The organism is bacterium (assembly GCA_021372615.1).
Classification (GTDB): domain Bacteria; phylum Armatimonadota; class Zipacnadia; order Zipacnadales; family UBA11051; genus JAJFUB01.
Genome location: JAJFUB010000011.1, coordinates 1 through 50,297, shown reverse-complemented (window position 1 = coordinate 50,297; position 50,297 = coordinate 1). Strand labels below are relative to the sequence as shown.

Here is a 50,297-nt window from a genome sequence, read left to right as displayed (position 1 = left end):
ACGGCGAACGCCCCCGTAAAGACGCCGGTCTTTTCCTTCGCGAGATCCGTGCGCTCGAGGTCGCTCTTGCGGGCCGCGCTCTCGACGTAGGCGGCGACCGCCTTCGCCTGGGCCTTCGTGGTGATCTTCGCCACCAGCGGGTGCTCGGGCGCCAGCACCATGAAGGTCGCGCCCCACAGCGTGTCGGGCCGTGTCGTGAAGACGCGGATCGTGTCCGCGCGACCCTCCACCGCGAAGTCCACCTCGGCGCCCTCGCTGCGGCCGATCCAGTTGCGCTGCATGGCCTTGATGCCCTCGGGCCAGGCCAGCCCCTCCAGGTCATCCAGCAGCCGCTGCGCATACGCCGTGATGCGGAAGAACCACTGCGGCATCTGGCGCTTCTCAACCAGGCTCTCGCACCGCCAGCAGCGCCCGCCCACGACCTCCTCATTCGCCAGCACGGTGTTGTCCTTCGGGCACCAGTTCACCGGCGCGGTGTCCCGATAGGCCAGCCCCGCCTCATACAGCTTCAGGAAGATCCACTGCGTCCAGCGGTAGTACGCCGGGTCGGAGGAGTTGATCTCCCGATCCCAGTCATACGACAGGCCGATCAGCTCGAGCTGGCGCCGGTAGTTGGCGGCGTACTCGGGCACCATCTCGCGCGGGTTGCGCTGGCGCTTGAGGGCCTCATTCTCGGCCGGCTGGCCGAAGGCATCCCAGCCCATCGGGTGCAGCACGTTATACCCGCGCATGGCCTTGTAGCGCAGGAAGGCATCGGTGGGGGCGTAGTTCTTGAAGTGCCCCACAGACAGCCCGGCGCCGCTGGGATAGGGGAAGAACTCGAGCCCGTAGTACTTGGGGCGCTCCAGGTCGGGCTCGGCCTTGAACAGCTTCGCCTCGCGCCAGCGCTGTTGCCACTTGGGCTCGATGTCGGTGAAGTTGTACTGGTCGTTCATGGGCACGGTTGGCACGCCTTTCCGGGACTCAACAGAAACTGGTGCAATCTGCAGAGAACGCGATGCGTCTGCAGGTGTGCGAACTGCGCACAACGAAGTGCGCGCACATTCAGCCGGCAAACTGCAAGGAGGGTACTGACATGCGCAAGGGTTTCACACTCATTGAGCTACTGGTCGTCATCGCCATCATCGCGATCCTCGCCGCGATCCTCTTCCCGGTCTTTGCCAAGGCACGCGAGAAAGCGCGGCAGAGCAGTTGCCTGTCGAACGTCAAGCAGCTTGCTCTCGCGGCGCTGTCGTACGCGCAGGACTTCGACGAGGCCAATGTCATATACGGCAACCAGGGGTCTGAAGCCGGGATGTACTGGTATCAGTTCATTGCCCCCTACTGCAAGAACACCCAGGTCTTCATCTGCCCCAGCCGTAGCACGACCTACCCGGGCTACGGCTTCAGCACCTCCCACGGCACTGGCCTGAGCCTCGGCAGCATCTCATCCCCGTCTGAGCAACTCATGATGGCGGACAACTATAACATCTACCTGAACTGCTCGGGCGGCACCAATGGTCACGGTCAGGGCGTCTTCTACTCGCCCGGGTTGGTGCCGTGCCCGCACAATGACGGCATCAACTGCACCTTCTTTGACGGACACGCCAAGTGGCTCAAGCCCGACGGCGGCTATGACAGCGCGACGGGCAAGGTCGCCATCGCCGCCTGGCACTTCTGGCCCAACGGCGATGCCACCCACCCGAAGCCCTAGCGAGCGGGTACAGTAACTCCCGCCACGGTCGCTGCGGGCCGTGGCTGTCTTGGCGTGTGCCATCGTACACCATAGGCCGGAGGCGCCGCAAGGCGGGAGGCAGTGCGCCAAGGGCCGTCGCCGTCAGCCCGCGAAGCGGGCGATAGATAGTAGCCCCGGGCGGCAGCCCGTGGACCACGGCGCCCCCTCTCCCCTTGTGGCCAGAGCCCCGGAGGGGAGACACACACCGGTGCTCACGCGCATGCACGCCTCCTCCCCCACGCCGCCGGCAGGTGTCCCCTGTCTTCATGTGGAACTCTCCCTCTACTGCCGACGTTGGCTTACTTGGCTATGATCGCTCACGAACCAGCCTCCTCCAGTCCGCGGCTGCGGCGGCTGCATGCCGACATGGCGGCCATGCGCGAACTCGTTCGCGCCTCCGACTTCATCACCTGTGACGCCGAAGGCAACCCGCCCGACCGCTATCTTGTCACCTACACCTGTCGCGGGTTGGTCTGGGCGCCGGGGGCGGCCGAGCCCGGTCTGGCTGATCGCCACCAGGGCGAGTTCTACCTGCACCGCGACTACCCGCGGCGGCCGCCGCAGATCATCTGGCGCACCCTGATCTTTCACCCGAATATCCTGTCCGCCAGCGACGGGGGCGGCGTGTGCATCGGTGGCTGGACGCCCTCGGAGTCGCTGGCCGACCTCGTGTTGCGCGTCGGTGAGATGATCCAGTTCCGGTTGTACAACCCCGACGACGTGCTCAACCCGGAGGCGGCGGCGTGGGCCGAAGCCCATGCCTCGGCCCTGCCGGTGGATGACCGCCCGTTGGCCGTATATGTGGCATGACGTGCTCCAGGAAGCGAGGGATGGCTCATGTCCGGACGCCGATGGTCCCCAGGCGCGCGCCCGCTGCTGCCGGTGGTGGTGCTGTTGACGCTGCTGTGCGCCTGCCCCCTGGCCCACGCGGACTTCGCGCAGGCCGCCGACAAGATCCGCGATGCTGTCGTCACCGTGATGCTGGAGAAGCGCATGGGCACCGGCTTCATCGTCAACGGCGAGGGCTATGTGCTCACCAACAAGCACGTGCTGGATAAGGCCACCAAGGCCACGGTCAAGCTCGCCAACGGGGACGAGCTGCCGGCCGAGCTGGTGAAGGCCTCCGAGACGCGCGACCTGGTCGTGCTGCGCGTGGACCGCCCGCATCTGCCAAACGTGATCTTCGCCTCCTCCGCCAAGCTCAAGCAGGGAACGGAAGTCGCGGCCATCGGCGCGCCCTTCGGCCTGTCCGACACGCTGACCAAGGGCATCGTCTCCTCGGCCAGCCGCGACATTGACGGCCAGAAGTTCGTCCAGATAGACGCGGCGCTCAACCAGGGCAATTCCGGGGGCCCGATCATCAACGATCAGGGGCAGGTCGTCGGGGTGGCGACGCTGGTCGCCAAGAAGGCCGAGAACATGGGCTTCGCCATCCCTAGTGATGATGCGATGGCCTTTCTAGATGAGGCAAAGCTAACTTATTCGACACTCGATGCGCCGGCGGCGGCCGAAGCACCTGCCGAGGGCGCGACGCCTCCGCCAGCAGCGGCGGTACCCGAGGCCGGCGCGCCCGGGGCTCCCCCGGCTGCCTCGCCACCCGCACCCTCGTTCACGCTGCAGCCATGGATGTGGTTGGTGGCGGCAGCCGTGGTAGCCTTTCTGGTTGCGCTGATCACCTCGCTTGTGGTCGCTAAGTCGGTAGCACGTGGGGTCGTCGCCCCGGTCGCCTACATGGCACCGCCGCCATACTCGGCTCCCGGTTGGGGCGCCGCTCCGGTCCCGTCTGCGCCTTCTGCAGCGCCCGCGCCCGTCCCCCAGCCGCAGCCGAGACCGCAGGATGACCTTAGCGACATTGACATAGAGTTGCGCTGAGTACGGTACACATTTGTCACAGATTAGCGAGAAAGCCTATACAGGTCTACACAGGGAGGCAGACATGGGTAAGGTGAATGTGGTCATCATGGACACCACCGGCAGCAAGGAGCAGAAGGCCTCGCTGCCTGACGATGCGCCGGTGCGCCGGATCATCGCCAAGCTCGTGCAGATGATGGCCCTGCCCGTGACGGGCCCCGACGGTCAGCCGCTCAGCTACAAGTTCCACCACAAGGCCTCCGGCAAGCAGCTCACCGACGAGCAGACGCTGGCCGAAGCCGAAGTGAAGGATGGCGACGTCCTCCGCCTGCAGCCGGAGATCACTGCCGGCTGACAGCCCGCCGCTGCCATCCCTCCCCGAGGAGACCGCCTGTGCCCGAGCAACAGGACGAACTGCAGGTCGAGCTGGCTGAAGACCGCTATGATCGGCTGCGGCTGATCCCGTGGTGGGATCAGGAGCGCCTGCGCCAGGCGCGTGTGTTGGTCGTCGGGGCCGGAGCCCTCGGCAACGAGATCCTTAAGAACCTCGCCCTCCTCGGCGTCGGCCGTATCCTCATCGCCGATCTCGACACCATCGAGGACACGAACCTCACCCGCGCCATCCTCTTCCGCGCCGGTGACCGCGGCCGCCACAAGGCCGAGGTCGCCGCCGAGCGCGTCATGGAAGTCAACCCCGATGTCCGCGCCCAAGCGCTGGTGGGCGATATCAACTACGACCTCGGCCTCGGCGCCTTCCGCGAGATGGACCTGGTCTTCGGCGCGCTGGACAACCGCGAAGCGCGCGTCGCCATCAACGCGAACTGCTGGAAGCTCGGACGCCCGTGGATTGACGGGGCGATTGAGCTGATGCAGGGGGTCGCCCGGGTGTTCGTCCCCGGCGAGGAGGCTCCGTGCTACGAGTGCACCATGTCCGAGTTGGACTACAAGCTGCTCAGCCAGCGGCGCTCCTGCGCTCTGCTCTCGCGCGATGATGTGCTGCAGGGCAAGGTGCCCACGACTCCCACGATTGCCTCGATCATCGGCGGCATCCAGGTGCAAGAGGGCATCAAGCTCCTCCACGCCGACCGCAACCTGCCTGACCTCGCCGGGCGCGGTTTCTTCTTCAACGGTCTGACCCACGATTCATACCTCATCACCTATCAGCGCCGCGACGACTGCCCCGCACACGAACAGATGTACGATGTCGTCGACACTGACTACGGGGTCGGCGACGTGACTGGCCGTCAGATGCTCGACCTCGTCCGTGCCGAGGTGGGGCCGCACGCCCAGGTCGAGTTCGAGCGCGAGCTGTGCACCCGGCTGCACTGCCCCAAGTGTGACCATACCCGCGACTTCTTCCGCTCGTTGGGCAAGGTCACCATTGCCGAGGCGACGTGCCCGGACTGCGGCGAAGTCTGCGACCCGCTACTGACGCACAAGCTGGACGGCAGTGAGGACTACCTCGACCGCACCCTTGCTGAGCTGGGCTTGCCACCTTACGACATCATCACCGGCCGCGAGGGAATGACCATGAAGTACTACTTGCTGCGCGCCGACCGTGAGCTGGCGCTGGGGAGCATTGCCTGATGGACGATCCCGACGTCCTGGATACGGATGTACAACTTGAGGCTCAAGACTCTGACAAAGATGTGCAGCAGTCTAGCACCGGACCGGCCGTCTTCGTGCTCGAGACAGCCCTGGCTGATGTGAACAGCCACGCCGCCGAGGAGCCGGAGCATGAGATCGGCGGCATCCTCGTGGGCTCGGTGATAGATGGCCCGCGGCCAGTCGTGCTGGTCGAGGCCGCTATCCGTGGTCACGCCATGGCGCACTCTCGCGGTAGTGTCACCTTCACCCACGAGACCTGGAATGAGATCAACGCCGTCAAGGACAACGAGTACCCCGACCTGAAGATCGTAGGCTGGTACCACAGTCATCCCGGGTTCGGGCTGTTCCTCTCGGGGCATGACCTGTTCATCCACCAGAACTTCTTCAACACCCCCTGGCAGGTGGCGGTCGTGGCCGATCCACTCGCCAAGTCCTGGGGCTGCTTCACCTGGCACGGCCAGGAGCTGTCGCAGGAGCCTGACGTGCATACCGTGGCCGTCCAGTGGGCCGCAGCGGGCGCGCCGCAGAGCGCCTCGGCTGCGCCCGCGCCCCAGCCGGCACCGATCATCATCCCTGCGCCGGCGCCAGACGTGCCGACCCGCGGCATCACCTGGGCCCTGGGCCTCATCGGTCTCCTGCTGGCGCTTCTGATCGGCGTGTCCCTCGCCACCTACAACGACGTGCGGGTGCTCAAGGGACAGGTTGCTGGCCTCAACGAGCAGGTCAGCGGGATGTCGCATGAGTTGACCGCCATCCGCGACCGCGTCCTCGACCTGTCACAGGCCGAGCAGGGGCATGAGGCCTCCTCTCCTTCGCCTGCTCCGGAGGCGGCTCCACAGTCGGGGCCGTCCGGGCCTTCTCCCCCGCCGGCGGCGTCAGAGCCCCCACCAACTACCCCGGGAGCGCCGTCACCGTGAACGCCACGGATCCTCCCGGCGACGACGATCTGATGCTGGAGCTCTCCAGCGACCAGGAGACGTTGCGCGACTGGGATCCCTGGCATGATGAGAGCGTCCGCGTGGCGCTGCTGGGGGAGTCCCCGCCCTCGCCGCTCGCCGCCTTTGCGGCCGATACGCTCTATGACATGATCGGGCACGGCAGTGACTGTACCGACCGTGAGGTGGCCGGCGTTCTGCTGGGCGACTTCGTCCAGACGCCCCGCGGACCCATGACGCGGGTGGCGGACATCGTCATCGCCGACAGCAACGAGTCCAGCCTGACCCATGTGACCTTCACCCACGATGCCTGGGACCGCATCCATGCCGCCCTCGACAAGCGCGACGACGGCCTCTGCATCGTGGGGTGGTACCACACCCACCCCGGGTTTGGGCCCTTCCTGTCCGCCCACGACCGGTTCATCCACGAGAACTTCTTCTCCCACCCGCGTCATGTTGCGCTTGTATTGGATCCTGTCCAGCAACTGCTCGCAGTCTTCGCCTGGCGCGAGGGCACGCTCGAGCGCCTGCCGGGTTGCCTGCTATACGATGATGCGGAGCGGGCGGAGGAACTGACTGTGCTCCTTGCCGACATGAAGTACGCACCTGAACGGCGCGATCCAAGGAAGGGTCTGCTGTCCTGGTTCCGTCGTTAGTACAAGATAAAACGTTAAACATATACAAAGATGCCTCCTATGGTCCTGCGATGAGAGACGACCACGACGATGTGCTGGACATCAGCTTTGATGACGACGGCGGAGAGCGGCCGGCGTCCTCCGACAGTGTGCTGGAGATTGAGTTCGAGCCAAGTGGCCCGCTGTCCCCTCCTCCATCTGCAGGCATCCCGCCTGCCAAAGCGGACAAGCCGCAGAACGCACCACCATCGGACGACAACTCCGCGGGAGATCTGCCCATGCTCTCCTCGGGCGTCTGCCCGCGATGCGGCTATGCATTGCGTCCCTTGGAGACGCATTGCCCGCGCTGCGCGCGCCTCGGGACAGCTCCATTGCCGTCCACCGCTCCCGGTATGCCCTCACACGCTCCTGAGCCGCTCGAAGAGGAGCTTCCACCCGCCCGTTCTCACCGAGGTTGCTTCGTCGGTGGTCTGATCGGGTCGGTGTTGCTGCTGGCGCTTGCCGCGGCGATACCCATCGCCATCTACATGCAACCGGCGCAGCGCGCCAAGCGCGAATATCGGCTCGGTCTGCAGGCCCAGCTCCATGCGAGCTTCGATGACGCGCGCCAGCACTACCAGAAGGCGCTAGAACTCGACCCGGATATGGGTCTGGCCGCCTTCTCGATGGGTACGACCTACCTGAGCATTGGCGACCCGGCCCTCATGCAGTCAATCCAGGACCTGGTGACGCGTGCAGAGAACGGTCAGACGCGCGAACTGGACCTCGCCGACGAGTGGTTCCGCAAGACCATTGAGATCGGCCGGAGGCTGCCCCCCGGGAAGCAACTCATGGACCAGCGCATCCGCACCCCGGCTCGCCTGCGGGCGTTTGCGCACGCCAGTCTCGCCCTGACGGCGTATATCCGCGCCGCCGCCGCGATGCAGGCTGACGCACTCGAGAATGCTATGGCCTGGCTGCAAGTAGCCCAGAGCGAGGCGCAGGCTGCCGTTGTGGATGACCCCACGAATACCTCGGCCGACCAGATCCTCCGCACGGTCAGCCCGATGATTCCCCCCTCATCTGCCCAGAACTGAAGAACTCCTTGCATTCGCGCCATCTGAGCGCTATGCTGTGGGCATCTGCGCACCCTCCCCTGCCGGTGTTTCACGTGAAACAGTCCACCGAACAGGTCGGTCTGGCCCGCTATCTGACGGACCTACGGCAGCGCCTGGCGCTGTGCGTTGCTCCTGATCGCCTCGGCGCGCTCACCTCGCTCTTGTCCTGGCTGGCACCGGCTTCGCATCACATAGGACTCACCAAGTACGCCGACCCCCTCTCCCTGGCACAGAACCTGGTCGCTCCCGCCATCCAACTACTGTCGCCCTCACTGCGTCCCCACCTGAGCTCTCCTGCGCTCGATTTCGGCGCTGGATGCGGCGCTGTAGGCCTTTCACTGGGCTGCATGTGGCCAGAACTCGAAGTTGTGCTTGCGGACCGGCGACAGCGTGTGGTACAATTCCTGGATATCGCCATTCGGCGCCATGGTCTGAGCAACTGCACATCGTTGCTTGTGGACCTACACAGGCCGCCAGAGGCCATGCAGGGGCGATTCGGCACGGTTCTGATCCGTGCCTTTGGCCCGGCCGAGCCCTCCCTAGCCTCCTCTGCCGACTGGGCTAGACCTGGTGGCACAGTCGCGCTATGGCGTCAACCGGGCGCGTGTCCTACCCCCGACGGTTTGAATGCACTGCGGACGGACCGTACTGACGTACCGTCCCTGGTGCTGACCCTATACCAGCGTGTCTGACCCGGCGCCTTCGGCGCCGCGATCCAGGCCGTCGTGGGGAGGCCCCCGTATGCAGGATATCTACGCCATCATCAACCAGAAGGGTGGCGTCGGCAAGACCACGACGGCTGTCAACGTCGCGGCCTGGGCGGCCACCGACGGCAAGCGCGTCCTTCTAGTTGATGCCGACCCCCAGGGCAACGCCACCAGCGGACTCGGTGTGGATCGGCGTGCTCTCCAGCACTGTCTCTACGATGTCCTCACTTCGGATATCGGCGGAGGACAGCCCACGAGCCTCAAGGATGTCACGGTGGCGACGTGTGTGGAGGGTCTGGACGTCGTCCCGGCCACGATCAACCTCGCCGGAGCCGACATGACCCTCGCGAGCGCCATTGCTCGCGACACGCGCCTCAGGCACGCCCTGGAGCCCGTACGCGCCTCCTATGACATCATCATCATTGACACTGCTCCCTCTCTCGGCATCCTCACGGTGAACGCCCTCGCCGCCGCACAGAAGGCACTGATCCCCATCCAGTGTGAGTACTATGCCCTTGAGGGCCTCTCGCAGCTCATGAAGGTCATCAACCTGGTACAGACCCAGATCAACCCCGCCCTCCAGATCGCCGGCATGGTGCTCACGATGTACGACTCCCGCACCAACCTCTCGATGGAGGTGGCGGAGGACGTCCGCAGCACCTTCCGCGGGCGTGTGTACGAGACGGTGATCCCCCGCAATATCCGGCTAGCCGAGGCCCCGGGCCATCGTATGCCGGCGGTTCTCTACGATCCACACAGCGTCGGCGCCAAACGCTACTGGATGCTCTACAAGGAGGTCTTCGGCAATGCGTAGGAAAGGTCTCGGCAGGGGACTAAGTGATCTTCTCTCCGGGGATACGCTGGCGCAGAGCCGTGCCGTGATTGAGGTCGCCCTCGACGACATCGAGCCCAATCCGCTCCAACCGCGCCAGGCAATAGACGACAGTTCCCTCGAAGAACTGACGCTCTCCATTGAGACGCACGGGGTGCTACAGCCCGTCATCGTGCGCTCCGTGGGCGCTGGATACCAACTGGTGGCGGGTGAGCGCCGCTGGCGCGCCGCCCGACGTGCCGGCCTGCACACGATCCCTTGTCTGGTGCAGACCGCAGACGATGCCCAGGCGCTCGAGCTCGCCATGATCGAGAACCTGCAGCGTGACGACCTGAACGCCATTGATGCCGCCCGTGGCTATCGCATGCTGGTATCCGATTTCGGGCTCACACAGGACGACGTGGCCAAGAAGATCGGCAAGAGCCGTTCGGCTGTGGCCAACACGATGCGGATCCTCGAGCTACCACAGGAGGTGCAGGAGGACATCCGCGCGGGCACACTCTCAGAGGGCCACGGACGGGCCCTACTGCCGCTGGTGGGGCACGAAGGCTACGAGGAGATCGTGAAGGTCGTGCGCGAGGAGGGGCTCAGCGTCCGGGAGACCGAGCGCCTGGTGCGTGAGAAGATCTCGCCTGTGGAGGAGACTGCAGTGCGGCCTGCCGCGACGGCGGTTAAGGCAGACTCTGCAGACCAGCGCGATGTGGCGCGCGATCCTCATGTGGCTGCCGCCGAGCAGCGTCTCCGGACGGCGCTGGCCGCCAAAGTGGTCATCCGTCCCGGCGCGAAGCGTGGCGGCGTCATACACATCCGCTACTACGACCAGAATGACCTGGAGCGGCTCCTGACGACGCTGACCACGCCTGGGGAAGAAGTCTGACGGGGCCTACTCGACCGTAAAGCGGTCTCTAGCCAACGGCTCGACATCGCCAGAGGTCGTCGCAGTCACTTCGTAGGTACCACGGGGGAGCCCGTCCGCGGCCTGCATCCAGGCATGGGCCCACCCGCTCACTGAGGGGAGCACGACCTCGCGCCGTGCGGTCCGCAGTTCCGTCCTCCCGCTCCACCACCTGATGCAGACGGCCATCCCCGGCTCAGCCCCCTCGTACCTCACCACGTAGTACACGCGCACACGCGCCCCAACACGGCTCGTCGGCCGCATCGGCTCGCCCTTCGGACCTACCCCGAGCGCAATCCCGTGCTGTGGCAGTGCGAGAGCCGCTTCGGCGGGCGCCGCCTGCGCCAGTATCTGTGGGGCGTTGGCGGCTGCGACGAAGCTCGCCCGGAACCGCCGCCGTGTGGTCTTCAGCTCGAGCTCGTAGATCCCCGGTGCAAGCTTCCCCCTGGGTGCCCGTATGGTAACAGTTCCGCGCCCGGGACGAGTCGCGTCGGGACGGATGTCCTCCCGTCGGACTGCTCCCGTCCGCTTGCCGTCCACGCTGAGAGTTGCTGTAACGACACCACCGCCGGCGGTCTCAGCCAAGTTGTAGAAGGCGTACACCGCGGCAAGCCCGGCGGGGAGGACGTCGGGGGTGGCCGCCACTTCCTGGGGGGTGGGGGAGAACACGATCCCCTCTGGCGCCACGGGCGGCGGTGCAGCAACTGCTGCAGAAATCGCCAGTCGCGTCCTGGGGGCAGAGCGTGTCACCAGCCCTACACTCACCCCAAGCACCGCACCCACAGCCAGCACGAGCAGACCGACCTTGAGCGCCCTGCGCGTCACGGGGCCTCACCCCGCACCGGACGCACAACCTCGAAGCGCCGCGCCATGCTCTGCAATCCCTCCGCCAAGCTCACCGTGATCGCGTACGTGCCCGCTGGAGCGTCTGTTGGTATCGGCCATGCTCCGGGAAGGCGCTGCTCTGCTTCGGGTGCGAGCTCCCTCAGTGTTGTTTCATCAGGCAAACTTTGTTTTGAAACGTAGAGAGCGCCCCCCGGAGCGGCCACCGAGACGAGCATCTCCTTGCTCTGTGGGAGGACCAGGATGGTCGGACCCGGGTTGTGAATGACCAGTTCCCAGCCCAGCCTTTCGCCGGCCGCTCGTGCCTGCTGATTGAGCACCAACTCGCACGACACTCCCGCCCGCCCGGTCACCCACGTGACGCTCTCGTGCCGCAGGTACGGCACGCCGGACGGCGCCAGGGCCACGCGACCCGTGACGCTGATACGGCGTCCCAGAGCGGCGTATGGGGTGAGTACCGGGCCAGCCGGTTGCACTGTCGCGAGGCCTGTCCGTGTGAAGGTCGCCGCGATGGGCGCGGGGGTGCAGTAGATCGCGCCGTCGGCGCCGCCGAGGACCCAGTCGCCGCTGGCCACGGGGGGCCCCGGCCGCGTCGCGTAGCAGAAGGGATACGCGTCCCAACCGAGGTACTCGCCCGCCAGCGTGACGGTCCGATCGAGCCACTGTGCGGGACTGTTGAGGATGGTGGCGAGGGTCACTGGCATCGGCGCCGGGTCCCGGATGGTGACGCGGCGCGCGCCCGCATCCCACGTCGTCCGCAGGTCCAGAGCGCGTAGCGCGAGCAGGGGAAGATAGAGCAAGTTACCAAGGCGGCGCACATACCGCGCCTCGTCGGCGGTGGTCGGAGTCGGCCACGGGGGCGGCAGCTCGGGGAAGGTGAGGCTCTGGCTGTCGCGGGTGGCGATGAGCGCGCGCGGGGAGGGTTGCCACCGCACATGGTAGCCCAGGCGCTGCAGCACTTCACGCGCCGGCGCCCACACGCGGCCCTGCTGCACGAACGCCGGGGCGGGCAGCATGACCTGTGCGCCGCCCAGCATCAGGACCACGGCGAAGGCACCGGCGGGCAGCATTCCGAACCCTTTCAGGGCAGCGGCCGATTGATCTCCGAACGGCCGCCCATGTACGGCCGCAGGGCCTCAGGGACCACTACAGTGCCATTAGCCTGCTGGTAGTTCTCGAGCACCGCGGCCAGGCTCCGGCCGATGGCAAGCCCCGAGCCGTTCATCGTGTTGACGAAGACCGGCTTGCCATCGGGCTCCGGCCGGTAGCGCGTTTCGCAGCGCCGCGCCTGGAAGTCGCCGTACTGGCTGCACGACGAGATCTCCACCCACCGGCCCATGCCCGGCATCCAGACCTCCAGGTCGAAGGTCCGCGCCGAGCCAAAGCCCATGTCGCCGGTGCACAGGATGATGCGCCGGTACGCCAGGCCCAGCATCTCCAGAATCGTCTCCGCGTTGCGCGTGAGCTGCTCCAGTTCCTCGTCGGCTGTCTCCGGTGTCGTGAACTTCATCAGTTCGACTTTGTTGAACTGGTGCAGGCGGATCAGGCCGCGCGATTCGCGACCGGCTGCGCCGGCCTCGCTGCGGAAGCAGGGGGTATATGCCGTATAGCACCGCGGCAGGTCCGAGGCCTCGAGGATCTCGCCCTGGTGCATGTTCGTCAGCGGCACCTCGGCCGTGGGGATGAGATACGTGCCGACGGTGGTCTTGAACAGGTCCTCTTCGAACTTGGGTAGCGAGCCCGTGCCGATCAGCGACTGGGCGTTGGCCAGGAAGGGCGGCCCGATCTCAGTGTAGCCATGCTGGCGCGTGTGCGTGTCGAGCATCAGGTTCATCAGCGCGCGCTCGAGTTGCGCCGCGCCGCCGAGGTCGCAGGCAAAGCGCGCCCCGGCCATCTTCGCGGCGGTGGCGAAGTTGAGAATGCCCAGTCGCTCGCCGACTTCCCAGTGGGGGAGAGGGTCGAAGTCGAAGCTGGGCTTGGCGCCGTGCTCATGCAGGACGACATTGTCCTCTTCGCCGCCACCCACGGGAACGGTCGGGAGAGGGATGTTAGGTATCTCTAACATTCTTTGCTCGAAGAGCGCGTCCACCTCCGCCAACTCCGTCTCCATGGCCCCAATCCGCTCTTTGAGGTCGTTCACCTGTGCCCGCAAGTCGTCGGCCTGGCCGCCGCTCTTGAGCGTCTCCCCGATCTGCTTGGACAGGCGATTCCGCTCGGCCTTGAGCTGCTCGACGTCCAGCAGCTCCCGCCGGCGCTCGTCGAGGCGGATCAGTTCATCCACGTCAAAGTCGGAGCCGCGGTTACGGATGGCCTCACGCACGAGGTCAGGCGCTTCGCGGATGAGTTTGCGGTCCAGCATCAGACAACCTCCAGTTCGTCACGGGCGCGGCAATGGCACCCATTATGGCAGAGGCGGGGGAGAAAGGCAACCGGCGCGACGCGGCGCCAGTGGTTGCTCCTGTGTAGATTGGGCGAGGAAACATCTCAAGACGCGGCCCCGCGACAGCAGGGATCCAGGCCGGCGCGAACGAAGAACCTGTCGCGTCACCCAGCCCTGCGCCCAATGACCGCATGGGGGAATGCTGCAATGGCTTCTCTGGACGCCTCCTCACCGCTGGCTCTGGTCTTCACCGACATTGAGGGCTCCTCAGTGCTCTGGGAGGAGCACCAGGACGATTTCCTCTCCGCCTTTGAAGCACATAACGCCCTCCTTTGCGACGCGTGTCAGTCCATTGGGGGGCAGGTCATCCATCAGGAGGGGGATGCCTTCTTCTGCGTGTTCGCTCACCCGCAGGCGGCGCTGCGCTTCGCCCTGCAGTCGCAGGAGAGTCTGGCCTCGTACGACTGGTCGCAGCACCAGCTACCGGACTTGCGGGTGCGCCTGGGGCTGCACTATGGCCTGGCCCACGAGCATGGTGGGAACTACTTCGGGTCCGAGGTGAATCGCGCCTCGCGCATCTGCGCCGCCGGGCATGGCGGGCAGATACTCGCCTCCGAGGAACTGCTCGAGGCGTGCGGCGAACTCGGCGATGGGGTCCGCGTCACTGATCTCTCCCGCCACCGTCTGCGGGGGCTCAGTGAGCCGCAGCATCTCTTCCAGGTCACGCGGGCGCACTGGCCGCAGCAGGAGTGGCCGCTCCTGCGCACTCTCGACGACGTGCCAACCAATCTCCCGGCCCAGGTGACCAGCTTCGTGGGTCGCGAGGAGGACCTGGAGCGCCTGGCGGCCTTGCTCACCGACGCAGACCATCGCCTCATCACGCTCACGGGCCCCGGGGGCAGCGGCAAGTCACGCCTGGCGCAGCAGGCAGCCGCCCACGCCCTCGAACGCTTCCCAGACGGCGTCTTCTGGATCTCGCTCGCGGAGTTCACCACCGTGGAGGCTGTGCCCGCGGCCATCATGGAGGCCCTCAGGCTCCAGCCCCAGGCGGGGCAGTCGCCGGCGCAAGCCATCGCCGCGCACGCGCACGAGCGCCAGCTTCTCCTCGTGCTCGACAACTTCGAGCACCTCGTTGAGGCCGCCGACTTCCTGGCCGCCCTGCTGCGCCTCAGTGCCGAGGTGCGCCTGCTGGTGACCTCCCGGGAGGTGCTGCATCTGCGGGGCGAGCAGTTGCTCCACGTTCTCCCGCTGGGCCTCCCCGAGCCGCCGCTCAACATGCAGACTCTCTCGCAGTACGACAGCGTCCATCTCTTCCTGCACCGGGCCCGCGAGGTGTCGGAGGACTTCGCCATCACGGCGGACAACGCCGCGGCCATCGCGGAGATCTGCCTCCGGCTCGACGGCATCCCGCTGGCGCTAGAGCTGGCGGCGGCCTGGGTGCGGGTGTACCCGCCCCTGCGCATCCTGCAGCGGCTCGGGGGTCGCTCGCAGGTGCTCACGTCGCGCGTGCGTGGGGTGGCCGAACGCCAGCGGACGGTGGCCGATACCATTGACTGGTCCTACCGCCTGCTCAGCCCCGAGGAGCAGCGGACGCTGCGCCGGCTGTCGGTCTTCCAGGGCGGGTTCTTCCTGGAGGCGGCCGAGGCGGTCTGCGGCCCGGACGCAGTCGAGCATGTCATGACCCTGTACGACAAGTCCCTGCTGTACGCGAAGGAGGCGCTGGGCCAGCAGCGCTTCCACATGCTGGAGACGATCCGCGAGTTCGCCCAGGAGAAGCTGGTGGAGGCGGGGGAAGCGGACGAGACACGCCGGAGCCACTGGACGTACTATGCGGACTGGGCAGAGGGCTGTGGGCCTGACGGAATGCGCCAGCGGGACGGGGGCTACTGGACGCTCGTGGCCCTCAAAGCGCCCAATGTGGAGGCGGCAGTGCGGCAAGCAGCCCGGCAAGGGCACATGGCGGAAGCGGAGTCGCTGTTGGCCCTGCTGCAGGACGAGTTGGAGGTGACACCCAGCGCCGCCGAGCGGCTACTCCCTCTGCTCGACGAGGTATTGCGACAGGTCCCCGGCCATGAGGGCCAGAGGTGGCCCGCCATCGCCGCCTCTGTGAGGCTGGTATGTCTCTACCACGGCTGGCGATATGAGGAGGGCCTGAGCCGTGCGGAGGAGGCCTTCGCCCTCGCTGACGCCACCGGGGATGACCGCCTGCGCTACGCCTGCGCCTTCTGGGCTTCAGGACTGGCAACGCGCGTTGATCGCGCCGCCTGCCTCAGGTGGACGAGGGAGCTTGGCCGGTGGGTCCAGACCCCGCACGACCGGGGCAACCTGGCAGCCAGACTGTGGCGCGCCGGTGACGCCCAGGGCGCGCTGGCGCAAGCCGACCGCGCCGTGGCCGAGAGCCGCGACGCGGACGACCCCCGCAGCAGGTGCTTTGTCATCACACAGGCACTCACAGTGTACCTCGAGGTCGGGGAGTTCAGGCGAGGACGACGCCACGTCGCTGAGTTGGTGCAACTGGTCAAGGGCCCTCTGAGCGCCGACCCGGCAGTTGCCCAGTATGGCTGGCGGACGGCTATCCCCCTCGTGGCCCGCTGCGGAGACACAGCGGAGGCGGCCAGGCTGGCTCGCGACCACATGGCCGTCATTGCTGGGCTCAGGACGCTCGAACCCGGCCTGCGCACCAGCCAACTACTCACTTCGGTCCTCGTCTGCACCAGTGGCGGCCTGTGGAACCTGGCTGCTGAGCTGGCCGATCAGCACCTCGGCCCGTGGCCCATTGCCGACCTCCCAGACGGCCTGGCGCCCATGGCCGGGGCGAACATGGCCCGCATCTACGCTCGCGGCGGCGACCGTCAGCAGGCCATGGCAGCCATTGCTCCCCTCCTGCAGACGCAGCGCCAGTTCGACGAAGAGGGCGACATTGAGAATGGCGCATGGCTGTACTCCGTGGCGGAGGTGCTGCGGGTCTGCGGGAAGCTGGCGGAGGCGGTGCAGGTGACGCTGGTGGCGGTAAGGCTCCAGAGCCTGTGGCCGTTTAGGAAGCTGCTGTGCGAGGAACTGCTGGAACTCCTGGCCGCGGAGATGCCCGCCGACGCCTTCGCGCGGGCGAAGGCGGAGGGCGAGGCGATGACCGGGGCGCAGGCCTTCGCCCTGGGGCGGAAGACGCTGGGCGTATAGACAGAGCCACGCGCCTAGCGGCTCAGCGCGAACCAGATCCACGCGGCGTACAGCGGCCCGCCGAGGATCAGCACGTAGGGCGAGAGGCGGTGCTTGAGCCGCATCGCTGTCGTCACGATGGCCGCGGAGACCAGCGCGACGACGGCTGAGGCCAGCGCCTGCGGCTCCAGGCGCCATGGCGTCAGGGCCACGCCGATCATCACCGGGATGCAGCTTTGGAAGACCATCGCGCCGGTCACGTTCCCCAGGGCCAGCGTGTCCTTGCCCCGGCCTACCCAGATGATGCTGTTGAACTTCTCGGGCAGCTCCGTCGCAATCGGCGTGATGATCAGCGACAGCACCAGGGCGGAGATGCCGAAGTACTCCGAGATCCTCTCCAGGTTCTGCACGAAGAGGTGCGCGCCGAAGAAGATGGCCGAGAGCGACACGATGACCTGCAGCACCACGAAGCGCAGGCGCGGGACCTCGACCCACCGGGTCAGGTGCAGGGGGTTGAGCTGCTCGCCCTCCTCCGCGCAGTCGCGGCAGAAGTGCCGCCGCACGTAGACGACGTAGGCGATGAGCAGGCCGATGCCGCCCGCGACCTGCAGGGGCTTGCTCGGCACGAACGACAGGCCGATGGCGACGAGGTAGACGCCCAGGAAGTACGATATGTCCTGGCCGAGGGTATCGGTGTCCACGGCCAGGTTCAGGCCGCGGCGGCCGCGACGGTGGTAGACGATGGCGGCCAGACCCGTCATCATGAAGGCCAGGGTGCTGAGCATGAACGGCGCGCCCAGGATGGCGCCGATGCCGATCTCCTCCGCCTTGGCTCCCCGCACGAAGACCAGGGCGACGATGGGCACCAGGGTCTCGGGCAGGGCGGTGCCGACGGCGGCGAGGACACTGCCGACGGCGCCGGTGGACAGGTTCAGCTTGCTGCCGACCCACTCAATGCCGTTGGTGAACAGCTCGCATCCGGCCAGAATGATCCCCAGGGCGACGAGAGCGAGAGCGGCGGGTCCGACGATCTCCATGGAAACGATGCTTCCTTATCCCTTGACGACGGCCAGCGGCCGGAGCCGGGCCACCTTGTGCGACAACCCCGCCTGGTGGCACACGGCCACGACGCGGTCCACGTCCTTGTAGGCATCCGGGGCCTCTTCGGCGAGCGTGTCGCGACCCGAGGCGCGGACGACGATGCCCTGCGCTTCGAGTTCGCGCCGCACCTGCCCGCTGGGGTGCTTGCGGATGGCGGCGCTGCGGCTGAGCACGCGCCCGGCCCCGTGGCAGGTCGAGCCCCACGTCTGCTCTAGCGCCTCAACGGTGCCGACCAGCAGGTACGAGGCCGACCCCATGTCGCCGGGCACCAGCACCGGCTGACCGGTCTCGCGGAAGACGGCAGGCAACTCGGGGCGGCCGGCGGGGAAGGCGCGCGTGGCGCCTTTGCGGTGCACGCACAGCCGGCGCGACACGCCGCCGCTGTGGTGCTCCTCCAGCTTGGCGATGTTGTGGGCCACGTCCCAGACGAGGTCCAGCCCCAGTTTCTGCCACCCGCGTCCCAGCACCTGCTCGAACGCCTCCCGCACATAGTACATGATGGCCTGGCGGTTGGCCCAGGCGTAGTTCGCGGCCGCGGCCATGCCCGCCAGGTAGTGCTGGCCCTCGGGCGAGCCGACCGGCGCGCAGGCGAGCTGCTTGTCGGGCAGGCTGATGCCATACCGGCGAGCCGCCGCCGTCATCACGTCCAGCGCGTCTTCGCAGACCTGGTGGCCCAGCCCGCGCGACCCGCAGTGGATCATGACGGTGACTTGCCCGACCTCGTCCACGCCGAACGCGCGCGCCAGGCGCTCGTCGTAGATGTCGTCCACCGCCTGGATCTCCAGGAAGTGGTTGCCGCCGCCGAGGGTGGCCAGCTGCGGGGCGCCCCGCTCAGTGGCGCGCTTGCTCAGGGCGTCCGGATCGGCAGCCGGCAGCCGGCCCCGGTCCTCGGTATGCTCGAGGTCTTCCGCGACGCCGTAGCCCTGCTTGACGACCCACGAGGGGCCCTGCACCAGCACCTCGGCCAGTTGCGCGCCGCTCAGGCGCAGGGGGCCCTTCTCACCGGCGCCGGCGGGGATGGTGGCATTGATGGCCGAGGCGAGCTTGTCCAGGCGCGGCCGCACCTCAGCCACGTTCAGGTCGCTGCGCAGGAGCCGCACGCCGCAGTTGATGTCGTAGCCCACGCCGCCGGGTGAGACAATGCCCTCCTCAACGTCGAACGCCGCGACGCCGCCGATGGGGAAGCCGTAGCCGTAGTGGCAGTCAGGCATGGCCAGCGACGGGCCGACGATCCCCGGCAGGCACGCGACGCTGGCCACCTGCGCCAGGGCCGCGTCGTGCCGCAGGTCCTTGAACAGCTCTTCGTCGGCATACACGATGCCGTCCGCCCGCATGTCGCCGCTGCGGGGCAAGCGGAAGCGGCAGGCGTCCAGTTGCTCGATCTGTCCGGTGTACTGCATGGCCATGGCCCATCCGCTCCTTCCCCGGCGGCGAGGTGCTACTGCAGATATGGCTGCGCCCGCATCACGCGGCAGGCGTAGCACAGGTCGGTCAGGTCGTCATGCCGGCAGCCACACTCCGGGCACTGCCGGTAGCCCCGCTGGCGCTTCCACTCCTCCAGTCGCCACCAGCGTTCGGCGGACCGGATGAAGGCCTCGCGGAGCGGCCCTGCCTCGACGGCGGCGGCCCGCTGTTGGATGGCCGCCAGCTCCTCGGGGGGCACGGGCACCTGTGCCAGCTCGGCCTCGTCGGGGCCGTCAGGCTCCAGGGCCACCTGCGCTCGCACTGTTGCCCGCTGCTCGCGGGGGCCGACGCTGGACGGCCGCAGGCTCGTGACATAGCGCCCGCCGAGGCGCTCGTTCAGCCGTGTCGTGATCGTCTCCTGGTCCGCCTGGAGCTGTTGGGCCACCGCCGGGCTGTCGCAGAAGACGCGCAGCTCCTTCTTCTTCAGGGCGATGACGCAACTGCGCCGGGCGTACCAGGGGCCGACGATCTGCGGCCAGATCTCGGCGGCCACGGCGCTCTTGCCGCGCTCGAGGTGCCCGCCCTCGGCCAGCACCTCATTGAGGGCCGAGCCCAGCGGCGACAGCTTCGCGGTGCGCATGTTCATCGGGTGGCGAGGCATGTGGTCAGTATAGCCCGCGGCAGGGCCGTCGGTAAAGGTCGCGCGGCTCCGACGGGAATGCGCAGTGCCGGTTTTCCGTCCTTATTGTGTTGCCCTCGGTCTGACATTGCGGTAATATGGAGACAATCGGTAAGCACGTACCAGATCGGTCTGTCGTTCAGGCTACCCGCCAGGGCATCGGCGGGCTTCACCTGTCGCCGTAGCCGCAAGTGGACGCGCCGGGAAGCATGGTCCGGCATTCTCTCGACTCGTCTCTACGGAGGTGTTTGCCGTGCGTGCGTATGCCCTTGCCGCAATCGTCTTGCTCCTCATTGTCGCTCTGATCCCCCCCGTGTGTGCCAACATGACCTACAGCAGTATCGCCGGCGTCATCAGGAACGAGGCCGGCGCCGCCAGTCCGGGCGTGGAGGTCAGCCTCTACCAGGCGGGAGTGCTCAAGCGGACCGGTGTCACGGAGGCGGACGGGGTCTACACCTTCAGTGAACTCCTGCCCGGTACGTACGTCGTCGTGCCCCGGGCCGCCGGGTTCGGTTTCGATCCGGCGCACCGCGTCGTTACCGTGCCCCCGGAGTGCACGACCGCCAACTTCACTGCCCTCGCACGTACGCACTACATCTCGGGTGTCGTCAAGAACACGGAGGGCGCGCCACTGCTCGGCGTGACCATGAACCTCTATCAGTGCGGAGTGTTCAAGCGATCAACCGCCACCAATGGCGCGGGGGCCTACGCCTTCCTCGAACTCACGGCCGGTACGTACTCCGTCCAGCCCGCGGGCGCCGGGTTGGCGTTCGATCCCGCCACCCGCTCCATCACTGTCCCACCCGACTGCGACACTGCGGACTTCACCGTCAACACTCACCCGTCCACCGTCTCGGGCGTGATCCGGCTCGGCGATGCGGCACTGCCCGACGTCACGGTCAACCTCTACCAGGGCGGGGCCCTCAAGCAGACCGCGCTCACCGATGGTACGGGGCGCTACACCTTCAGCGAGCTAGCCCCCGGCACGTACGTGGTGGTGCCCACGGGCACCGGGCTGAGCTTCGATCCCGCCTGCCGTTCCGTCACTGTGCCCCCCAGCACGACCACGGCGGACTTCACCGCAGCGCCGCAGACCTACACGATCTCGGGGCTGATAGTGAAGCCTAACCTCACCCCCCCGCCCGATCTCACGCCCTTGCCCGGCATCGGCGTCAGTCTCTACCAGGCCGGGGTGCTCAAGCAGACCGCGCTCACCGATGGTACGGGGCGCTACACCTTCAGCGGACTCACCGCCGGCGCCTACCTGGTTCTGCCCACGACCAGCGGGTACACCTTCGATCCCGCGTCCCGGGCTGTTACCGTCGGGCCCAGCACGACCAAGGCCCACTTCGCCGCCACCCCGCTGCCCTCCACGATCTCAGGGGTCATCAAGTCCGTCGGCGGGACGACACGGCCCGGCCTCACGGTCAATCTCTACCAGGCCGGGGTGCTCAAGCAGACCGCCCTCACCGATGCTGAAGGCCGCTACACCTTCAGCGAAGTTGTGGCCGGTACGTATGTGGTGAAGCCTGCCTATGTCGGGCTGATCTTCGATCCCGCCCACCGCGTCATCACCGTGCCGCCCAGCACGAGCACGGCCAACTTCACCGCCGTGGCCATCGCGTACTCGATCTCGGGCACCATCAAGACGGCTTCCGGGACGGCCCTGGCCGGGGTGACGGTTGCGCTCTACCAGGGCGACATCCAGAAGGCCACGACTACCACCAACGCCGAGGGGCGCTACTGCTTCGCGGATCTGGTCGCCAGCACGTACTCCGTCCGGCCGCTCGGCGAGTTGCTGACCTTCGATCCCGCCAACCGCACCATCGCTCTGCCGCCCTCGACGTCCACTGCCAACTTCGTTGCCGGTTACCTGATCTGCGGCACCGTGAAGACCGCCGAGGGCGTCGGGATCGCCGGCGTCAGCGTCGGCCTGTATAAGGATGGCAGCCTGGTCGCCTCTCGCACCACCTCCAGTAACGGGCGCTACTACTTCCTGAACCTGGATGCGGGCGCGTACAGTGTCGCGCCCCTCATGGCCGGGGTCATCTTCGATCCGGCCGTCAGGGCGGTCGTCCTCCCGCCGAGTGCCACGGGTGTGGATTTCGTGGGCATCGGGTCTGTGTACACGATCTCCGGGCAGGTGACGACCCACGCGGGGGCGGCGGTCGCTGAAGTCACCGTCCGCCTGTACCGGGCCGGCACGCTCGTGGGCGCCACTGCGACCAACAACGAGGGCCGCTACACCTTCGCCCACCTGGAGGCCGGCACGTATGTGGTCATACCGTCGCGGACCCACATGACGTTCAACCCGACGCGTCTGGTCGTGACCCTCCCGCCCGGCACGACCACCGCGGACTTCACGGGCGCCACTACCGAGTAGAGCGCTGGACTGAAGCGAAAAGACGGAGCCGGTGTGCCGGCTCCGTCTTTGTTCTTCTCCTGTCCGAACTGGCGGTTCACTCACCCCGACTGAGGGCCTTCCCCCCGCCGATATCGTAGAAGACCGCCTCCGGGTGTTCCGCCAACACCGGGTCCAGCTTCGCCGTCGTCACGATCAGGCCGTCAAGAGTGTTGGCCAGGTCGAGCACGGCCCGGGCCCGGGCGGGGTCCAGCTCTGAGAGGCAATCATCCAGCAGCAGCAGGGGCGGCTCATCGCTCCACTCCTGAGCCACGCGCGCTTGTCCCAGCTTCAGGCTCAGCGCCGCCGTCCGCTGCTGGCCCTGCGAGCCGAACTGCCGCACCGGCACGTCGTTGATCGCCACGTGCAGCTCGTCGCGGTGCGGCCCGGCCAGCGTCGTGCCTCGCCGCACCTCCAGATCCCCCAGCTCCTCCAGCCGCGCCCGGAACACTTCTGCCGCGGCGTCCTCCTCGCCGCAGTCCGCCAACTCGCCCACGTAGCTCAGCGCCAACTCCTCCTCACCGGCGATGCGACGGTGCACCTCCCGCGCCTGCACATCCAGCGCGCCGATGAAGCGCCGCCGCGTCACGGCCACAGCCGCCCCCGAGCGCACGAGCTGCTCCGTCCACGCCTGCGCTTCAGCCGGCGGTCGAGCGCCATGTCCCAGCGTCTTGAGTAGCTCGTTCCGCTGCCGCAGGGCCCGCTTGTAGCGGCTCAGGTCGTCCAGGTAGCGCGGCTGAAGCTGCGCGATGGCCGTGTTCAGGAAACGCCGTCGCAGGCCCGGACCGCCCTTGATGATGGCCAGGTCATCCGGGGTGAACATGACGACGGTAGCGCGCCCGATGAAGTCGCGCGGTCCGCTGACGGCCTCGCCCTCGACCTCCAGCCGCCGCCCCAGGGCGCCGACGCCGGCGGAGGCGTCCAGCCCAACGGCGAGCCGCAGAGCCCGCCCATCGTGCGTCACGAAGCCGCCCTCGATGCGGCAGATGTTGGCCCCCCACTGCACCAGTTCGGCGTCACTGTTCGTGCGGGGGGATTTGGTCGTCGCGAGGACGTGGATCGCTTCGAGCAGGCTCGTCTTGCCGGCCGCGTTCGGCCCGATGAAGGCGCTGAGGCCGCGCTGCAGTTCAAGCTGAAGCTGCTCGTATACGCGGAAGTTGGTGAGGGTCAGGCGCGTGAGGTGCATGGGTATGCGAGTTGGGGTGGGACGCTAGGCATTGGGCCTCAGGGAGCGCAAACAACAGGAACGGCCTCATCCGAAGCCGTTCCCAGTCCCCAGTCCTCAATCCCCAGTCCCTGCCTCTACATGATCTGCATCGGCATCAGGACGTACAGGTAGCTATCGTCGCCGACGGGCTTGAGCGCGCCGCTGTTGAGCGGACCGGACAGCTCCAACGCGACCTCATCGGTGTCTATCACCTCGAGCATGTCCAGCATGTAACGGGCGTTGAAGGCGATCTCGATATCCTCGCCCTCTAGCTTGATGGACACGACTTCCTCGACTTCCCCGCGGTCCGGCGCCTCGGCCGTGATGCGCAGGGAACCGTCGTCAGTGCGCAGCACTACGCGGTTGTTGTCGTCCTTGGCGATGATGACCGAACGCGCCAGCGCTTCGGCCAGCTCCTGCCGCTCGCAGATGACGCGCCGCTGGAAGCCGCTAGGCACGACCTTGCCATAGTTCACAAACTGGCCCTCGATCAGGCGAGTGGCCAGCGTAAGGGCCGGCAGTGCGAACTCGGCCTGGCTCTCCGAGATCGCCACGGAGATGGGATCGTCACTGTGGCTGACGATCTTGAGCACTTCAGAGAGCGCCTGTCGCGACAGGATGACCGAGCGGCTCTCGGGGAGTTCAATCGGGGCCTCAAACGTCTGCAGGGCCAGCCGATACGTGTCTGTAGCGACGACCTCGATCTGACCAGTGCTCAACCGGAACAGGGCGCCGGTGAGGATGGGGCGGCTCTCGTCACGCGAAGTAGCGAAGACGGTGCGCTGCAGGAGTTTGCGGAGGCCCGACTGCGGGACCTCAAAGCGGAAGGCGTCACCCGCGGGGGGGAGGGTCGCAAAGTCGCTGGCGGGCTTACCCGGCAGGTCGAACACCGCGCGGCCGCAGGTGATGTTTAGGCCGTAGTTCTCCTTGGCTGTCAGGCGCACGTCGGCATTGGGCAGGCGCGCCATGATCTCGCCCAGCTTGTCGGAGGGGACAGTCGTCGCGCCCTCTTCGACGACATCCACGGGGAGCACACCCTCGATGTTCAGATACTCCAGGTCGCTGGCCGCCAACCGCAGTTTCTGGTCCTTGGCCTCCAGCAGCACGTTGCTCTGAATCGGCTGTGTGCTGCGCCCGGACACGCCTCGCGCCACGATGCTGACCATCTCAGCAAGATCATGCTGGGGACATGACACCTTGAGCATGCGTCCGAAACCTCCCTGCAGGTTCTACTTGGAATGGGCTGCCCCAAAAGGTCCGCCAACCCCACATCGCACGATTTTACATGCGTGAGGGCTGCGGTGTCAAAGCGTAGTTTTGTACAGCCCTAGAGGAAAGCCTTTTACATACATATGTAGTAGTATTAGTAGTAGTTCTGTTGAAAATGTTGAGATTGGCCTTCAGCCGCTGAGGCTCTTGGGCTGGTGCTGTGGAGGGGAAAGGAGGTAACCTGCACCCGCTCTGCACACTCTCCACCATGGTGGCCCTGTGGCCGTGTTATCCAAGATTGCCCTTCGGCCACTCTAGACCGTTTCCACAGGGCCTGGTGGAGTGCTACTACGCCGGCGCGCGGCTGGACTGCGCGCCCTAGTGGTCGCGCAAGGCGGCCTTCAGGTCGTTCATCTCCCACAGGACCTTCTCATCCTCGACGACCATGTCGCTGACCTTGTTGTAGGCGTACAGGATCGTGGAATGGTCGCGCCCGCCGAAGAAGTTGCCGATGTCGCTAAGGGAGTGGTCGGTCAACTCCCGGGCCAGATAGACGGCGACCTGCCGCGGCCAGGCGATGTCCTTGCTGCGCTTGGGGCCCGTGAGGTCGCTTACGGGGCACTCGAACCGCTCGCTCACGTAGGACGCGATCTCGTTGAGGCTGATGCGCCGCTCCGAGGCCGAGGAGGAGTAGTCGGCCACCATCTCGTCCACCATCGACAGCGTCAGCTCGCCCCCGTGCAGCGAGGAGTACGCACAGAGCTTCAGCAGCGCGCCCTCGAGCACCCGGATGTTGGACTCGATCTTCTTGGCGAGGTATTCCAGCATGTCCCGCGGGATGTAGACCTGCTCGGCGGCCGCCTTCTTCTCCAGGATCGCGACGCGGGTCTCGACATCCGGGCAGCGCAGGTCCGCCAGGATGCCCATCTCCAGCCGGCTGCGGAGCCGGTCGTTCATGATCTGCAGTTGGCGCGGCGGCGCGTCGGAGGCGATGACGACCTGCCGGTCGTTCATGCACAGCGTGTTGAAAGTGTGGAAAAACTCCTCTTCCGAGGCCGGCCCCTCGATGGCGGCGATGAACTGGATGTCATCCACCAGCCACACATCCACATAGCGATACCGCCGGCGGAACTCGGCCGTGCGGTTGTCTCGGATGGCCGAGATGAGCTGATTGACGAAGTCCTCGGCCGAGACGTACACCACCTGCATGTTGGGGTGCTGCTCGCGGATGCCGTGCCCGATGGCCTGCATCAGGTGGGTCTTGCCCAGACCCGCCTTGCTGTGGATAAACAGGGGATTATAGCACCGCCCGGGGTTGCGGCAGATCTGCAGGGCCGCCGCATGCGCGAAGCGGTTGCAGTCTGCCACCACGAAGCTATCGAAGGTATAGCGTGGGTTGAGCGGTCCGGTATCGAACACTTCCTGCACGGGCAGAGGGGGCGGGGGCGCGTAGACCACGGGGCGCTCCATCGTCTCCAGCGTCGTCTCGACCACGCGCATGCGCAAGTCCACCGGCTCCTTGAGCACTTCCTGCAAGCAGGCCGTGATCAGCGGCCGGTGGCGCTCCTCGAGCATGCGGCGGATGAAGTCGTTGGGCACAGAGAGGGTGAAGGCCGCTCCGTCGTACTCCAGCGGGGCAGCACTGCGCAGCACGGCATCGAAGGTGGCCTGGCCGATGCGGTCCTTCAGCATCGGCAACACGTGCGACCAGATCTCTTCGCCGGTCATGACCATCTCAGACATGCCCCAGCCTCCCTGTTGGTTCCTGCGAAGTGCACAGCGGCCGCGAAACACCGGTGACCCTCAGGTGCCGACCCCGCCAACGGATGCCCCCGGACGGGCGGCGACCGCTGACGAAACCAGCACATCGGTGACCCGATGCACCCGTGCGACGATGGTGCGGGCAGAGGCAGGCTGAACGGTGGTGTGGTTGACTTCCGGTGGCGCGGCTAGATCAGAGCAATGATGGAAGCCGGAGTGTCGCTTGCGCTCGACGGTCTGGCTACGGACGAAGGGAATCCCCAGCTCCCTGAGGTCTCTCCACCACTCGCGCGGTCCTCTCCCGGACCACGCCCTTCACAGCGAAATACCGGTGATGCGTCCTGCTACGACGTCCGCCTGGCGTCGGCCACGGGCCCTCTGCCCGAACCCGTGTCCAACTGGTGTCAATTGCGTCCAAAAACTCCCTAACGGGCTCGCCTGTGGAGAAAACCACCCCTCAGACGGCACCGACCTAGTGCAACTAACACTTGAGCCTGTAGGCCTAATCAGTTTTCCACAGCCTTTTCAACAGGTGTGGAGAAAATGTGTAGCCGCTTGCTCATGAACCGAGTATAGCGCAACCCATAGGGGAGGTCAAACGGTATTTCTGCGACTTTTGTTGACCAAAATGTGTCATACTTCGGGTGTTCCTCGGGCACTACGGGCCCCCCGAGCCAGCCCATCCTTCCCCGTAGCCGGCGTCCCCACCTCCCCGGTCCAAAACAATCTCCCTCGGGCTCTGAATCGGCCCTATCGGTGCCTTGCGGGGCGTCGGAAGGGCACTTGGACAGGCAGGAGAGACCGTCCTGCAGCGCGAACAAGCTACTTTCAGCGTGCGTCCGGGGGCGCCGTCACGATTGCCGGAGGTTGTGGAAAATGTTCTTGAAAGTGTTGGGGAGCGCCGCCGCCGAGGGATGGCCGGCGACCTTCTGTGCTTGCTCGGCGTGCGTCGAGGCGCGCCGTCGGGGCGGCAAAGACATCCGCCGCCGCACCACCTACCAGCTCGGCGAGAACGTGCACATTGACTGGGGCCCGGACTCGTACAGCAGCATGGTCGCTCTGAACGTGGACTACGCGCCCCTGCGTCACCTGTTCATCACCCACTCCCACCAGGATCACTGGTGCCCCGAGGAGCTGGCCTGGCGCAAGCCGGGCTTCTCACGCCTAGTCGACGACTCCTGGCTCACTGTCTATGGCAACCGCCAGACCGAGGTGGGCTTCGTCGCCGAGTTCCCCGACCCCGACCCGTTGCGGATGACGTTCCATCGCACCGAGCCGTTTGAGCGGTTCGAGTTGGAGGACGGCCTCGTCGCCATCTCCCTGACCGCCAGCCATGCCGACGATGATGAGACGGCGCTCAACTACCTGTTCGTGTGGGAGGGCCGCGGCGTGGTCATCGGCAATGACACGGGTTGGTGGGTCCCGGAAGTGTGGGACCTCCTGGCGCAGCACGAACTGCATGTGGTCGTGATGGACTGCACCTCCGGGCCACTGGGCACCGGCCCCCGCGATGCGGAGAAGTCCTGGGTCGGGTCACATCATCTGAACTGCGAATGGGTAGTCGAGGTGCGCGACGAGCTGGCCCGACGCGGCGCTCTGGCCGAGGGTTGCCGCTTTGTGGCCAACCACTTCTCGCACAACGGCGGCTGGCTGCACCACCAGCTCGAGGAGTACTTCACACCCCACGGCATCCTCGTGGGTTTCGACGGACTGGAGCTGCCGGTATAGGCTGCGGCCGGACGCCGCACACACATGGAGGCAGGCCCGCATGAGCAAGATCGGGTTCGACAACGACAAGTACCTGCGCGAGCAGACCGAGGCGATTCTGGAGCGTGTCCGCCGCTTCTCCGGCAAGCTGTACCTGGAGTTCGGCGGCAAGCTCACCTTCGACTTCCACGCCGCGCGCGTCTTGCCCGGCTATGACCCGAATGTGAAGATGCGCTTGCTCCAGGGCCTCAAGGACCGCACCGAGGTCGTCTTCTGCGTGTGTGCTGACGACATTGAGCGGGGCCGCATCCGGGGCGACTTCGGCATCACCTACGACCTGGCGACTCTGAAGGCGCTCGATGACCTCTGCGACTGGGGTCTGTCCACCGCCGCGGTCGTCATCACCCGCTACACGCCCGGCCCGGGCTGTGACCGCCTCATCCGGCGGCTGGAACGGGCAGAGATCCCGGTGTATGCTCACTACGCCATTGCCGACTACCCCAATGGCATTGACCTGATCGTCTCCACCGAGGGCTACGGCCGCAACCCCCACGTGGCGACCACGGCGCCGCTGGTGGTCATCACCGGCACCGGGCCGGGCAGCGGCAAGATGTCCACCTGTCTGTCACAGCTCTACCACGAACACCTGCACGGCGTGACGGCGGGGTACGCCAAGTTCGAGACCTTCCCCATCTGGAACCTGCCGGTCGAGCACCCCGTCAATGTCGCCTACGAAGCCGCCACGGCCGACCTGGGCGACATCGTGATGATTGACCCGCATCACCTGCAGGCCTATGGCGAGCCGGCCGTCAACTACAACCGCGACGTGGAGAACTTCCCGATCCTGCGGCTCATCATGCAGCGCATCGTCGGTGACGACCACGCGTACCGCTCGCCGACGGAGATGGGGGTGAACCGCGCGGGGTCTGGGATCGTGGACGATGCCGTGGTGCGCGAGGCCTCCACCCAGGAGGTCATCCGCCGGTACTTCCGGCACTACTGGGAGGCGCGGCGTGGGCTCACCTCGCGTCACGCCGTCGAGCGCGTCGAGCGCCTGATGGCGCGCCTGGGTGTCACCCCCGCTGACCGCCCGGTCGTTACGCCTGCTCGCGAGGCCGCCGCGGCGGCCGAGAAAGCACAGCGAGGCAACGAAGGCTTCTACTGCGGCGCCGCCCTGCAACTCCCCGACGACACCATCGTCACCGGCAAGAACTCCCCGCTGTTCCACTCGGCCTCAGCGGCTCTCATCAACGCCCTCAAGCGCCTGGCCGGCATCCCCGACGCCATCCACCTGCTGCCGGAGGCGGTGGTGCAGAGCGTGACGGGTCTGAAGGCCAACTACCTGGGCTCACAGTCGCCGAGTCTGAACGTGCAGGAGGTGCTGGTGGCGCTGGGCATCAGCGCGGCCTCGAACCCGGCGGCGCGGGCGGGGATGGACCAGCTTCCGCAACTGCGCGGGGCGCAGATGCATCTGACTCACGAGCCGGGGCCCGGCGACGAAGCCGGCCTGCGCAAGCTGGGCATCGCCGTCACCACCGACGCCGACCCCACCGCCCAGGGCTACTTCTTGCGGTAGGCGCCCGCCGCTCACGACCAATGCCGGCGGCAGGACCCGGCGCGGCTACGGCGATGCGCTGCTGCATCTCGGCCGCAAACACCACCGCCTGCGCGGCGATGGGGCGGCCCGTCGCCGTCGCCGTCCGCCCATGGCGGTGTCGTCGGTGACTGCCCGGGGGGGCCGTTGCCGTTGAGGCCCGGAGGGCCGACTCAATCTAGGCGGGGGCGGTAGCCCCCGTCCCACCCGGCCGTTCCCTTCCCCTCGATAGAGCCGTGGGGTGCCCCGTAGGGGCGGGGCCCCACGACCGGTTGGCGCCCATGGCATCCTCCGGCCGCGTCGTCGGTGGCCGCGCGTGCAGCTCGGGTGTGTCGCCCCTGCAGGGCTCCTGGCGGAGGGGGAGGATGAGGGGAACCTGGTGGACGGGCGCTGCCGCGCCCGCCTAGCATGAGCCGCGCCTCCGGCGCTGACGGCCCCCGCACACCGCGGTCGCCATCGGCCAATGTGGCACGCCGTCGCCATCGGCCGATACCCGTGGCCGTCAGCGACCGGTGGGTGGGGTAACCAACCATTTCCGTCCGCAATCGCAGAACCTCCCTATGCCTCATCCCTCCGGCAGACGTGCTGAACTACAGTGCAATGGGTGCCCTGCACAAGGGCAGGCAACGCACACGGGACAGCCACCAAGGGCTGTCCCGTGCCGTGTCTGCGCTTGCGCCATGTCGTCGGTGCGCCGTGAGGCATCCACCCCTCAGACGACCTCGCCGTCCACCAGGGGCACCTCCGGCGGTGGCGTCACCGTTGTCACGGGTGCATGGAAGGCCTCCGTGACGCGCATCGTCCGCCACTTCCCCTGCAGGAATCGCGCCAGGTAGCAGCCGGCCAGCACGGTGATGAACAGCGTCAGGAAGCCCCACGCCAGCCAGACGCTGCCCCGGCCGTCGCGGCACACGAGCCACGTCGGCAGCACCATCAGCACCATCCCCAGCACCGACGAAGTCAGCATGATGAACAGCGTATCGCCCGCGCCTTTCAGCGCCGCCGAGAAGATCAGGTTGGCGCCGTCAAAGAGCGAGTAGATGGCCACGAACACGAGCATGCGGGCCGCCATGCCGGAGAGCGCCGCGAACTCCGTGGGGTTGGCGCGCGCGCCGAAGGGCAGCAGGAAGACATGTGGGATCAGCACGCACAGCAGCGCGAACGCGCCCATGTAGGCGAAGGTGAGGTGGAAGGAGGACCAGGTGGTGCGGGCGGCCAGCTCGGGGCGGTTCTCCCCCAGCCGCTGCCCCACCAGCGTCGCCGTGGCGATGGACATGCCGATCATCGGCATGAACACGAAGCTGTTGACCTGGAAGGCAAGATTGGTGGCGCCCAGCTCGCGCACGCCCAGCCGCCCGACGAAGATGACGAACAGCGACCAGCCGAGCAAGTCGAGCATGAAGTGTAGACCGCTGGGCGCGCCGAAACGCAGCAGCCGGGTGAACAGGTCCCGGTCCAGCCCCCGCGCCGCCCATACGCCATAGGTGCGCCGGTCCCGGCCGCCCAGGAAGAGCGTCAGGAACACCAGCGCCCCCACCCCCGAGGAAGCGACGGAGGCATAGGCCGCTCCGGCGATGCCCAGCCGCGGGCAGCCATGGTGGCCGAAGATGAGAAGGTAGTCGAGCACCACGTTGAGCAGGGCGGTGCCGATGTTGACGGCCATGACGGTGCGCGTGAGGCCGCGCCCGGTGTAGAAAGCCGACACCGCCGATGACAGAATGCCGACGCCGCCCCCGCACACCAGGATGCCGAAGTAGATGATCTCCTGGGTCACCACTGCCGGAGCATGGCCGGACAGCGAGAAGATCAGTCGCCCCGCCAGCGCCAGCGGCATGACGATGACCCCGGCGGCCAGTGCCAGGTAGATCGCCTGCCAGACCGCCGCTGCGATCCGCTGCGGCTGCCCCGCCCCGTGGTACTGCGCCACGAAGGTGTTGGCATACGAGGCGGTGCCGATGAAGAAGCACAGCATGGTGTAGGCCAGTGTCCCCGCCGGCAGCGACGCCGCCAGCGCCTCGGGCGAGTACCACGACAGGAACATGCGGTTGATGAACTGCTGCACCGTCATGGTGCCGGTGCTGAGGATGAGCGGGCCGGCGAGCACGAGCACCTCGCGGTAGCCCGAGGTGGCGGCCCAGCGGCCGCGGAAGCTCAGGATGTCGCGGCGATGCTCAGGAGACATGACGGGAGTCACTATAGACCAGCAGAGGGGAACGTCAAGGAGAGACTACCCCGGTTGCATGGCAACGGATGACGGTGAACTGGAGAGGATCACGGCAGAGATAGAGATGATGGAGGATTGGGAACGGCTCCAGAACGATGTCCCTCATCCTCGCCATCCTTGTCGCTATCCTCCGGCAGGTAGCAGGAAGTGTACCAAGCCCGGCGGACAGCGACAACGGGCATCAGGGAGAGGTCTAGCTGAGTCTGGCAATGGTGTCGCCAGACGCGGCAGGTCACGACCGCAATTCAGCGACCAAGCACAGCAGAACCGGCGCACCCAGGGCGACGAGGTTGACTACCAGTGCGGCCTTCCCGCCAGGCTGCCGTCGTCGGTACGCCCGTACTCCGAGTCCGGTTCCCAGCAGAAGTGAGATCAAGCTGAGTGCCGCGAGCACCGACGCGACAGCGCCAGTGAGCCCCAGCTCAACCTCGTCAGGAGGGCGATGCACTTGGGTAGTCAACAGCTTCACTGCTGCCAACAGAGCGACCGCTATGCCTGTCGCGGTGAGACTGGCCGCTCCGCTGGCCTTACGGCGGTCCAAGACGATGATCGGCAGCGGCCAGGTCAGCAGCAGCAGCACGCCCAGCCCCCCAGTCTCTGGAATGGTGATGAGGACGAGGCCCGCCAGGAATGGCAGGAAGCTCAGGGAGGACAGTATGTGACCGCTCCGCCCGGGTCCCATCATGCATCGCCCTTCTCCCCCTGATCGGAATCACCCGTGTCAGGTGGGCATCTTCCTTCACAAGCCAACCTGCCGCGCGTCTGGTGTGTGGATTGGCCGTTGGGGTCACAGGCCCCTCCGCTTCGGCTTGGCAATCCCACGAAGGTAGCGGTGGTAGCCTGCATGCGCAAACTGTCGATCATCATGAATACGTTGCTCAAACGCCGTCAGCTGTGGAACCGACAGGCCGCGGTCGCTGGTTAGCCACCACCCCAGCGTCGTGGAGAACTCGGTGGGGCTGTGGCAAGTGGTGGCGGTAAGTGCCTGGCGCCGGCTGGAGGCTCTCACACTGACGGGAGTCGGCGACAGGTACTTATCCGTCGCGTTTCCCATGGCGCGGCAGCACAGGCAACAACCTATCCCAAAGAGCGCCACAAGAGCCTTGACTCACGACACAGTTGCTATCCTCTCCATCCTCTCCAGCTCACCGTCACCATCCACTAAGCCCTCGCGACGACCACCTCACAGCGCCAGGGGATCCACCGGCTGCCCGGTCCGTGCCGACTCGTATGCCGCATGGACGACCTGCAGGGCCAGCAGGCCGTCCTCAGCCGGGATCGGCGAGGGGCCATCCTGGAGCACCGCCTCCACGAAGTCGCCACACAGCTCGTTCAGGCCGGTGGAGCCGTAGCCTCGCCGGCCGTACTGCCCGGCGGTGATCTCCAGCAGTGGCATGTTGCCATTGACCCGCAGCGACCCGCCCGCGCACGTTAGGTCGGCGGTGACATACCCGGCGGCGTACGCGGCCCTCGGCCGCCCGGCGAGGAGCGTCCCGATCACGCCACTCTCGTACCGCACGACACACTCCGCCAGATCCTCCATCCCCGCCTCGCGGTAGTCGTCGTAGAAGAACGTGCCCATATGCCCGCACACGCTGACCGGTCGGCTGCCCGCGAGCCAGTTCATGTAGTCGGCGCAATAGCAGCCAAAGTTGGCCCACTCGCCCCCGCCGAACGACTCGCGGTAGGCAGCGTTGCCGGTGAAGCCCGCCAGCGGCCCGCCCAGGCAGAAGGTGACGGTGGCCGCGAGTAACTCGCCCACGCCGCCCGACGCCAACCGCCGCTGCGCCTCGCGGAAGGGCGGGGAGTACCGCTCGTTGAGCGCCACCATGAACTGGATGGCATGGCGGCGGACGCTCTCGACGATGCGCCGGCCCTGTGCCACGCTGCCGGCCATGGGCTTGTCGGACACGATGTGCTTGCCCGCCGCGGCGATCCGCTCGACGTACTCCGCCGCCAGTCCCGGCTCTACCATCATGCTGACGACTTGAATGTCCTCACGCGCCAGCAAGGCGTCCACGTCATAGCCCAGGTACGCGACGCCCAGGCCCTCGGCATAGCGCCGGAAGTCGTCCTCGGTCTTGCCTTCGAGCAGGCCGGGGGAGGCCTCCGGGTACTGGGCGAGCGCCCGCAGCCGCACCGCCGGATGGGCGCGCAGGAAGTGTTCGTAGCCATGCCGGCCCCGAATGCCGTTACCAATGATACCGACGCCAAGAGTCGTTTCCATGATCAGTTGGCGAGTGATGAGGCTGAGCTTGAGAGGATGGAGAGGATAGAGGCAAGGATAGCGAGGATGAAGGACAACAACAGAGTCATCCTCGACATCCACGCCGTTATCCTCTACATCCTCTGAAGCTCAGCACCGTTCTCCGCTAAGCCCCAATCCGCCCCAACGCCACCGGCTCTCCCGTCGCGCATGACTCCAGCGTCCCCAGGCACGCCTCCAGCACCCGGAACGACCACTCCATCGAGATCGGGGGCTCGCGGTCCTCGAGGACTGCGCGGAAGAAGTCGCGCTGCAGCAGCACGAACGGTTCCTCGTCCGGCGGGATCGTCTGCGGCTGGGCGACCGAGAAGCCGCTGCCGTCGAAGACCTCCAAGGCGGGCGTCTGGCCGGTCCCGAACACGAGGTTGCCCTCGGTGCCCATGACGCGCGTCTCCTGCCGCTGGGGAAAGCCGGGCGGGTCGAGCATGGTCAGGTTCTGCTCGACGCGTCCCAGGGCCCCGCGGGCGAAGTCCAGCAGGCAGACCGTGTAGTTGTCGGTCTCCAGGCGGTCCTCAGTCGGGTAGTGCGCGCGGCTCTGGCCGAACACGCGGACAGGCAGGTCATCCAGCAGACAGCACAGCAGGTCCACGTAGTGCGGGCCGTTGTGCAGGAACTGCCCGCCGGTGTCCTGGCGCCGGTAGGGGCTGTCGGGGGGATACGGATAGAAGCGGCCCTTGACGCTGAAGCTGGCGTACACGGGCTGGCCGATGGCGCCCTCGGCGATGAGCTGCCGGGCCTGGCGCGCCCCCGCCTCGTAGCGAAACGACTGCGCCGCGCCGAAGCGCACCCCGGCCGCCGTCACGGCCGCGACCATCCGCCGGGCTTCGTCGAGGCTGAGGGCCAGGGGCTTCTGGCACAGGATGTGCTTGCCGGCCTGGGCGGCCTGCACGACATGCTCGCAGTGGAAGCGGTCGGGGCTGGCGACGACGACGACCTCCACGTCGTCGCGCGCGAGCATCGCGGCGAGGTCCGTGTAGGCCTCGGCGCCGTACTCGTCGGCAAAGCGGCGCACACCCTCCGCATTGACATCATGCAACGCGACCAGGCGCGCCTCCGGGATGTGCCGCAGGGCAGGGAGGTGACTGCTGGTGGCGATGTTCGCGCCACCGGCGCCGATGATGGCGAGGCCTAAGGTGGTCATCCCGAAACTTGGCGGACTGAGCTCAGTGAGCTTGAGAGGATGGCGAGGATAGAGGCAAGGATATCGAGGATGAACGACAGAGAAAGGGCCTGGACGACCTCAGAGCCATCCTCTACATCCTCGCCTCTATCCTCGCCATCCTCTCAAGCTCAGCTTCATGCCCCGCTAAGCACGTATTCGAGTATCCCCGCCCGGTCCAGGCCGCCCAGCCCCAACCGCGCCAGCCGCTCCGCCTGGCCGCTCCGGTAGTCCTGGCCGGTGATCGTCTCCGCCACCGTCACCATCGCTTCCACGAGCGGCAGCCGCACTCCTGCCACCTCGGCCAGCGCCAGCCAGGTGATGAGGCCCTCGCCGACATCCTCGTGGAAGTAGCGGTGGTCCAGTGTGTTCGGGGCGACGAGGGGGGCAAAGATGGCGCTGTCGCGGTAGCAGCGCAGGTAATCCTCGTGGTCGGCATAGCCCTGCATGACCGACAGCGTGGGCTCGGGGATCAGCTTCAGGCCGTAGGCGGCGGCCAGCCTCTGGCGCTCGCCGTCCACGGCCTCGATCAGCCGCGCCACCGCCGGCGTCATGCCATCGCCGTAGAAGCGAAAGGTCCCGTCATTGCGCTCCAGGGCCCCCGCGTTGAGCAGGGCGATGGCCGGGTGCAGCACGGGGTTGCCATTGTAGAGGCCGGTCTCCAGCACAGACTGCGCCGGCACGAGATACGGGTAGTACGGCCGCAGGGCCTCCAACATCGCCGCCGTATGCGCGGCCGGCAGGGCGGCGCAGAAGACATGGCGGACAGTCAGCGTCGTGCGCACGCCGCCGGGGACCGGCCGGGCGCAGTGGGCCAACGTGCCCGTCTCGGCGATCCGCGGACACGCCCGGCCGCGCGACCGGAAGAGGGCAGCAATCTCCAGGGCCCCACCGAGGCTGCCGGGGTTCAGCAGCAGCATCTGCTCATCGGTCAGGCAGTCGGCCAGCTGCTCGCCGATGAGGCGGTGCGAGCCGCGCTGCACACAGGACACGACGAGGTCTGCGCCGGCGATGGCGGTGGGGAGGTCGGTAGTGGTGAGTTGCAGGGCCACCTCGCCGCCGGGCTCGGCATCCTGGCGGAGAGTGCCCGCCTGCAGATCGGTGAGGTTAGCGGCGAACTGCGGGGCTTCCCACAGGCGGACGGCCAGGCCATGGGCGGCGAGCATGTAAGCAGAAGCTCTCCCCCCACCCCCGGCGCCGAGGACGGCGGCTTGGCTGATAGTGCGGGCGGGGCGCTCAGGACTGGCTGTCGTCGTCATCGGCTAGCTGCAACTCCGTCTGGAGATACTGAACCGACGGCAGGGCCGCCTGCAGAGCGTCGGGCAGGGCCTTCCCCAGCCGGTAGTTCGCCACACCCACGGGCTTACGCATGTCGCGCAGCGCGTACTCCGCCACGACCCCGTTCCTGGTCTTGCACAGGATCAGACCGATCGAGGGCTGGTCCGACGGATGGCGGAGCAGATCGTCCACCGCGGACAGGTAGAAGTTCATCTTGCCGGCGTGCTCAGGCCTGAACTTGCCGACCTTGAGATCAACGACCACAAAGCACCGTAGCCGTAGGTGGTAGAACAGTAGATCGAGGAAGAAGTCCTCCCCGCCGACTTCCAGGGGGTACTGACTGCCCACGAAGGCGAAGCCACCGCCGAACTCGAGCAGGGCATCACGCAGTTGCGCCAGTAGCGCGTGCTCCAGGTCGCGTTCCTGTGCCTGGTCGGACATCGTCAGGAAGTCGAAGTTGTAGGGATCCTTGAGGATCTCTCGCGCCAGGTCGGACTGTGGCGCCGGCAGCGTCTGGGCGAAGTTCGTGACGGCCTGGCCCTGCCGCAGGTGCAGCCCACTCTCAATCTGGTGCACCAGCATGTTGCGCGACCAACCATGGGTGAGGGCGGCCTTGACGTACCAGAGGCGCTCCTCGACTCCGCTCGTGCCGTCCAGGATACGCACGTTGTGCCCCCAGGGCAGTTGTGCAACAAGCTGTTGCACAATTGCCTCCTCTGGCCAGGCCTCGGCAAAGGCGCGCATGTACTTGAGATTGCGGACGGAGAACCCTTTGAGGTCCGGGAACTCGCGGCGCAGATCCGCCGACAGGCGGTCTATGACCCGGGCCCCCCAACCGTGCTCACGCTGGCGCTCGAGGATATCCCGGCCGATGGACCAGTACAGCAGCACTAGCTCGGAGTTGACCGACTGGGCCGCCCGTAGCTGGGCGCCCTGAATTCGCGTCTTGAGTTGCACCAGCCACTGCCCGTACGCCTCGTCCGGCACGTCCATGCTTGTGTCCACGTCATCACCCCCCGTGGCAGTGGTCGGTGTCGCGGTGTCTAGCCCTCGCCCTCCAGCGACGCCAGGAACTCCCGCAGCACCTCGGCCACGCGGTCGCTTGACGGCCGGCGCCCCGCCGGGGGCGGTAGCAGCGGCGTGGCCATGCCGGGCTTGAGCGAGGCATCCTGCATCATCTCGCTCAGGCGCTGCTGCAGCGTCTGGAAGGTCTGGTCTATCGAGGCCGAGGCATCCACGCTGACGAAGCCGAACTCGTCGGCCATCTGTTCGAACTGCTCCAGCAGCGCCGACTGGTGCTTGACGAAGCAGTCATAGAGGTCGCCACCGGCGGAGTAGTCGGCGCCCGACTCCCAGTAGTCGAAGCCGCCGCTGGCCAGCACACGCGGGATGAGGTCGGGGATTGTGATCTTCAGGTAGTACACCGCCGAGGGTTGGATGGCGAAGCCGTAGATCCGGCGCATCCAGTCCGGGTCCAGCCCGCGGACGATCCCTCGGGCGATGAGCGAGTAGACATAGCGGTCGGTGAGCACGACATAGCCGGCGCGCAGGGCCGGGACCATCTCGTTCTCCAGCCGGTCCGCGAAGTCCGTGGCGTAGAACAGGGCCTGCGTCATGCGCCCCATCGTATGCCCCTCGCGGGCCTCGCGCAGATGCCGGCCGGCGAGGTTCGAGCGCGTCAGGCCGGTGTCATACACCGCGATGCCGGAGCTTTCCAGCCAGCGCTTGAGCAGCGTGATCTGCGTCGAGCGGCCGACGCCATCCGTGCCCTCCAGCACGATGAGCCGCCCCGGGTACTCCTCGTCCTCGGCCAGGCCAGGGTAGGGATGCCAGTAGCTCTTGATGTGCATAGGAGGCTCCTGTCGCAGGGGTCTGTCCCCGGACGGGCCGCAGGCCCGGGAGGGGGCTGACCCCGGGTGGATCGGGTGATTGTGGGGTCAGGCCCCTCGCCTCTAGCCCGGCTTGCGCAGCAGGCCGTTCAGGTGCGGGCGGACGACCTCGCGCACCAGCTCCTGCTGATCCGGGATCGGCAGCGTCGCGTCAATCACGTGCAGGCCGAACTCGTCCACCATGCCCTCATACTGCTCCAGGATCTTGCCCTGGAAGATGCGGAAGGACTGGTAGACGTCGTCGCTCCACCCCATGTCCATGCCGGCCTCGTAGAACTTCAGCTCCGGCCGGCCGACCAGAATGCGGTTGAGCGCGACCTCCAGCGGCACCTTGAAGTACAGCGCCACCGTCGGCTGCACCGAGAACGAGTACAGCTCCCGCACCCAGTCGGGGTGGCACCCGCGCGCGCCGTCGCGCGCGAAGGCCGTGTAGGCATAGCGGTCGGCCAGCACCACCGCGCCCGCCTTCAGCGGCGGCACGATGTTGCGCTCGGTGCGGTCGGCGAAATCCGTGGCGTGGATGAGGCTGAAGGTCAGCGGGGTCAGCAGGTGGCGCGCCTTGCCGCGCTTGGTCGCGCTCTTCACCAGCTCCGACGAGTTCCATTCGGAGAAGAACGTGCTGTAGCCCTGGGATTGCAGCCAGGTATCCAGCAAGTGCATCTGCGTGCTCTTGCCCGAGCCGTCAATCCCCTCCACGACGAAGAGCTTGCCCGGAAAGTCACTGCTGGGTCGCATGGTCCTCAACTCGCGGTGCAAGATGATGGGTCAGGGCCTACGAGTATAGCACGATCGCCCGGCCAGGCAAATCGCTGAACCCGCCCCGGATGCTAGGGCTGCCCCCGGGTCCGGCGTGTCAGTGGGCAGCGGGCTCATCCTCCAGCATCGAGGTGCACTGCGGGCAGCGCGTGGCCTCCATGGAGATCTGCGACCGACAGAACGGACAGGTCTTCTCGGTCGCCTCTTCGGCCTCCTCCGCGGCGGCCTCGCCCTGCCGCCGCAGCCGGTTCACGGCCTTGACCAGCAGGAACACGGCGAAGGCGACGATGATGAAGCTGAGGATGTTGTTGAGGAATGCCCCGTAGTTGAGTGTGGGGGCGCCGGCTTGCTTGGCGGCGGCGAGCGAGGCGTAGCTCTGCCCGTTGAGGCTCAGGAACAGCGCGGAGAAGTCCACCTTGCCCAGCAGCAGCCCGACGGGCGGCATGATGACATCCTCGACGAACGACGTGACGATCTTGCCGAACGCCGCGCCGATGATGATGCCCACGGCCATGTCCAGCATGTTGCCCTTGATGGCGAACTCCTTGAACTCCTTGAGCATGCCGTCGCCTCCTGTGGTGCGCCCGCTCAGGCGCATGTCTGGTCAATGATTGCGATGAGTGTCGCTTCGACTTCGGCCGCCACCGGCGCCAGCGCCGGCTGGCCCATCAGGCCAATGAGTTGGCTGGGCCGCAGCGTGCCGACCCACAGCGCCCCCGCGCGCTCGTAGAGACAGAGGCGGCAGGGCAGCATCGTCGCCAGCGTGATCTCCTGCTCCAGCACGCGCTGGGCCTGCACCGGGTTGCACACCTCCACGACCCAACAGACCGGCGCGAGGTCCACGCCCTTCTCAGCCAGCTTGGCCTGCAGGTCGAGTTGGCTGATGACGCCGAACTTGTGCGCGGCCACCGCGGCGGCCAGCCGCGCGAGGATGTCTTCGGCAGTACCGCTAGCTTGCTTCTCGTAGAGCATAGTCGCCTCCTGTGGGCGGTATCATACCAGTGAGGGGAGGAGGGGGCAACGGGGGGGCCGCGGCTCTGACAGCGGGGAGGAGGGGGTCGCTCCGAGGGGGAGGGCACCCCCGCGCTGCGTTGACACCACGATTGGCTTGCTGTAACCTTACCGTTCGTGGCCGTCAGCCGCTGGTCAGGCTGACGGCGCCTCGCAGTGACTACCCATCGATACCAGAGGATCAACCATCATGGCTGACCCACGGCTGATGGAGGCAATCGACCGCATGGGCTATGCAGGGGCGGAGGGCCTGGCCCTAGCCGACGGTTCCTCCGTGCAGACGGAGTCGGTGGCCTTGAGCTACGGCGACTTCCTGTCCAGCGCCCGTGCGGATGCCGCCTATGCGATCTCCGGCATGCCCCAGATCTACTTCAAGTGGCTTGACGAGATCAATGCCGAAGCCGGTCGCGCATGGCACCATCTGGCCTGGAATCGCGGTGACGCTCCAGTCCTTTGCCTCGTCAGTGGCGACGTAGTGTACCTATACAATTCGTACGCGCACCCATCGAAGCTCGAGGGCGACGAGCGCGAACAGGAACACAGCGGAGCGCTTCTCAGTATCCTGAGCCTGACCGATGAGACACTGCGGGACACCTATGGGAGAGTCTGCTTCGATACCGGGAGTTTCTGGCAGACGACTCCGGGGATGAAGATCACCGCGCGAGAGCGCGTGGACAGCCAGTTGCTCAAAGACATCGCAGACGCGCGCAACCTCCTCGTCGGTGAGCAGCTAACGCTTCAGACAGCCCAGGCGCTTCTCGGCCGGGCGATCTTCCTGTCATACCTGACGGACCGCGGTGTACTTAGCCCGGATTTCCTCCGTGAGCGGTTTGGGCAGGACGTCTTGGCGGGCATCTTCACCGATCAGACCTCTGCCATCGCTCTGTTCAGGTGGATGGCCGAAGCTTTCAATGGGGATCTGTTTCCTCTCGAGGATCATGAGACCGCGGCCCTCAAGACGCAGCACTGGGGAGTACTGGAGAGGTTCCTGTCGGGCGAGCAGATGGGCACTGGCCAACGACGCCTGTGGCCATACGACTTCGCCACGATCCCGGTGGAACTGATTAGCAGCTTATACGAGATGTTCACCCGTGAGGACGAACCGGCAGGGCAGAACACGGCGACAGGCCAAGAGCAACCGGTTCAGAACAAGACCGGGGTCCACTATACACCCCCCCTGTTGGTCCGCTCAATCGTAGAAGAAGCCATGCGAGGGTTGGATGACAGCGCCCTCGTTCTTGACCCTGCCTGTGGATCAGGTGCGTTCCTCGTGGAGGTCTTCAGGCGGCTAGCTTTCCGCCGGCGCGAGCGAACTGGGGTCGCGCCTACCTTTGCCGAACTCAGTCGTATCCTGACAGGGCAGGTGTTTGGCCTTGAGATTAGCTTGGATGCCGGCCGTATCGCCGCGTTCAGTCTCTATCTCGCCTTGCTGGAGAATGCGTGTGAGGTCCCATGCGCAGCGGATATACGGTTGCCGCACCTTGAGGGGATTTCGTTGTTTTCTGGTATGGACGCCTTCGATGAAGATGCCGTGTATAATGCGCGATGGCCGTTTGCATCATGTGAATTCGACCTAGTGGTCGGCAATCCGCCCTGGACGCAGTCGAGGGAGCACTGCGCCTCTGCCTCTGCGTACTGCAACAAGAGAGGCCTCCCCCTAGACAACAACCAGCCCTATCACGCATTCCTATGGCGAGCGCAGCAGCTCGGCCGAGATGGCAGTCGCATCGCCATGATGGTGCCGGCTTTGATGCTCTTCCAGCCGCGGGGGCGTAGGACGGTTGAGCGGCTACTGAGCGAGTGCAGTAACCTGCACGTCGTGAATCTCATGCACCTTCGGGACGCTGAGATATTCAGAGGGGTCACTGCCCCGCCAGCAGTAGTTCTGTGCGAGAACGGGCCACCAACGGAAGACGCGACGGTGAGATATGATGCTCCTAAGGTGTCTCGAGCGGTGGATACCACCAAGCAGGTGGTCATACTGGATGACGACAAGGTTAACCTGCCGCTCGACTTGATCAGACACGATCATTCCATCTGGAAAGCGTCGTTCTGGGGCAGCGCTGCAGACTGGAACTTGCTTCAGCATCTGCGCGAGCAGCCTACATTGGAGCAGCTTGCGGACGGCCGTGGCTGGCAGCGAGGAGCAGGCTGCGGGATATTCAATCTCGACAGGAAACCACTGTCAAAGCGCCGCGATCAGGGCGCTCCTCCCCCACCGAGCTTCGTGGGCAGACCGCTGCTGCGCGAGGAAGACATACCCCCGTATGGTAGTTCGCTGGTGCTGTCGGCAGTCCAAGAGACCGATCGTGCCGACCGTTGGCGTGACAAGAAGACGCCGCACCTCTTCCTGGGACCACAGTTGCTCGTCGGGCGTTCGCCCAAGGAAGACAGAATAACGGCGGCCTACGTGCCATCAGGCGTGGTGTTCTCGCCGCGATATTGGGGGCTATCCCTGGGGGAAACTGATGAGCAGCTGGGACAGTACCTGTCCGTGCTTCTCAATTCGGACGTGGCGCAGTATTTCCTCTTCCTGACGTCGTCTCGTTGGGGGGTAGAGCGAGATGATGTGCTACCGAGCGAGATCGCGGCGCTGCCGGTTCCGGAATGGCATGACCTCACGGCTCAACAGCGCGGGCGAATCTGCGAACTGGAGACGCTCTTGCGCCATGGCCACGACACTGCGGACGCGTTGCCGGCGCACGAGGAGCTCCAGCGGCTAGTTGCTGAGGTGTACAGGCTAACGGCGCGGGAATCTGATTTCGTCGATGAGGTAGTCACCTCCACTATCAGCTTCTTCCGTGAGAGCAAGAAAGCGTCCTTTGCTCCAGAACCACCGAACGCACAGGATCTTGACGCGTACGCCGCCGTGCTCGCAGCCAGTCTGAACCCGTATCTTGAGCCATCTGGCAGACAGGCAGCCATCACGATATGGTGCGGTGACAGCGACCCCCTACAGGTAATCCAACTGGTTGAGACGAGTCTGGTTGAGCAAGACGCGAGGGTAGTGCAACACAAGGACGTTCCGGGGAGCGTCGTACTGCGGTCGCTGTCTCGGACGCTGCACCATCAGGTTGACGCTAATCTTGCCGTTCGCAGGAACATCCGTGTCTACGACCCTGGCTCGGGCCTGCTGATCATCAAGCGTGCAGAGAAGCGGTACTGGACGAAGGCTGCGGCGCATAGAGATGCCGGTGCCGTCATTTCTGACCATCTGTGAGTGGACATGGAACCGAGCGGGGAAACGGACAGAATAGGAACGCCCTTCTTTGAGTTACGGCCGGGCCTGCTGGGACATGTACTGGGAATCCTGGAGAGGGCAGTCCAGTCCATGGTGCTGGCTACTCCGGGGGTTGCGCGGATGAAGGAAGTACCCATCAATGCCCGTCTCCGGCCATACCTTGTCGATGAGGCAAGCCACAGTATCCCGTCTGTGTATGTGATCCCAGAGGGTTCGGTCTACTCCGATGGCGTTGGCGGCCAGTACTCATCGGCAAAGACTGGTGAGCCCGATTTCTTGGCCATATTCACATGTTCGTTCCAGCACCCGCAGAGGTATCTTGGGATTGAGTGCAAGAAGGTCAGCGGACTTCGTGCTGGCAACTACACCAGTTATTACATAAATGCCGGCGTCCAACGTTTCGTCGATTGCAGCTACAGCCGGGGACATCCCTGTGCTGTAATGGCGGGTTATGTGTTTGAAGGTGATCCCGCATCAGCGGCCGCTTTCATCTGTCGAGCATTGGCCAAGAAAGCTACTTTGCTGGGCGTCCAAGATGGGCTCTCACGGGCGCACGATTTCCCCGATCACCAGCATCTCTATTGCTCAACCCATAGCCAGCGAGAGACGTGTGTGCCAATCAGGTTGATGCATCTCTTCATCAGCCTCAACTGATGTTCTACTCCACCCCGCGGAGGCGCAGGATGTCCACCACCCCCCTCGGCTTCGGCCTCGTCGGCTGCGGCCTCATCTCACAGTTCCACGGCAAGGCCATTCAGGCCGCCGCCGGCGCGCAGCTTATCGCCGCCACCGATCCCCAGCAGGAACGGCTCGACAAGTTCTGCGCCGACTTCGGCTGTGAGGCCGCCGCGTCGTTCGAGGCGCTGCTGGCCGACCCGCGCATTGATGTCGTCAATGTCCTGACCCCCAATGCCATGCACGCGCAGTTCGCCGTCCCCGCCATGGACGCCGGCAAGCATGTCGTCATCGAGAAGCCGCCGGACATGACGCTGGACAAGGTTGACGCGATGATCGCCGCGCGCGACCGCAACGGCGTCAAGGTCGCCATCTCGCTCCAGGTCCGCTTCCGCAAGCCCATTCAGGCCATGTACAACGCCATCCAGAGCGGCCGCTTCGGCAAGCTCTACTACGCCGGCGCGCACATGAAGTGGTTCCGCGACACCGCCTACTACCTCTCCGACGACTGGCGCAGCAAGCGCGACCAGGGCGCCGGGGTCACCATCCAGCACGCCTTCCACTACATCGACCTGCTCCACCACCTGATGGGCGAGGCCCAGGGCGTGGAAGCCCGGATGTTCAACGTTGCCCACCCCGAGGTCCAGCTTGAGGACACGCTGCAGGCTTTCATAGACTGGGAGAACGGCGGCAAGGGCATCGTCGAGGCCAGCACGGCCCTATGGCCCGGCACCGACATCCGCATCGAGATCAACGGCGAGAACGGCACCGCGATCATGCAGGGCGAGCGCATCACGACCTGGAAGTTCCGCGAGGAGCAGCCCGGCGACGCCGACATGCTGAGCATCGGCGATGCAGCCCAGACCACCGCTGCCGGCGGCGCGGCTGACTTCGCCTTCACCGAGCACATGTACATGATCGAGGACATGGTCAAGGCCATCAACGAGGGCAAAGACCCGTGGGTCACCCTCGAAAAGGCCCGCGGCAGCCTCGAAATCGCCCTCGCGATGTACAAGAGCGCCGACGACGGCTGCAAGGTCAACCTGCCGCTGTAGTAACCTGCCTTCACCAACGAAGATGGGACAGGCCGCGAGGCCTGTCCCATTTTACTGCGTCAACGCTACCATCGCCTGTAGGAGCGGTCACCAGACCGCGATCTCTTCCCCTGCCCACCTGCCGCGAATCCACCAACCACTACTCCACCTGCCGCATCCCCACCACCTTACCGCCCTCCCGCGTCACAAAACACGCCCGCGCCGTCGTCGTGAACTCCCCAAACCGCTTCTCTCCCCCCACCGTAGCCACCAGCAGCCAATCCTCCGCCGCCCCGCGCGTCACCTTCACCGCCACCGCCTGCTGAGCACTCGCCGCCTTCCCCTCCACCGTCACCGGCACCAACTCCACCGCCGTAACCTCCGGCGCCGTCTTGCTGAAGTTCACCACCGACGCAAACAGCGTCTCCGCCGCCTGCCGCCTCGCCACGACCATCGGACACGGCTGCGGCGGCCGCCCCGCGAGCCCGCTCCCAAAGTACAACTCCGTCCCGGCTGCCCCCACCATCGTCAGCCGCACCGTCCCCGACCCGCGTAGTGCGGGCGTCTCGCCCGCTCCGGCCTGCACGAAGTCCACACTCCAGTCCTTCTCCCCCGACCCCTGCTGCAACCCCGTGAAGTGCTGATACCCCGCGTCCTTCCCCAGCGTCCCCTCCTTCGGCGTCACAGCCACGTTCGGGGTCATCGCCCCCACGTTGTGCCACACATAGTCATACACATGCGGCTTGGCACTCGTTGCCCCCTGCAGGTCCAGCAGATACGTCGGCGTCAGCAGCACCGTCCGCTTCAACGTCACGCCCTCATACGCCGTCTCACACGACCCCGCCGCCAGCGCCGCCTCCGGCCATGACGCAAACAACCCACACTTCCCCTCCGTCGGCATCTGCGACTTCCCATCCACCACAATCACATTATGCGCCACCGACTGCCGGTACCAGCTCGTATGCAGCGCCGCCGCATATGCCAGGCACCCCGGATCGGGTGCGATCTCCTGCCCCAGCCCCCACAGCGTCACCACCATCTTGTCCGGATGCCCATGCCCGCCGCCATGCGGCCCATAGTCAAAGTGCACATACGCCGCGTCCGCCCCCTCGCCCACGCGCAACACCGCCGCGCCGAGCCCGTTGAAGTTCTTACTCGCCAGCTTCGGTGCCGTCACCGCCGGCAACTCCTCCACTCCCCACAAGAATGCCTCCCGGCTCGCCCTCTTCCCAAACCCTGCCACCCAAGCGAAGTTCGGGTCCTTGAACCGCGCATACGCCAGCTCATACAACCGACTCTGCCCCGAGATGCTCATCTTGCTGCTGTCATTTATCGCCGGGAAATTCCCATCCGGGAACGTATACTGCATCGGCCCCTCATACAGCGACTTGTACACCGGGTCGCCGTAGAAGTCTATCCCCGCCTGATACGCGGCCTCGACGGTGTACCGCAGGGCATCCAGCGCATAGAAATGATACCCCGCCGTCCCCTCATACCAAAAGCCATCCGGTAGCACGCTGTTCTTCAGTTGGAAGCGCAGCCCGCTCTTGCCGTTGATCGCCCATCCAATCAACTCCGGGTCATCGAGACAGAACCCCACCGCCGCCACACCCGCGTTGTGCCATGTCTGCCAGTTCGAGATCCCCGCATCATGCCGCTGGATCGTCCGGCAAACTTCCCGCAGATACCCGTCCTCGATCTTCCTATGATCCTCCGCCGTGAAGCACTTCGCGTCATGCACCAGGTCATACCCAAAGGCCACGCCGATGATGTCCACCGACTCATCCAGCGTCTGGGCGTATAGCCTCCCGCCCGAGCGCGCGTCGCCCCCGCGGCTGTCATGGTACGGGAACGTCCGGTACTTCTCCCCATACGCCAGCAATATCTCCCGCGCCTTCTCCGCATACTTCTCCTCGCCACTGAACGCATACGCCAGCCCCAGCCGCTCAATGCCATCGGTGAAGCTGTGGTGGGTACTCGCGATGATCACGTCGTCCCACGGCCAACCGCTGTAGACCTGCTTGCACTTCGGGCACTCGTGGTGCGTGTTGTCGAGCTTCTTCAGGCTCACCCCGCACGTCTTGCACACATAGTAGTGCCCCCACTGCCCTCCCCGGTCCGGTATCTCCGCGCAGTTGAGCTTCAGCGCCGCCTCGCCGCGCGATATGATGCCCTTGAGTTGCGCGTCGGCCCACGGCAACCTCGCCGCCCGCTCCTTAGCCGCCGCGATCTCCGCCGCCGTCAAGAACAGCCGTGGGTGCGGCCGCGCCGCCAGCGGCACCGTCGCCGCCACTTCCACCCTCTGTGCCGCCTGCTCGTAGCCCACCGGTGTCACCTCCAGCCCCACCGTCTCCCGCGCCAGCGGCTCCGCCTTCACTCCTGCCTTTAGCCTCATCGTCACCACGGCCTCCGCGGTCTGCGCACTCGGTATCGGCCCCAGTTCCTCCTTCTCGACCTCCGCCTCAAACAGCTTCAGCCCCGCCCGGTCAAGCCCCAGCTTCACCCGCACCGGCTTGTCATCCCGCCCCGTAACCTGCACCCGCTGCACCACCCGCACTGGCCCCTCCATGCGCTCGGCCTGCCCCATCTCCACCGCCACCGGGTCCCGCGACAGGCACACCTCATCCAGCACCAACTCCGTATCCGCCAGCGCCTTATGGTCCCACCCGCCCGAGTTGAACGTCAGCGCCTGGATCTGGTCCCACCCCAACGGCCGCCGCGACGCCTGCATCTCCACGCCCCGCCGCAGCGTCACCTGCCGCCAGCCCGCCCAGTCCACAGTCAGGTGATAGAAGTAATAGTCCCACTCTTCCTTGCCATTGGCCGGATTCTCCGAAGTCGCCACAATGGTATTGATCTGCCCATTCGCCTTAGCGCTGTGCAGCCAGAAGCTCAGCCTGTCATACCCCGACCAGTCCGCAGGCACCCCCTGCGCCGACAGACTCGCCGCCTTCGCCGGCACCCACCGCATCGCCCCCTTCCCCACCTTCACCACGTCGGTGCTCACAGTCCCGCCCGGCCACACCTTCCCCTCCTCAAACCCACCAAAACAAACCAAAGCCGGGCCAGCCTGCCCCCAGCCCAGGCTCCCTGCAAGCAGACCGCAAAGCGCCCAATATCGCATAATGTTCCTCATCACCCAAAGATATGCTATCATTACCCCTCAACCCGTCTCAGACCTGCCCTTCCCGCGTAGGTGGGTGCGTCCCGCACCCACACCGCCACAGAAAACCGACTCGTTCGCCTCTCCCTGTCTTCCGTTTTCTGTTTTCTGTTCTCTGTTTTCGCCGTCATCTCTCTCTCCGGAGCCCAACACGTGAACTCCCGCGAACGTCTCCTCTGCGCCTTCGCCCATCAGAAGCCCGACCGCGTGCCAGTAGCCCCCTTCGGCTTCGGCCACGTCAATCCCGACAGCGAGATCGGCCTCGAACTGGTTCAGAAGACCGACTTCATCGCCTCGGTGGGCGGCGCCGGCGGCGGCTTCTGGGGCAGGGCCGTCAAGACCACCGTCGAGACCGAGGGCTACGTCACCCGCTTCACCTACCACACTCCCAAGGGCGACCTCCACCAGCTCAACCGCCGCACCGACATCACCCAGGCGACCATGGAGTTCCCCTGCCGGACCGCCGACGACATCGAGAAAGCGCTCTCGGTCCCCTACGAGCCCGTGCTACCCGATCCCACGGTCTTCAACCAATGGAAGAACCGCCTCGGCGACGAGGGCCTCGTCCTCTGCGGCTTCTCCGACGCCATCTGCACACCCGCCACGCTCTTTTCGCCCGAAGATTTCGCCCTGCTCTGGGTTGACGCTCCAGACGCTTTCATCGAGCTTATCCGCATCGCCAACGAGCGCGCCCTTGAGGCTGCCGAGGCCGCGTGCAAGGCGGGCATTGACGGCTTCCGCATCATCGGCGGCGAATACGCCTCAACCCAACTCGGCCCCTACGCCTACCGCCAGACCGTCACCGAGCCCGACCACAAGCTAGTCAAGCTCATGCACGATCACGGCGCCGTCGTCTACTACCACAACCACGGCCCGGTGATGAAGTACCTCGAGATGTTCGCCGACATCGGCATGGACGCCGCCGACTGCTTCGAGGCCCCGCCCTGGGGAGATTGCGACCTCGTCAAAGCCCGCGAGACCCTCGCCGGACGCGTCTGCATCGTCGGCAATCTTGATGATATGGAAGTCATAGACAAAGAGCCCGAGGCAACGGTCCGCGCCATAGCCCGCGAACGCCTCGCCCAGGCTGGCCCGGACAACTTCGTCCTCGGTGGCACGGCCTCCGGCACCTACACCGACCGCGCCGCCAAAAACTTCATCGCCATGGCCGAAGTGTCCCGCGAAATGGCCTAACTGCTCTCGCACCGCCTCCTTCCCAACGCGTAGGTCGGTGCGTCCCGCACCGACACTCCGTGGCGACTGACTCGCCTTCGCCTCTACCATCAACGATCAACCATCAACGCCTTTCATGCCCTACATCTACACCGCAGTAACAATCGAAGACAGCACCATCCACCTCACCGCGCGCCTGGACGACACCACCCGCGAATGGTCGTGGCAGCAGACCCGCCAGCGCTCCGGCCTCGCCCCGCTGACGGAGTTCCTGCTCTTCTGCGGCGACCACCCCATCGTCTGCTACCGCGCCCGGCTGCTCACCAACCTGCTCTCCCAGACCGAGATCCTGCCCCTGGCGCGCAAGCCCCTCGGCAATCTCATTGACCTCTTCGAGGGCGCCCTGGTCGCCGTCCCAGACGCCCCCGGCTACGCTCTCCCGGCCCTCGCCCGCCACCTCAGCCTCGTCGACCCAACAAGTGACGAAGGAACCGGTAGGAGCGCTCCCCTGAGCGCGACCGCACCACAAACATGCGTCAATCTTGCAGGCACCCTCGCCCTCCTCCCCCATCTCCAAGACGCCCTCCGCGTCCGCTTCTCCAACCTCCCACGCGAACTCCTCGCGATCCTCCACTACGAGCGCGGCGACCCGCAAAAGCTCGCCTGGCTTCCCTGGCCCAGCCTCACCACCGAGGAACGCCGCCTGGCCCTC

Annotated in this window: 40 protein-coding genes; 19 read left to right on the top strand and 21 right to left on the bottom strand. The window is 66.1% G+C overall.

Translation table 11 applies throughout. The annotated features are described in order from the left end of the window. Nucleotides 1-935: class I tRNA ligase family protein (locus LLH23_00990; GenBank protein ID MCE5237052.1), on the bottom strand; the 935-nt coding region annotated here is incomplete at its 3' end. 140 nt (nt 936-1,075) lie between these two features. Here LLH23_00990 and LLH23_00985 point away from each other — a divergent pair. The 11 genes from LLH23_00985 to LLH23_00935 all read left to right on the top strand — a co-directional run bounded on the left by LLH23_00985 (nt 1,076) and on the right by LLH23_00935 (nt 10,256). Then, complete coding sequence (locus LLH23_00985; GenBank protein MCE5237051.1) at nt 1,076-1,693, top strand: DUF1559 domain-containing protein; 618 nt, start codon at nt 1,076-1,078, stop codon at nt 1,691-1,693. A gap of 396 nt (nt 1,694-2,089) precedes the next feature. Next, nucleotides 2,090-2,524, top strand: coding sequence for a hypothetical protein (locus LLH23_00980; GenBank protein ID MCE5237050.1), 435 nt, complete (start codon nt 2,090-2,092; stop codon nt 2,522-2,524). Between the two features lie 27 nt (nt 2,525-2,551). Continuing rightward, the gene (locus LLH23_00975) at nt 2,552-3,586 is read left to right on the top strand and encodes a S1C family serine protease (protein ID MCE5237049.1); all 1,035 of its coding nucleotides are present in this window, start codon (nt 2,552-2,554) and stop codon (nt 3,584-3,586) included. 64 nt (nt 3,587-3,650) lie between these two features. After that, nucleotides 3,651-3,920, top strand: a complete 270-nt coding sequence (locus LLH23_00970; protein MCE5237048.1) for an EsaB/YukD family protein — start codon at nt 3,651-3,653, stop codon at nt 3,918-3,920. Between the two features lie 38 nt (nt 3,921-3,958). Further along, the gene (locus LLH23_00965; GenBank protein MCE5237047.1) at nt 3,959-5,152 is read left to right on the top strand and encodes a ThiF family adenylyltransferase; all 1,194 of its coding nucleotides are present in this window, start codon (nt 3,959-3,961) and stop codon (nt 5,150-5,152) included. Between the two features lie 62 nt (nt 5,153-5,214). Beyond that, nucleotides 5,215-6,090 (top strand): Mov34/MPN/PAD-1 family protein, encoded by an 876-nt coding sequence (locus LLH23_00960; GenBank protein MCE5237046.1) that lies wholly within the window; start codon nt 5,215-5,217, stop codon nt 6,088-6,090. Then, complete coding sequence (locus LLH23_00955; GenBank protein MCE5237045.1) at nt 6,087-6,764, top strand: Mov34/MPN/PAD-1 family protein; 678 nt, start codon at nt 6,087-6,089, stop codon at nt 6,762-6,764. Before LLH23_00960 ends, LLH23_00955 begins: the two co-directional genes overlap by 4 nt. A gap of 50 nt (nt 6,765-6,814) precedes the next feature. Then, entirely contained in the window at nt 6,815-7,819 is a 1,005-nt protein-coding gene (locus LLH23_00950; protein ID MCE5237044.1) for a hypothetical protein, read from the top strand. A 32-nt stretch (nt 7,820-7,851) separates the two neighbouring features. After that, nucleotides 7,852-8,532, top strand: a complete 681-nt coding sequence (locus tag LLH23_00945) for a class I SAM-dependent methyltransferase (GenBank protein ID MCE5237043.1) — start codon at nt 7,852-7,854, stop codon at nt 8,530-8,532. 49 nt (nt 8,533-8,581) lie between these two features. Further along, on the top strand, nt 8,582-9,361 hold the full coding sequence (locus LLH23_00940; GenBank protein ID MCE5237042.1) for an AAA family ATPase: 780 nt from the start codon (nt 8,582-8,584) through the stop codon (nt 9,359-9,361). Further along, nucleotides 9,354-10,256 carry a ParB/RepB/Spo0J family partition protein gene (locus LLH23_00935; GenBank protein ID MCE5237041.1) on the top strand — a complete coding sequence of 301 codons (903 nt, stop codon included), beginning with the start codon at nt 9,354-9,356 and terminating at the stop codon, nt 10,254-10,256. The genes LLH23_00940 and LLH23_00935 overlap by 8 nt, the downstream gene beginning before the upstream one ends. Nucleotides 10,257-10,262: 6 nt before the next feature. Here LLH23_00935 and LLH23_00930 read toward each other — a convergent pair whose 3' ends face one another. The 3 genes from LLH23_00930 to serS all read right to left on the bottom strand — a co-directional run bounded on the left by LLH23_00930 (nt 10,263) and on the right by serS (nt 13,476). Further along, a complete protein-coding gene (locus LLH23_00930) occupies nt 10,263-10,943 on the bottom strand; it encodes a hypothetical protein (GenBank protein MCE5237040.1) in 681 nt (226 codons plus the stop codon). Between the two features lie 152 nt (nt 10,944-11,095). After that, complete coding sequence (locus LLH23_00925) at nt 11,096-12,187, bottom strand: hypothetical protein (protein MCE5237039.1); 1,092 nt, start codon at nt 12,185-12,187, stop codon at nt 11,096-11,098. Nucleotides 12,188-12,198: 11 nt separating this feature from the next. After that, a complete protein-coding gene (gene serS, locus LLH23_00920) occupies nt 12,199-13,476 on the bottom strand; it encodes a serine--tRNA ligase (GenBank protein MCE5237038.1) in 1,278 nt (425 codons plus the stop codon). A gap of 228 nt (nt 13,477-13,704) precedes the next feature. Between serS and LLH23_00915 the strand changes: the two genes are divergently transcribed. Next, the gene (locus tag LLH23_00915) at nt 13,705-16,674 is read left to right on the top strand and encodes an adenylate/guanylate cyclase domain-containing protein (protein MCE5237037.1); all 2,970 of its coding nucleotides are present in this window, start codon (nt 13,705-13,707) and stop codon (nt 16,672-16,674) included. Between the two features lie 14 nt (nt 16,675-16,688). Here LLH23_00915 and LLH23_00910 read toward each other — a convergent pair whose 3' ends face one another. From LLH23_00910 to LLH23_00900, 3 genes are read right to left on the bottom strand one after another with little or no spacing between them, the layout of a single operon-like run. Beyond that, a complete protein-coding gene (locus tag LLH23_00910; protein ID MCE5237036.1) occupies nt 16,689-17,690 on the bottom strand; it encodes a sodium:calcium antiporter in 1,002 nt (333 codons plus the stop codon). A 15-nt stretch (nt 17,691-17,705) separates the two neighbouring features. Further along, the gene (locus LLH23_00905) at nt 17,706-19,160 is read right to left on the bottom strand and encodes an RtcB family protein (GenBank protein ID MCE5237035.1); all 1,455 of its coding nucleotides are present in this window, start codon (nt 19,158-19,160) and stop codon (nt 17,706-17,708) included. 32 nt (nt 19,161-19,192) lie between these two features. Continuing rightward, nucleotides 19,193-19,819, bottom strand: a complete 627-nt coding sequence (locus LLH23_00900; GenBank protein ID MCE5237034.1) for a DUF721 domain-containing protein — start codon at nt 19,817-19,819, stop codon at nt 19,193-19,195. A gap of 343 nt (nt 19,820-20,162) precedes the next feature. Here LLH23_00900 and LLH23_00895 point away from each other — a divergent pair, with 343 nt between their 5' ends. Then, nucleotides 20,163-22,220, top strand: a complete 2,058-nt coding sequence (locus LLH23_00895) for a carboxypeptidase regulatory-like domain-containing protein (GenBank protein MCE5237033.1) — start codon at nt 20,163-20,165, stop codon at nt 22,218-22,220. 76 nt (nt 22,221-22,296) lie between these two features. Here the strand turns inward: LLH23_00895 and recF are convergent, their stop codons facing one another. The 3 genes from recF to dnaA form a co-directional block, all read right to left on the bottom strand. Then, complete coding sequence (gene recF / locus LLH23_00890; GenBank protein MCE5237032.1) at nt 22,297-23,424, bottom strand: DNA replication/repair protein RecF; 1,128 nt, start codon at nt 23,422-23,424, stop codon at nt 22,297-22,299. A 116-nt stretch (nt 23,425-23,540) separates the two neighbouring features. Further along, entirely contained in the window at nt 23,541-24,650 is a 1,110-nt protein-coding gene (gene dnaN / locus LLH23_00885) for a DNA polymerase III subunit beta (protein ID MCE5237031.1), read from the bottom strand. 382 nt (nt 24,651-25,032) lie between these two features. Further along, nucleotides 25,033-26,397, bottom strand: a complete 1,365-nt coding sequence (gene dnaA / locus LLH23_00880; GenBank protein MCE5237030.1) for a chromosomal replication initiator protein DnaA — start codon at nt 26,395-26,397, stop codon at nt 25,033-25,035. 894 nt (nt 26,398-27,291) lie between these two features. On the opposite strand from dnaA, the gene LLH23_00875 reads away from it, so the two are divergent. After that, nucleotides 27,292-28,143 carry a hypothetical protein gene (locus tag LLH23_00875; GenBank protein ID MCE5237029.1) on the top strand — a complete coding sequence of 284 codons (852 nt, stop codon included), beginning with the start codon at nt 27,292-27,294 and terminating at the stop codon, nt 28,141-28,143. Nucleotides 28,144-28,183: 40 nt separating this feature from the next. Further along, nucleotides 28,184-29,698, top strand: coding sequence for a DUF1846 domain-containing protein (locus tag LLH23_00870; protein ID MCE5237028.1), 1,515 nt, complete (start codon nt 28,184-28,186; stop codon nt 29,696-29,698). A 730-nt stretch (nt 29,699-30,428) separates the two neighbouring features. Here LLH23_00870 and LLH23_00865 read toward each other — a convergent pair. From LLH23_00865 to LLH23_00820, 10 genes are all read right to left on the bottom strand, one after another. After that, entirely contained in the window at nt 30,429-31,898 is a 1,470-nt protein-coding gene (locus LLH23_00865; GenBank protein MCE5237027.1) for an MATE family efflux transporter, read from the bottom strand. 274 nt (nt 31,899-32,172) lie between these two features. Next, nucleotides 32,173-32,520 carry a hypothetical protein gene (locus LLH23_00860; protein ID MCE5237026.1) on the bottom strand — a complete coding sequence of 116 codons (348 nt, stop codon included), beginning with the start codon at nt 32,518-32,520 and terminating at the stop codon, nt 32,173-32,175. A gap of 603 nt (nt 32,521-33,123) precedes the next feature. Continuing rightward, the gene (locus LLH23_00855) at nt 33,124-34,167 is read right to left on the bottom strand and encodes a Gfo/Idh/MocA family oxidoreductase (protein ID MCE5237025.1); all 1,044 of its coding nucleotides are present in this window, start codon (nt 34,165-34,167) and stop codon (nt 33,124-33,126) included. 145 nt (nt 34,168-34,312) lie between these two features. Next, nucleotides 34,313-35,347, bottom strand: coding sequence for a Gfo/Idh/MocA family oxidoreductase (locus LLH23_00850; protein ID MCE5237024.1), 1,035 nt, complete (start codon nt 35,345-35,347; stop codon nt 34,313-34,315). Nucleotides 35,348-35,502: 155 nt separating this feature from the next. Further along, nucleotides 35,503-36,531, bottom strand: a complete 1,029-nt coding sequence (locus LLH23_00845) for an NAD/NADP octopine/nopaline dehydrogenase family protein (GenBank protein ID MCE5237023.1) — start codon at nt 36,529-36,531, stop codon at nt 35,503-35,505. Between the two features lie 70 nt (nt 36,532-36,601). Next, nucleotides 36,602-37,636 carry a PDDEXK nuclease domain-containing protein gene (locus tag LLH23_00840; protein ID MCE5237022.1) on the bottom strand — a complete coding sequence of 345 codons (1,035 nt, stop codon included), beginning with the start codon at nt 37,634-37,636 and terminating at the stop codon, nt 36,602-36,604. Nucleotides 37,637-37,686: 50 nt separating this feature from the next. Beyond that, nucleotides 37,687-38,493, bottom strand: a complete 807-nt coding sequence (locus LLH23_00835; GenBank protein ID MCE5237021.1) for a thymidylate kinase — start codon at nt 38,491-38,493, stop codon at nt 37,687-37,689. Between the two features lie 102 nt (nt 38,494-38,595). After that, nucleotides 38,596-39,267 (bottom strand): thymidylate kinase, encoded by a 672-nt coding sequence (locus LLH23_00830; protein MCE5237020.1) that lies wholly within the window; start codon nt 39,265-39,267, stop codon nt 38,596-38,598. A gap of 118 nt (nt 39,268-39,385) precedes the next feature. Continuing rightward, nucleotides 39,386-39,850 (bottom strand): large conductance mechanosensitive channel protein MscL, encoded by a 465-nt coding sequence (mscL, locus tag LLH23_00825; GenBank protein MCE5237019.1) that lies wholly within the window; start codon nt 39,848-39,850, stop codon nt 39,386-39,388. Between the two features lie 26 nt (nt 39,851-39,876). Continuing rightward, on the bottom strand, nt 39,877-40,260 hold the full coding sequence (locus LLH23_00820; protein ID MCE5237018.1) for a DUF302 domain-containing protein: 384 nt from the start codon (nt 40,258-40,260) through the stop codon (nt 39,877-39,879). 229 nt (nt 40,261-40,489) lie between these two features. On the opposite strand from LLH23_00820, the gene LLH23_00815 reads away from it, so the two are divergent. Together LLH23_00815 and LLH23_00810 are read left to right on the top strand one after the other, a co-directional pair. Continuing rightward, nucleotides 40,490-43,519 carry an SAM-dependent methyltransferase gene (locus LLH23_00815; GenBank protein ID MCE5237017.1) on the top strand — a complete coding sequence of 1,010 codons (3,030 nt, stop codon included), beginning with the start codon at nt 40,490-40,492 and terminating at the stop codon, nt 43,517-43,519. Between the two features lie 704 nt (nt 43,520-44,223). Next, the gene (locus tag LLH23_00810) at nt 44,224-45,270 is read left to right on the top strand and encodes a Gfo/Idh/MocA family oxidoreductase (protein ID MCE5237016.1); all 1,047 of its coding nucleotides are present in this window, start codon (nt 44,224-44,226) and stop codon (nt 45,268-45,270) included. A gap of 139 nt (nt 45,271-45,409) precedes the next feature. On the opposite strand, the gene LLH23_00805 is transcribed toward LLH23_00810, so the two are convergent. Then, complete coding sequence (locus tag LLH23_00805) at nt 45,410-48,256, bottom strand: heparinase II/III family protein (protein MCE5237015.1); 2,847 nt, start codon at nt 48,254-48,256, stop codon at nt 45,410-45,412. Between the two features lie 309 nt (nt 48,257-48,565). Between LLH23_00805 and LLH23_00800 the strand changes: the two genes are divergently transcribed. Both LLH23_00800 and LLH23_00795 read left to right on the top strand, forming a co-directional pair. Further along, a complete protein-coding gene (locus LLH23_00800; protein ID MCE5237014.1) occupies nt 48,566-49,606 on the top strand; it encodes a hypothetical protein in 1,041 nt (346 codons plus the stop codon). 115 nt (nt 49,607-49,721) lie between these two features. Then, a partial coding sequence (locus LLH23_00795) for a hypothetical protein (protein ID MCE5237013.1) occupies nt 49,722-50,297 on the top strand: 576 nt, incomplete at its 3' end.

Coding starts and splice junctions, on each gene's coding strand:
- LLH23_00935 (MCE5237041.1), top strand. CDS start 9,354: ATGCGTAGGAAAGGTCTCGGCAGGGGACTAAGTGATCTTCTCTCCGGG.
- LLH23_00940 (MCE5237042.1), top strand. CDS start 8,582: ATGCAGGATATCTACGCCATCATCAACCAGAAGGGTGGCGTCGGCAAG.
- LLH23_00845 (MCE5237023.1), bottom strand. CDS start 36,531: ATGCTCGCCGCCCATGGCCTGGCCGTCCGCCTGTGGGAAGCCCCGCAG.
- LLH23_00975 (MCE5237049.1), top strand. CDS start 2,552: ATGTCCGGACGCCGATGGTCCCCAGGCGCGCGCCCGCTGCTGCCGGTG.
- LLH23_00865 (MCE5237027.1), bottom strand. CDS start 31,898: ATGTCTCCTGAGCATCGCCGCGACATCCTGAGCTTCCGCGGCCGCTGG.
- LLH23_00950 (MCE5237044.1), top strand. CDS start 6,815: ATGAGAGACGACCACGACGATGTGCTGGACATCAGCTTTGATGACGAC.
- LLH23_00980 (MCE5237050.1), top strand. CDS start 2,090: ATGCGCGAACTCGTTCGCGCCTCCGACTTCATCACCTGTGACGCCGAA.
- LLH23_00850 (MCE5237024.1), bottom strand. CDS start 35,347: ATGACCACCTTAGGCCTCGCCATCATCGGCGCCGGTGGCGCGAACATC.
- dnaN (MCE5237031.1), bottom strand. CDS start 24,650: ATGCTCAAGGTGTCATGTCCCCAGCATGATCTTGCTGAGATGGTCAGC.
- LLH23_00925 (MCE5237039.1), bottom strand. CDS start 12,187: ATGCTGCCCGCCGGTGCCTTCGCCGTGGTCCTGATGCTGGGCGGCGCA.
- LLH23_00835 (MCE5237021.1), bottom strand. CDS start 38,493: ATGCACATCAAGAGCTACTGGCATCCCTACCCTGGCCTGGCCGAGGAC.
- LLH23_00820 (MCE5237018.1), bottom strand. CDS start 40,260: ATGCTCTACGAGAAGCAAGCTAGCGGTACTGCCGAAGACATCCTCGCG.
- LLH23_00985 (MCE5237051.1), top strand. CDS start 1,076: ATGCGCAAGGGTTTCACACTCATTGAGCTACTGGTCGTCATCGCCATC.
- LLH23_00855 (MCE5237025.1), bottom strand. CDS start 34,167: ATGGAAACGACTCTTGGCGTCGGTATCATTGGTAACGGCATTCGGGGC.
- LLH23_00895 (MCE5237033.1), top strand. CDS start 20,163: ATGACCTACAGCAGTATCGCCGGCGTCATCAGGAACGAGGCCGGCGCC.
- LLH23_00840 (MCE5237022.1), bottom strand. CDS start 37,636: ATGGACGTGCCGGACGAGGCGTACGGGCAGTGGCTGGTGCAACTCAAG.
- LLH23_00905 (MCE5237035.1), bottom strand. CDS start 19,160: ATGGCCATGCAGTACACCGGACAGATCGAGCAACTGGACGCCTGCCGC.
- LLH23_00910 (MCE5237036.1), bottom strand. CDS start 17,690: ATGGAGATCGTCGGACCCGCCGCTCTCGCTCTCGTCGCCCTGGGGATC.
- dnaA (MCE5237030.1), bottom strand. CDS start 26,397: ATGTCTGAGATGGTCATGACCGGCGAAGAGATCTGGTCGCACGTGTTG.
- LLH23_00810 (MCE5237016.1), top strand. CDS start 44,224: ATGTCCACCACCCCCCTCGGCTTCGGCCTCGTCGGCTGCGGCCTCATC.
- LLH23_00915 (MCE5237037.1), top strand. CDS start 13,705: ATGGCTTCTCTGGACGCCTCCTCACCGCTGGCTCTGGTCTTCACCGAC.
- LLH23_00830 (MCE5237020.1), bottom strand. CDS start 39,267: ATGCGACCCAGCAGTGACTTTCCGGGCAAGCTCTTCGTCGTGGAGGGG.
- LLH23_00875 (MCE5237029.1), top strand. CDS start 27,292: ATGTTCTTGAAAGTGTTGGGGAGCGCCGCCGCCGAGGGATGGCCGGCG.
- LLH23_00815 (MCE5237017.1), top strand. CDS start 40,490: ATGGCTGACCCACGGCTGATGGAGGCAATCGACCGCATGGGCTATGCA.
- LLH23_00900 (MCE5237034.1), bottom strand. CDS start 19,819: ATGCCTCGCCACCCGATGAACATGCGCACCGCGAAGCTGTCGCCGCTG.
- serS (MCE5237038.1), bottom strand. CDS start 13,476: ATGCTGGACCGCAAACTCATCCGCGAAGCGCCTGACCTCGTGCGTGAG.
- LLH23_00870 (MCE5237028.1), top strand. CDS start 28,184: ATGAGCAAGATCGGGTTCGACAACGACAAGTACCTGCGCGAGCAGACC.
- LLH23_00945 (MCE5237043.1), top strand. CDS start 7,852: ATGCTGTGGGCATCTGCGCACCCTCCCCTGCCGGTGTTTCACGTGAAA.
- LLH23_00970 (MCE5237048.1), top strand. CDS start 3,651: ATGGGTAAGGTGAATGTGGTCATCATGGACACCACCGGCAGCAAGGAG.
- mscL (MCE5237019.1), bottom strand. CDS start 39,850: ATGCTCAAGGAGTTCAAGGAGTTCGCCATCAAGGGCAACATGCTGGAC.
- recF (MCE5237032.1), bottom strand. CDS start 23,424: ATGCACCTCACGCGCCTGACCCTCACCAACTTCCGCGTATACGAGCAG.